This is a genomic window from Methylobacterium sp. A52T, assembly GCF_053346095.1.
Window position 1 is genome coordinate 112,765 of the sequence record NZ_JBKFBI010000001.1, and the last position, 47,962, is coordinate 160,726.

Genomic DNA, 47,962 nt, shown 5'->3' on the forward strand with positions numbered 1-47,962 from the left:
CGCTGTCGGCCGCGCTGAAGGCGCTCCAGAGCCCGTCCCCGGAGGTGCGCCGCGAGGGTCTCGGCGTCATCGGCTACCTAAAGGCCGAGGAGGCGCTGCCGGCGCTGATCGCCACCGCGGGCGATCCCGACCCGACGGTCCGGCGCGCCACGATGGCGGCGCTGGTCTTCCTGCGCTCCGGCGGCCCGGGCATCGGCACGCTGATCGCCGGCCTGTCCGACGAGCACTGGCAGGTTCGCGAGGAGGCGGCCGTCTCCTGCGCCAAGATCCGGCTGCCCGAGGCGACCGCGCCCCTGATCGCCGTGATGGACGATCCCGTCTGGCAGGTCCGCACCAAGGCGGCCAACGCCCTGGGCCGGATCCGGGCGCCGGCGGCCGTCGAGATCCTGGGGCGGGCGCTGACCTCGGAGGTCAGCAACCTGCGCAAGGAGGCGGCCGCAGCCCTCGGCGAGATCGCCGACCCGCGGGGCCTGTCGGCCCTCGAGGCGGCCGCCAACGATCCCGATCCCGACGTGCGCAAGCTCATCCAGTGGGCGATCGGACGCTGTCAGGGACGCCCCTGATCGATCCGGCCGTCTCGGCCTCGTCGCGGCGCCGCATCCTCCGGGTGCGGCGCCGCTTCACGTCCGCTCGGCTCCGGGATATCCAGACGCTGCCGGTGCCGGCGGCCAGTTTAGAGCTGGTACAGGGTTTGCTGCGCCGCGGCCGGTAGGATGCTGGAGGCGGCAATGCAGACCACGGCGCCGATACGCCCGTCTCAGGCCCCGGCGGGGCTCCAGACCCAGGCGAGCGCCCTCCTGCTGTCCGAGGCCGCGCCCAAGGCCGGAACCGGGCAGCGCCCTCTCCTCGACGGGCTGACCGAGCGCGAGGTCGCCCTCGTGCTGGAGAAGGGCCGGCGCCGCGTGCTCTACCGCGGCGCGACCCTGTTCACCCAGGAGACGCCCAACGACGGGATCTGGATCGTCGAGAGCGGCCGTATCCGGGTCTTCTACGCCGCGCCGTCCGGACGCGAGATCACGCTGGCCTACTGGTACCCCGGCAACTTCGTCGGCGGTCCCGACGTGTTCGGCGCCGGCCTCCACAAATGGTCGGGCATGGCGGCGAGCAATTCCAGCGTGCTGCACCTGCCGGCCAAGGCGCTCCGGCAGCTCGTGACGCAGATCCCGGCCCTCGCGATCGGGGTGATCGACGGCCTGACCTTCAAGGGCCGCTGCTACTCGACCCTGGCCCAGATGCTCGGGACCCGCTCGATCACCGAGCGCCTCGCCCACCTGCTCCTGCACCTGTGCGACCTCTACGGCGTGGCGGAGGAGGACGGGACGGTGATCGCGGCGACCTTCACGCACGCCGACCTCGCCCACATGGTCGGCGCTACCCGGCAATGGGTGACGATCAGCCTGAAGCGGCTCTCGGAGCAGGGCGTGCTCGTGACGCGGCGCACGCAGATCGTCGTGCTGCGTCCCGACATCCTCGCGGCGATGCGCGGCGGCGAGGAATGCGCCTAAAACGCGAGCGTCCCGCACAAAACCGCAGCACATCCGGAGCCGCTCGACGTTTTTGCGCAACTAATCGACCCGCAGGCGTCCTCGGCATTTGATCGGACGCGCCGCAGCGCCCGATCATGCCGTCGATGTCTTCGCGACATCGGGCCGAAATGTTGGAGCGGGCGATGACTGGACGATTTCCCGGGCTCAGATCGGTCTCCGCTCTCGCGCTCCTCGCGCTGGCGGGCGCCGGGATCGGGGCACCGGCCCGCGCCGAGACCCTCACCGTCGGCATCGGCACGCAGGACACGACGACCAACACCGCGACGGTCGGCGTGGTGATCCGCCAGCTCAAGCTGCTGGAGAAATACCTGCCCAAGACCGGCAAGTACGCCGGCACGACGATCCAGCTCGACTGGCAGAACTTCACGTCCGGGCCGCCGGTCACGAACGGCATGATGGCCGGGAAGCTGCAGTTCGGCGCGATGGGCGATTACCCACTGGTCGTCAACGGCGCGACGTTCCAGAACAATCCCGAGAGCCAATCGCGGCTGATCGCGGTCGCCGCCTACAATCTCCACGGATCCGGCAACGGGATCGTGGTCAACAAGGCTTCCGAATACTTCTCCTTCGAGGATCTGAAAGGCAAGGTCGTCAGCGTGCCCTTCGGGTCGGCGGCCCACGGGATGGTCCTCAAGGCGCTGCAGGACAAGGGCTACCCGGCCACCTATTTCCGCCTGGTCAGCCAGAGCCCGGAGGTCGGCTCGACCAATCTCCAGGAGCGGAAGATCGACGCGCACGCGGATTTCGTCCCCTTCGCCGAGCTTCTGCCGTTCCGCGGCTTCGCGCGCAAAGTGTTCGATGGCGTCGAGACCAACCTCCCGACTTGGCACGGCGTGGTCGTGCGCTCCGACTTCGCCGACCGCTACCCCGAGATCGTCGAGGCCTACCTGAAGGCCGTCCTCGACGCCGACGCCTGGGTCAAGGCCGATCCGAAGCGCGCGGCCGAGCAGATCGCGGCCTGGACCGGTACCGACAAGGAGGTGGTCTACATCTTCCTCGGGCCCGGCGGGATCATGACCGTCGATCCCACGATCAAGCCGCAGCTGGTCGATGCCGCCCGCGAGGACGTCAAGGTCCTGCAGCGGCTCGACCGGATCAAGGCGTTCGACGTCGGTCCGTGGGTCGACGACGCGCCGCTGCGCAAGGTCTTCGCCGAGCGCGGCCTGGACTACGCGCAGCAGCGCGCGAGCACCGCCAATTACGAGGTGCGCGGCGAGGACACGTACTGCAAGAGGCCCGTCACCGAGCCGCGCAAGGCCGGCGAGATCTGGGTGAAGGGCGGGGCGATCCAGCCCTACGCGAGCGCTGCCTGCACGCTCGGCGCGCTGAACGAGATGAAGTCCAGGGGGCAGGCCGTCGACGTCGCCTACGTCTTCGACACGGCCCGCGGCATCAAGCTGTTCGCCCGGGAGGCCTTCTACGTCGTCGACGGCAAGGGCGGCATCGCGCCGTTCCTGCTGAAGCAGGACGCGGAGGCCGCGGCGCGGGGCGGCGGCACGGTGATGCCCTACGACGAGGCCCTGAAGGCCGCTGTGACGGGAGGCTAGAACCGCATGGAAGCCGTCGCTCTCCGGCCCGCCACCGAGTCGCGCCCGCCGCGGGCGGCGCCCCTCCCGCCGCCGGCCGCGTCCACCCGCCCCGCGCCCGGCCGCGTCCGCCGCTGGCTGCGGCTGCATCACGGCGCGTTCCGGGCCGCGCTGATCGGGCTCGCCTCGCTGATCCTGTTCGTCGCGCTCTGGCAGTATCTGACCGCGAACCGCGTGACCCTCTACGTGCGGTTCCTGAACATCCCGACGCCGATGGACGTCGTGGGCCGCGCGGCGATCGCCCTGCGCAGCCCGAACTTCGGCGACCACGTGCTCATCTCCTGCCGCCGGATCCTCCTCGGATTCCTCCTGGCCGGCGGCGTCGCCGTGCCGCTCGGGCTCCTCATGGGGCGCTACCGCCTCCTGCGGGAGATCGCCTTCCCGATCTGCGAGGTGCTGCGGCCGATCCCGGCGATCGCCTGGGTGCCGATGGCGATCATGCTGTGGCCGACCAACGAGGGCTCGATCGTCTTCATCACCTTCCTGGGCTCGTTCTTCCCGATCCTGATCAACACCCTCCAGGGCATGGTCCAGGTCGACCCGGTCCTGGTGCGGGCCGCACGCTGCCTCGGGGCCCGGGAGGCGGCGGTGTTCCGCGAAGTCTACCTGCCGGCCTCGCTGCCGCAGATCTTCACCGGGCTGACGGTCGGCATGGGCGTGGCGTGGGTCTCGCTGATCGCCGCCGAGATGATCTCCGGCCAGTTCGGCATCGGCTACTTCACCTGGGAAGCCTACTCGCTGGTCCAGTACCCGGACATCGCCCTCGGCATGATCACGATCGGGCTGCTCGGCCTCGGCTCCAGCTTCGCGATCCGTCTCGTGGGCCGCCTCGTCATGCCCTGGGCCGCGGCCCGCTAGGCCTCGCCCGGCCGCCCGGCGCGGCCCTCGCCGGACCGGTCCTCCACGCGCGTCACCAATCGGGAGCTTGCCATGGCCGAACCGAGCCGGGGCCTGATCGAGGTCAGCGACTTCTGCCTGCGCTACGAGACGATGGAGGGGCCCGTCGAGGCCGTCTCGAACGCCTCGCTCACCGTCCATCCCGGCGAGTTCGTGTCGATCATCGGGCCCTCGGGCTGCGGGAAGTCGACGCTGCTCAACGCGCTGGCCGGCTTCCTCAAGCCGTCATCCGGGCGGGTCACCGTCGACGGCGAGGCGATCGCGGGACCGAGCGCGGATCGCGGCATGATCTTCCAGCAATACTCGCTCTTTCCCTGGAAGACGGTCCGCGAGAACGTCGAGTTCGGCCTGAAGATGAATGGCGTCCGGCGCAGCGAGCGCGAGCGGCAGGCGCGGACGCTCCTCGGCCTCGCCGGGCTCACGGCGTTCGAGAACCACTATCCGGACCGATTGTCCGGCGGGATGAAGCAGCGTGTCGGCATCGTGCGCGCGCTCGCCACCGGCCCGCGCATCCTGCTGCTCGACGAGCCGTTCGGCGCCCTGGACGCGCAGACGCGGCTGATCATGCAGCAGATCCTCACCAACATGTGGCAGCGCCTGAAGATCTCGGTGCTGTTCGTGACCCACGACATCGACGAGGCGATCTTCCTCTCCGACCGCGTCTACGTGATGACCGCGCGTCCCGGGAGCATCAAGGCCGAGGTCGTGGTACCCCTCCCCCGCCCGCGCCAGCCGGCCCTGACCCTGTCGTCCGAGTTCCTGGGCCTGCGCCGGGGGCTGATGTCGCTGATCCGCGAGGAGAGCCTCCGCGCGATGGGCGGCGAGGTCAGCGCCGAGGCGATGAAGGGGCTGGCGATCGATCTCGAGGGCCAGGATCTCCCCGCGCTGCTCTGACCCCTCCGCCGAGGTGCGAAGTCATGACCTATGTCGTCACCGAGAACTGCATCCGCTGCAAGTACACCGACTGCGTCGAGGTCTGCCCGGTCGACTGCTTCTACGTCGGCGAGACCATGCTGGTGATCAACCCGGACGAGTGCATCGACTGCGGCGTCTGCGAGCCCGAATGCCCGGCCGATGCCATCAGGGCCGACACCGCACCGGAGATGGCGGGCTGGAAGACCTTCAACGCCAAGTACGCCGGTCTCTGGCCCAACATCACCGAGAGGACCGAGCCGGCCGACGACGCCGCGGCGTGGGACGGCCGCGACGGCAAGCTGCGCGACCTGTTCGGGACTGCCGACCCGGCGTCCGCCTGAGCGAGGACTGATCCGTCGATGAGCAAGTTCTACGAGGAGCGCGTTCTGTCGGTCCACCACTGGACCGACAACCTGTTCTCGTTCCGCACGACGCGGGATCCGGCGTTCCGGTTCCGCAACGGCGAGTTCACCATGATCGGCCTGGAGGTCGAGGGCCGGCCGCTGCTGCGCGCCTACTCGGTGGTCTCGGCCAACTACGAGGAGGAGCTGGAGTTCTTCTCGATCAAGGTCCAGGACGGCCCGCTGACCTCGAAGCTGCAGCACCTGAAGGTCGGCGACCCGATCATCGTCGGCAAGAAGCCCACCGGCACGCTGGTGCTCGACAACCTGCTGCCGGGCCGCAACCTCTACCTGCTGGGCACCGGCACCGGCCTGGCGCCGTTCCTGTCGATCATCAAGGATCCCGAGGCCTACGACCGGTTCGAGAAGGTCGTGCTGGTCCACGGCTGCCGGCAGGTGCAGGAACTCGCCTACGGCGAGACCATCACCGAGACGCTGCCGCGCCACGAGTTCCTGGGCGAGATGATCTCGAGCCAGCTGGTCTACTACCCGACCGTGACCCGCGAGCCGTTCCGCAACCGCGGCCGGATCACCGACCTGATGGTCTCGGGCAAGCTGTTCGAGGATATCGGCCTGCCGCCGATGGCGATCGAGAACGACCGCTTCATGCTCTGCGGCAGCCCCGACATGATCCGCGACACCCGCGAGCTCCTGTCCTCGCGCGGCTACGAGGAGGGCAACCACGGCGAGGCCGCCCACTACGTCATCGAGAAGGCCTTCGTCGAGAAATAGCGCACCCGCGCGGGCCTGCATGCCCGTCAGGTGGTCCGCGCGGACGGCGAGCCCGACCGGCCGCGCGCCGGCGGACCCGGACGTCAGGCCGCGCGGACCCAGACCGCGGTGTCGTGGAAGGCGGCGCCGTCGTTGGGCGCGGCCGGGGCGGACCCGATCAGCGCGTTGATCCCGCTGCCCCCGCCGATGAAGGCCGCGCTCGGCCACAGGCTCTCGACCACGACGACGCCCGGCTGCTGCCCCTCGGCGAGCCGCGCGTGCAGCCGGACCCGGCCGCGGGCATTGCCGACCTCGACGGCGTCGCCCGTGCCGATCCCGAGCCGGTCGCCGTCCGCGGGGTGGATCAGGCAGGTCGGCCGCCCCTCGCGGCGGAGCGACTCGGGCACGTTGGTGAAGGTCGCGTTGAGGAACTGGCGGGCCGGCGGGGCGATCATGCGGAACGGGTGCTCCGCGTCGGCGGGCTCGGCCTCCGGCCAGTGATCCGGCAGGGACGGCATCCCGGCCGCTCGCGGGCCCAGTGACGCCCAGTCGGGCGCGAAGCGGAAGCGCCCGTCGGGATGCCCGAACCCGTTCAGGAAGTGGCTCTCGGCAAAGTCCGGCTGCGCGTCGATCCAGCCCTCCGCCTCCAGCCTGTCGAGGCCGCCCCAGCCGGAGCGCGCCAGGGTCGCGTCCGCGAGGTCCCGGGCGCTCAGGCGGAAGCCCGCGTGGTCCGCGCCGAGCCGGGCGGCGAGCTCTGAGAGAAGCGCGTGGTTCGAGCGGCACGCGCCCGGCGGCTCCAGGATCGCGGGGCCGGCCTGGATGTGGCTGTGGCCGCCGGCCCCGTAGATGTCGTCGTGCTCCAGGAAGGTGGTGGCCGGCAGCACGAGGTCGGCGAGCGCGGCCGTCTCGGTCAGGAACTGCTCGTGCACGGCCACGAACACGTCCGGCCGCGCGAGCCCGGCGCGGACCCGGGCGCTGTCGGGCGCGGAGACCGCGGGATTGGCCGACTGGATCAGCATGGCGCGGACCGGCGGCCCGCCCTGCAGGGCTTCGGGATCGTCGGCGAGCACGGCGCCGATCCGGCTCATGTCGAGCTCGCGCACGCCCGGCGCCCTGGCGTCGAGGCCCTCCGTCAGGGTCTTGTCCCAGTTGAAGATCGCGGCGTGCTGCCAGAGGGCGCCGCCGCCCTCGTGCTGCCACGCGCCGGTGACGGTCGGCAGGCAGGTCACCGCGTGCAGGTTGACCGCGCCGTTGCGGCTCCGGGTGAAGCCGAAACCGCAGCGGATGTAGCTGCGCGGCGTGCCGCCGTAGAGGGCCGCGAAGGCCTCGATCGCGGCGGCCTCCAGGCCGGTGATCGCCGCCGCCCATTCGGGCGTGCGCGACGCCAGATGCGCCTCCAGCGCGGCCGTGTCCTGCGCGTGCCCGGCGAGATAGGCCCGGTCCGCGTGGCCGTCGCGGAACAGCACGTGGAGCACCGCGCAGGCCAGCGCCCCGTCGGTGCCGGGCCGGGGCGCGAGGTGGAGGTCGGCCGCCGCCGCGGTCCCGGTGCGGTACGGATCGATCACCACCAGCTTGGCGCCGCGCGTCTTGCGGGCGCGGCTGATGTGGGTCATCGCGTTGACCTGCGTGCTGACCGGGTTGCCGCCCCAGACCACGATCAGGTCGGACAGCGCCATCTCGCGGGGATCCGGCCCGGCGATCCGGCCGACCCCGGCGCTCCAGCCCGCGATCGCCACCGCCGTGCAGATGGTGCGCTTGCGCCGCGAGTAGCCCATCACGTGGGTCAGCCGGTGGATGCCGTCGCGCTGGACGAGGCCCATGGTCCCGCCCGAGTTGTACGGCCAGACCGCCTCCGGCCCCCAACGGTCCGCCGTCTCGGAGAAGGCCGCGGCCAGCCGGTCGAGCGCCGCGTCCCAGGAGACCCGGCGCCACGCCCCGCCGCCCTTCGGCCCGACGCGCTCCATGGGGTGGAGGATCCGGTCCGGGTGGTGGAGGCGCTCGCCGTAGCGGCTGACCTTCGCGCAGATCACCCCGGCCGTGTAGGGGTTGTCGCCGCCCCGGACCGAGACGACGCGCCCGTCCGCGACGTCCACGTCGAGGCTGCAGGCGGAGGGACAATCGTGCGGGCAGACGGTCCGGACCAAGCGACGAACTCCCGTGGCGCCAGCATGGGGAAGCAAGGACCGTGCGGTTCTGGGCCTTCCGCCGGGGGACCGCAAGGCGTGTCGCCACCGGTCCCTGGGCGCAGGGCGCCCGACATCGCCGACAGGGCGCCGATCCCCTGGACCGCCCCGGCCAAGGGCGTCGCCGCGGAGGCGACCTCGCCGCCCTCCCCCGCCCAGGTTCCGCGCGCGCCCGCGGACCGCGCGCTCAGCTCACCGCGTCGAGGGACGTCTGCGCGATGCGGAACGCGAGCTGCTTCAGGGCGACCGCGCACGCGTTGGTGACGTGGAGCCGCGCCAGTTGCTCCGCCTGCGCGGCATCCCGTTTCTGGAAGGCGGCCACGAGGGCGTCGATCTCGGCGAGGCTGTGCGGCAGCCGCTCGGGATGCATCAGGGACGTCGCGCGCAGCAGGTTGATCCGGGAGTAGAAGCCGCGAAGGGTCTCGCGGACCAGATCGTTCCCGCAATGGCTGAGCATCACGTCGTACAGGACGCCCTTGGCGCGCAGGACGCGGTCCGTGTCGCCGCTGCCGGCAGCCTCACGCAGATCGCCGGCAGCGCGCCCGAACTCGGCGATCGCCGCGTCCGTAGCCTGCGTGGCGAATTCGTGCGCCGCGTAGCCCTCCAGCACGGCCCGCAGCGCGTAGAGCTGACGCGCCTCCTCCACCGAGATCGAGGCCACGACCGGGCCGCGATGCGGCACCGTGTGGACGAGCTTCTCGGCCTCGAGCCGGCGCAGGGCCTCGCGCACGGAGGCGCGGCTGACGCCGAGCCCCTCGCACAATTCGCGCTCGATCAGCCGCTCGCCGGGGGCGTAGACGCCGGACGTGATCGCCTCGCGGACGGCGTCCTCGACCTTTTGCCGGAGCGTGTCCGGCTGGATGGCCCTGATCTTGTTCATCGCTGGGGATTCGGGGATCGCTGGCGAGCCGAAGCGGTGGCATGGCGCAGCCTCGGGTGGCAAGGCGTGCCCCGGCGCGCTTCGGTCAGCCCCGGCCCCGCGCGGCCAGTTCGTCGCGCAGGATCGGCGCGGCCAGCTCCGCGCCGTGCATGCCGATCAGGCTGACGATCTCGAGGACTTCCATCAGCTCCTCCTTGGTCGCCCCGTAACCGAGGGCGTTCTTCATGTGCATCTTCAGGCCCGGCACGTAGAGGTGCGTCGCCGCCGCGTCGAAGGCGCAGTAGACGAACTCCTTCATCTTCGGCGTCAGCACGCCGTGGCGCCAGGGCCAGGCCGAGAAATCGAGGTAGCCCTCGAACAGGTCCGGATCGAGCTCGAGGAGACCGTCCCAGAACGTGTGCCAGTAGCCCCGGTCGCGGGTGAAGTCGGATTTCAGCTGCTCCTGCCGCGGCGTCAGCGGCGCGGGGCCGCTCCGCTGACCGGCCTCCTCCAGCACCTCCAGCAGCAGCGGCACGCCGATGTTGCAGGCGTGGATGCCGAGGGTCGCCGTGAGCGCGAGCACCTCCGTGATCTCGTCGGCCGTCGCGCCCGCGTCGAGGGCGTTGCGGATCTGGCGGCGGGTCCCGGGCGCGTAGAGGTGGGTCGCGGCCGTCGCGGCCGAGAGCGCGATCAGGGCGCGGTCCTTGGCGCCGAGATGGTTCTTGCGCACGGGGACCATCGCCAGCCGCGCCCAGGCGTCGAGGAAGCCCGGGGCCAGTTCGGCGAGGGCCGCCTGCTCCGCGTCCCAGTAGCCGAGTTCGCCCTGGACGGTGCGCCGGAGGCTCTCCGGGCTCGGCGCGGGCCCGGTCATGCCGTGGCTCCGGCGTAGTCGGCCTCGACCACCTCGTCCTGCCAGTCGGTCTTGCCGAGCGAGATCGCCGTGTGGAGCAGGTAGCTGTCGGCGGCCGCGCCGTGCCAGTGCCGCTCATCCGCGGGGATCCAGACAGTGTCGCCCGCGCGGATCGGCTGCGCCCGCTGGCCCGCGACGCAGATCCAGCCCTTGCCGGCGGTGACTTGCAGGATCTGGCCCTGCGCGTGCGCGTGCCAGAAGGTCCGCGCGCCGGGCGTGAAGAAGACGTTGTTGATCATCACGCCGCCCGTCGACGGCATGACCGGGTCGGCCCAGACCTGCCCGGTGAAGGTCGGCCCGCGGCTCTCGGACTTCGCGCTGTTCTCGCGACCGTGGAAGATCTGCATCGTATCCTCTCAGTTCTCGTGTCGGTTGCCGTGGAGCCGGACACCGCCGGAGACGTCGCCGATGGCGTCGACGACGCGGTTGGAGATGACGTCGCCGTAGCCGAGCGCCGTGGCGAGGCCGAAGCTCGCCATCGGGCCGGACGCGTTGAGGGAGGCGACGCCGAGCTCGTGCAGGAGATCGGTGTAGAGCACGACGTCCTTGGTCATCAGCTTGCCGGTCAGGCCGCCTTCCAGGTAGTCGCCGTCGACGATCTTCGGGAAACGGTTCAGCGTCGCGAAGTTGACGCCGCTGGAGGCGTTCAGCACCTCCAGGAGCCGGTGCAGGTCGAGCCCGGCCTTCCGGCCCGCGACCATGACCTCCGCGGTGGCGGCGAGGCTGACCGCGTTCAGGAAGTTGTTGAGCAGCTTGGTCGTGTGGCCGGCCCCCGAGCCGCCCATCACGACGACCTTCTGGGCGATCGGCGCGAACACTGAGCCCAGCCGGTCGATGACCGCGGGATCGCCGCCGACCATCAGTGTCAGCGTGCCTTTCTCGGCCGCGGCGGCGCCCCCGGAGATGCCCGCGTCCACGTAGGCGACGCCGCGCTCGGCCAGGGCCGCCGCGATGCGGCGCGTCGAGCTGGCCGAGGCCGTGCTGAGGTCGACGACGATCTGCCCGTCCCGGCAGCTCGCGAGGACGCCGCCCTCGCCGAGCACGACGCGCTCGACAACCTCGCTGTCGGGCAGGGACATCAGGACCACGTCCGCCTCACCGACGACCGCGGCGATCGAGGCCGCGTCCGTCGCGCCCCAGCGCGAAGCGGCCTCCCGGTCGGTGTCGTAGCCGACCACATCGATCCCCGCCCCGGTCAGGCGGCGGGTCATGCGGCCGCCCATGTTGCCGAGCCCGATGAAGCCGATCCGGTTCCCGTTCATGCTGCGTCCTCCGCGCGGCGTCCGGCTCAGTGGCCGGTGCCGAAATCGACGTCCTTGGTCTCCGGCCCGATGAGCGCGCCCACGGTGCCGATCAGGCCGCCGACGATCAGCAGGGCCACGGGCGTCAGCGCGAGCGGCATCAGCGCGCTCAGCCAGTCCATGTAGAAGGCGTAGAAGGACGGGATCACCACCGAGAGGCTGAAGCCGATGCCGAAGCCGGTGGCGCGGACATCCGTGGCGAAGCGCTCGTTGATGTAGGTGACGATGACGCCCCAGGGCGAGGTCACGATCACCGCCAGGAGGCTGACCAGCAGCACGCGGGTGCCGAACGCCATCTCGGGCGTGACGGTCAGCGTGTAGAGGATGTACGCGCCGACCGTCGCGATCAGCGGGCCGACGATCACGAAGAACCGCCGGCGGCCGATGACCTGCCCCAGCAGGCCGGAGCCGATGTAGCTGAAGAACAGGATCGTGTAGCAGATCATCAGCGTCGCGGTCAGCGCGAAGCCGTTGAGGTGCAGGGTCTTCACCAGCAGACCGGTCGGCATGTAGATCGTGATGATGTTCTGCGTCGTCCAGAAGCCGGTCATCAGCAGCAGGACCTGCATGAGGTCGCGCCCGCCCTTCCCGGTGAACAGGCCCGCCATCGGCGATGCCTCGGCCTGTTCGGCCACGGCGGCGGCCTCCTTCTTCCAGACCTCCGATTCCGAGACCTTGTGGACGTAGTAGAGGGCGAGCAGGCCGGCGAGCGCCGCGCCGACGATGAAGGGGATGCGCCAGCCCCAGACCGTGTAGGGCGACCCGGGCCCGTCGAGCGGGAACAGGTAGAACATCAGCATCGTGATGAGGTTGATGCTCACATAGGCGGCCGGGAAGCCCGCGATGATCAGGCCGCCGACGAAGCCGCGCTTGTCCTTCTTGGAATACTCGATGGCGAGCGGCATCGCCCCGGTGTAGCCGCCCCCGAGGAAGATGCCGTCGAGGAAGCGCAGCAGCACCAGCAGGATGTACGAGGCGAGGCCGAGCGTCTCGTAGCCGGGCAGCAGGCCGATCAGCAGCGTGATCACGCCGAAGCCCGCCACCGAGTAGATCGAGGCGGCGCGGCGCCCGACCTTGTCGGCGATCAGGCCGAAGATGAGCGCGCCGATCGGGCGGCCGAGCAGGGTGGTGATGAACACCAGCGAGGCCAGCACCGTCTCCATCTGGGGAGACAGGTTCTTCGGCTGGAACATGAACATCACCGGCGCCAGCGCGACCACCGGCAGGTAGATATCGAACATGTCGATGTATTCGGAGAAGAACGCGCCGCGGATGGCGCTCTTCCGCTTCTCCTCGATCGACTGGGACGCGGCCGGGCGCGCGCCCGTCGTGTCCGTTGCCAAGGCTGCCGACGTGACCGACATGGCGTCTCCCTCCCTGTTCGTCTGCCGCGCGAGTTTTTGACTGCGTCGGACCTGGGCGCGGGTGCGGGCTCAGCGCCCGCCGGCGTGCTCTCTGTCCCAATCGGCGATCGCCGCGGAGGCGGTCCGGAAGGCGGCCAGGGCCGCCGGGGCGCCGCAATAGACGAGCGCCTGCATCAGCACCGCCTGGATCTCGTCTTTCGTGACGCCGTTGTTGAGCGCGCCTTTGACGTGGACGCCGAGCTCGTGGTGCTGGTTCATCGCGGTCAGCATCGCGATGTTGAGCATGCTGCGGGTCTTGAACGGCAGCGTCTCGTCGCCCCAGACCGCGCCCCAGCAATACTCGGTCACGAGCCGCTGGACCGGACGGTTGAACGCGTCGGCGTTGGCCCAGGACTTCTCGACATGGGCGGCGCCGAGGACGGTCTTGCGGTTCTCGAAACCCTGGCCGAACAGCTCGCTCTCGTCGGACATCTGGTTCTCCTGGTCGGGGCCGGCGCGCGCGGGCGCCGGCCGCATCGCGCGGGACGGTTCAGTCGAGTCCGAAGCCGATCATCGCCTTGGTCTCGAGGTATTCCTGGAGACCGGCCTCGCCCCATTCCCGGCCGTTGCCGGACTGGCGGTAGCCGCCGAACGGCGCGTGGACGTCCGGGGGCGGGTAGTTGATGTGGACCTGCCCGCCGATGAGCCGCCGCGCCACGGCGCGCGCCCGGTCGCGGTCCCGCCCCTGCACGTAGGCGGCGAGCCCGTAGCGCGAGCCGTTGGCGATCGCGATCGCCTCGTCCTCGCTGTCGTAGGCGAGGATCGACAGGACCGGGCCGAAGATCTCCTCGCGCGCGATGGTCATGTCGGGGGTCACGTCGGCGAAGATTGTCGGGCGGACGTAGAAGCCGCGGTCGAGGTGGTCCGGCCGCTCCGGACCGCCGGCGACGAGCCGCGCGCCCTCCGCGATGCCGGTGCGGATCAGCCCGACGACGCGCTCGTACTGGGTGCGGTTGACCACCGGGCCGAGATCCGTCTCGGGATCGGCGGTCGGGCCGAGCCGGAAGCCCGCCGCCGCCTCGGCCGCGATGGCGGCCGCCTCGTCCATCCGGGCCCGGGGCACGAGCATCCGCGTCGGGATCGAGCAGGACTGGCCCGAATTCGTGCAGCAGGCCGCGACGCCGCGCCGGACCGCCTGATCGAAGTCGACGTCCTCCAGCAGGATGTTGGCGGACTTGCCGCCGAGCTCCTGCGCGACGCGCTTGATCGTCGGGGCCGCCGCCCGGGCGATCTCGATCCCGGCGCGGGTCGACCCGGTGAACGAGACCATGTCGATCCCCGGATGGGCGGCGATCGCCGCGCCGACGCCGGGGCCGTCCCCGTTCACGAGGTTGAACACGCCCGGCGGCACGCCCGCGTCGTGCAGGACCTGCGCGAACAGCATCGCGCTGACGGCCGAGTACTCGCTGGGCTTCAGCACCATCGTGCAGCCGGCCGCGAGCGCGGGGGCGATCTTCACGACGATCTGATTGATCGGCCAGTTCCAGGGGGTGATCAGGCCGCAGACGCCGATCGGCTCGCGCCGGATCCGGGTGGTGCCGCGATCCTCCTCGAAGGCGAAGCGCTCCATCACCGCGATGAGCGCGTTGAGATGCGCCGGTCCCCGCGCCGCCTGCCCCTTGCGCGCGAAGCCGATGGGCGAGCCCATCTCCTGCCGGATCGTCTCCGCGAAGATCTCGAACCGTTCCTCGAAGAGCGCGAGGATCCGGCGCAGGAGCGCGACGCGTTCGGCTGGCGCCGTCTCCGAGAAGGCCGGGAAGGCGGCGCGGGCCGCGCGCACGGCCCGGTCGACATCCGCGGCATCGCCGAGCGCGAGGGTGCCGAACGCCGTCTCGGTGGCGGGGTCGATCAGCGGGAACGGCCGGGCCGCAACCGGCTCGACCCAGGCGCCGTCGATGTAGAAGCGGCTCAGGTCCGGGAGCGCCATCGTCTCAGGCTCCCTCGGCCAGCAGGCGGTACATCTCGGTGTGGTCGGCCGCGGGCCCGACCTCCCCGGCGATCGCGTGCCAGGTCTCGATGCAGTGCCGGCCGAAGCCGAGCGGGTAATCGACCGACTCGGCGAGGGCCCCGGCGATGCCGAGATCCTTGTCCATCAGCTTCAGCGAGAAGCCCGAGGCGAAGCTGCCGCTGAGCATGAACTGCTTGACCTTGTTCTCGGAGGTGTTGCTGCGCCCGGACGAGGCGTTGAGCACGTCCGTCATGGCCTCCGGCGCGATGCCGAAGCGCTGCGCCACGTGGAGGGCCTCGACGGTGGCGAGGAGGCCCGCGGCGGAGACGAAGTTGTTCAGCGCCTTGGCGGCGTGGCCCGACCCGGCCGGGCCGATATGCAGGACGGATGAGCCCATCGCCTCGATGACCGGCCGCCAGCGGGCGAGGAGATCCGCCTCGCCGCCGACGAGGATCGCGAGCGTGCCGTCCACCGCCCGCCGCACGCCGCCCGAGACCGGCGCGTCGAGATAGCCGAGCCCCTTCTCGGCGAGCGTCTCGCCGAGGGCGCGGGAGCGCACCGGCTCCGACGAGCTCATGTCGATCACGGTGGCGCCGGCCGGGAGCGCGTCGGCCCAGCCCTCGTCGAGCAGCACCGCCTCGACGATGGCCGAGTTCGGCAGCATCGTGATCAGCAGGTCTAGTCCGGACGCGTTCTCCCGCGTGAGCGCCGCCGCGCCGAGGTCCCGGACGAGCGCGTCGGTCCGGCCTGCATCCGCGTCCAGCAGGCGGAGCGCGTGTCCCGCTCGGGCGAGGCACCGGCTCATGGGATCGCCCATCATGCCGACGCCGATGACGCCGATGGTTCTCTGTTCCATGCCGTGAATATCCCTCTGGGCGACGGCCGGACCGGCCCGGCGCCGCGTGTCCCCGTCAGCGCAGGGCGGAGAAGTCCGTGGGGGCGAGGAAGGTGTTCTCGATCCGGGCGACGATCGGCCGGTCCTTCTCGGTCTCGGCGCGGGCGGCGATCCAGTCCGGATCCGCCTGGAAGGCGTTCCAGCGCGCCTCGCGCTGGGCCATGTCGTCCCACTTGAGCAGGTAGGTGAGCGCGTGGTTGTCGGGCCCGACGAGCGTGGTCCAGAATCCGATCTGCTCGATGCCGTATTTCTGGAAGAAGCCGAGCGTCGTGGAGCGGAACCGCTCCAGCAGGGCCGGTAGTCGGGTCGGGGCGCAGTAGTAGACGCGCATCTCGACGATCATGGAATCCTCCGGTCAGTAGGTCGGTGAAGCCGTCGGGGGCAGGTCGACGCGCGCGATCCAGCCGGCGACATCCTCGGACGCCGGCGGGTAGATCGCGAGAACCTGGGGATCGTGGCCCGGGACGATGTGATCCTCGGACTCGGCCAGATGCCGGACCGTCCGGTAGCCCTCGAACATGTCGCCGACATTGTAGACGATGGGATAGGCGAGCCGGCGACCGATGTTGGCGTAGAAGTGCGCGGCGTCGGAGGCCAGTACGACCCAGCCCCGCGCGGTCCGGACCCGGACGATCTGCAGGCCGTCCGAATGGCCGCCGACCCGGTGGAAGGTGATCCCCGGACACAGCGTGTCGTTGGTCTCGCGGAAGCGGACGCGGTCCTCGAACAGGCGGTCCACCATCGCCTTGACGTCCTCGGCGGCGAAGGGGTGGCGGACCTCCGGGTGGCACATGCACCGGCCGGTGCAGAACGCCATCTCGCGTTCCTGGACGTGGAAGCGGGCGTTCGGGAACAGGTCGTGGTTGCCGGCGTGGTCGTAGTGCAGGTGGGTCAGGACGACGTCCTCGACCCGCAGCGGGTCGACCCCGATCCGCGCCAGGCCCTCCTCGACCGGCCGAACGATGCTGCGGCCCCGCTTCGTCGCCATTGCGCGGTCGAAGCCGGTATCGACCACGATCGTTCGGCCACCGCCGACGACGACCCAGACGAAGTAATCGATCGGCATCGGACCGTCGTGGATGTCCCCGCCGATGAAGTTCTCGCGGGCCATACGGTGATGATGCGCGTACTTGATCGCGTAGATCTCGTAGATCTCTGCGTCCATGCGGGCGTTTCCTTCGGGCGGCCGGTTGACCCGGCTCATCCTCGCGGATGCCTCTCATCCGCGGGCCGAATGGAGCACATCGTCGGACAATCTGTCAATCTGGCAAAAACGGGGCGGACGACGCCGATCCTCGACCCTGCAGAGGGGATCGGTGATCGGCTCCCGGTCCGATCAGGCCTGCGCGCTGGCGCGGCGCATCGCGAAGCCGAACACCCAGAGGGACAGGCCGAGATTGATCGCCGCCACGGCCAGCATCACCTCCAAGAGCGGCAGGAGGCCGAACCATTCCGCGACGTAGCCGCAGGCCAGGGGGGTGATCGCCTGCCCGAGGAGCGGGAGGCGGGCGAGCCGGCCCATCGCGGCCGCGTATTCGCGCTGTCCGTAGAGCGCCAGGGGCAGCGTGCCCCGCACGACGGTGCGCATGCCGTTGCCGGCGCCGTAGAGCAGCATCGCGAGCCACGCCAGCGACGGCATCGTCGCCAGGAGCAGGAGACCCAGCCCGACGCTGGCGCTCGACAGCAGCAGGGACCAGGCCGGATGGGCGCGGCGGCCGAGGGCGAGCTCGACGACGCGCACGCCGACCTGAGCGGGACCGATCAGGCCGGTCAGGGCCACCGCGGCGGTCGCGCCGACACCCTGCGCCTGCAGAAGGTTGAGCAGTTGCACCGAGGCGGCGGTCATGATCATCGCCGCCATCGTGAAGGTCACGGCGAGCAGGCGCTCGGCCGGCAGGCGCGCCGCCTCGGTCGAGCCGGCCGGCTCGTAGGGCCGGGGTGCCACAGCGGGCTCGACCGCGGCCCGGCTCCGCGCCGGGAGGGCCCAGGCGAAGAGCGGGACCACGAGGGCGACGGACAGGATCGCGTAGGTGAGGCAGGCCCCGCGCCAGCCGACATGGTCGACAAGGAACCGCGTGTCCGGCCAGCAGAGCGAGACCGCGAAGCCCGACGAGATCGCGATCTGGGTCATCGCCCCCCGCGCGTTGGCGCCGTAGGCCTGGCCGATCGCCGCGAAGAGCGGGTCGTAGAGCGCGGCCGACATGCCGAGACCGGCGACCACCCACGCGAGCAGGAAGACCGGCAGGGTCTGCGCGAGGGCCATCAGCACGAGACCGGCCGCGATGATCGTGGCGCCGGCGATCAGGACCGGCCGGCCGCCGTGACGCCGGATCATGCGGCCGACGAAGGGCGCCGGCAGGCCCGACACGAAGATCGCGAGCGAGAGCGCGCCCACCACCATCGCCTGCGGCCAGCCGGTCTCGGCCACGATCGGGTCCGAGACGACCGCGGTGAGGAAGAACGTGCCGCCCCACAGGACGATCTGCGTCACGCCGAGGGCGACGTTACCGGCGATGGTCGGACTCGGCAGCGTATCGGGCGGCTCGGAGCCGCGCGCGGTTGGGGCGCCGGGCACGATGATGCTGTCTCCGTTCGGTCGCGGTCAGGGCTGCTGGGCCTCGACCTTCACTAGCGCGCTGCCGCGCCCCGCAGCCCCGCAATCCTCGATCTGCAGCCGTGCACGGGGTTCGGAGGTGACGGCGGGGTCGACGGCGACCGGCCTCAGGGCCGCGACGGATCCTCCGGCAGGAACCGCGCCACCGCGTCGTGGATCGTCGCGGCGATCTCCGCTTCCCGACGCTCGAATTCGTCGAGCAGGCCGGACACGGCGACCGCCAGCGGGCGGCCCTTGCTGTCGATGCGCCGGGGCAGCGGGACCGCGATCGAGCCGGCGCCCGGCGTGACGAGCCCGCGGGAGAGGAAGTGCCCGTCCCGCCGCAGCCGCGCCAGGTTGGTCAGGACGGCCGCGACCGCGATCGGCGGCTGCTCGGCCGGCGCCTCCGCGTTCGTGCGGCGGACCAGCGGACCGATCTCGGCCTCCGGGCTGTCGGCGAGGAGCGCGGTGCCGGTCGCCGACCAGACGACGAGGCGGCGCGTCCCGGGCGGGACGTGGAAGCGCATGGCGGTGCGGGCCTGCAGGACGTGGACGTACTGCGAGAAGATCGCGTTGCGCGCGGCGAGGATCACGGTCCCGCCCGTGCGCTCCGACAGGTGCTCGAGCATGCGCACGAGGCTGCCGTCTCGCACCGGTCCCTTGTCGAGCCACGCGCCGAGGAGCGCCACCCGGGGCGACGGCAGGAAGCTGCGACTTGCCGGGTCGTAGTCGAGATAGCCGAGCCGGACGAGGCTCTTCAGGAGCACCGACGTCGAGGATTGCGGGACGTTCAGCCGCTCGGCGATCTCGGAGACCCGGGCCTCCCGCTGGATCTGGTCGAACAGCTCCAGGATCTGGAGCACCCGCCCGGCGGACTTCACCAAGGTCACATCCGAGCCGGCAGGGTCGGCCCCCACCGTCAGGTCGGTGGACGCGGTGCCCCGCGGAGCGATGCGCTCAACCATGACGCGACGCGCGAAACGACGGTCCCGGAGACCGCACGGCTCGAAGCGGCCCTGGTCGCCCACGCGCGGATCCGTGGTGATCGCGGCGCATCGCCGGCACGTTCCCTCCTCCGTCGCGCCGCCAGCCCGCGCCGCTCGCCGGCAGTATAGATCCGGCATGGCCGGCGCCTTCCATCACACATGTGATATTCTTCAGCATATGGGCGATGGCTGTTGAAGCCGGGTGCGCGCTCTGCCCTACTCGTGCGCGGTGTCGGACTCGGCTGACCGACCGGCACCGGGAGACCGCGCGGCAAGTGCGGCCCTGTTCGGGAGGAATGCCGATGTCGCTCCGTCACGCGGCCGTCGCCGCGCGCCTCCTCGTCGCCGCGCTGCTGCTCCCGGCCTTCGGCGGCGCGGCGTGGGCCGAGACGACCTCCGTCCGCATCGGCCTCCAGTACGGCCTCGTCTACCTGCCGGTGATGATCGCGCAGAGCGAGAGGCTGTTCGACAAGCGCGCGAAGGAAGCCGGGCTCGACGGCCTGACCGTGACGCTGACCCGCTTCAGCGGCTCGACGGCGATGAACGACGCGCTGCTCTCCGACAGCGTCGAACTCGGCACCCTCGGCTCGGCCGGCGCCCTGATCGCCTGGGACAAGACCCGCGGGAGCCAGCAGATCAAGAGCCTCACGGCCCTGAGCTCGGTCGTCTACACGCTGTTCACCGGCAAGCCCGGCGTGACCGCACTGAAGGACTTCACCTTCGGCGACAAGATCGCGGTCCCGGCCTTCAACTCGCCCCAGGCGATCCTTCTGCGGGTCGCGGCGGCGCAGCAGCTCGGGGACGCCGCCAAGGCCGACGCGCTCATGGTGAGCCTGCCCCATCCGGACGCCACCGCGGCGATGCGCGCCGGACAGGGGATCGCCGGCTACTTCGCGACGCCACCCTTCACCCAGGTGCTGCAGGCGGATCCCAAGATCCGGACCGTCATGACCTCGACCGGCCTGATCGGCAGCGGCGACATCACCGCCGCGACCCTGAACGCCAAGCAGGGCTTCGTCGACGCGAACCCGAAGGTCGCGCAGGCGATCCGCGCCGGGATGGAGGACGCGGTGGCGCTGATCCGCAGCGACCCCAAGCGCGCGGCGTCGATCTATCTCGCGTCCGAGCAGGTTCAGATCGACCGCGCGCAAGTGGAGGCGATCCTGACCGACGGGTCCATCGTCTACGACGTGGCCCCGAAGGGCATGGTCGCCCTCGCCAAGGCGATGGCGACGCAGGGCTTCCTGCGGAAGGTGCCGCGGGACTGGCAGGAGATCTTCTTCCCCGGCCTCGAGGGCCGCGACGGGAGCTGAGCGGCGGGGATCACGCGCCGCCCGCACGTTCCGCCGCTCACGGAGCAACGATGCACAGTTTCCGCTTCAGCGCCGAGCCGCTCCCGCCCGAGGCCGAGGCCGCGCGCGCCTCCGTCCGCGCCTTCCTCGACGCGGAAAGGTCGGCCGGGCATTTCGTGCCGCACCGGACCTCGTGGACGACCTTCGACGCCGCCTTCAGCCGGCGCGCGGGGGCCGCGGGCCTCATCGGCCTGACGATGCCGGAGGCCTATGGCGGCCACGGCCGCTCCGGCCTCGTCCGCTTCGTCGTCACCGAGGAGATGCTGGCGGCCGGCGCCCCCTGCGGCGCGCACTGGATCGCCGACCGCCAGTCGGGGCCGCAGATCCTGCGGCACGGCACCGAGGCGGCCAAGCGGGCGATCCTGCCGCGCATCTGCCGGGGCGACTGCGCCTTCGGCATCGGCATGAGCGAGCCGAATTCCGGCTCGGACCTCGCCGCCGTGCGGACCCGCGCGGTCCGCGACGGCGACGATTGGGTGATCAACGGCTCCAAGATCTGGACGACGAACGCCCATCAGGTCGACTACCTGCTGGCCCTGGTCCGGACCGGTGAGCCGGGGCCGGACCGCCACGGCGGGCTGACCCAGTTCATCATCGACATGGCGGCCGCCGGGGTGACGGTGCGGCCGATCCTCGACCTGTCGGGCCATCACGAGTTCAACGAGGTGTTCTTCACCGATTACCGCGTCCCCGACGCGATGCGGGTCGGCGACGAGGGCGCGGGCTGGGGTCTCGTCACCGAGGAACTCGCCTTCGAGCGCTCGGGGCCCGACCGGTTCCTGTCGGATTACCGGCTGCTCGTCGAACTCGTCGACCGGATCGGGCCGGAGCCGGACCGGTTCCAGGCGGTCGAGACGGGGCGGATGGTGGCGCAGCTCACCGCGCTGCTGGGCATGTCGGCCTCGGTGGCCCGCCTCCTCGACCAGGGCGTCGTGCCGGGCGTCGAGGCGGCGCTCGTCAAGGATGTCGGCAACGGCTTCGAGCGCGCGGTGCCGGAGATCGCCCGGCGCCTCGTGCCGGTCGAGCCGAGCCTCGCGGCCCAGGGCGACGCCTTCCGCGAGGCGCTGGGCGGCGTGACCCTGCGGGCGCCGTCCTTCACCCTGCGCGGCGGGACCCGCGAGGTCCTGCGCGGCGTCATCGCCCGGGGACTGGGGCTGCGATGAGCCGGACGGACCACGCCGAGGCCGGCGATGATGTCGCCGGGATCGTCCTCGATCAGGTCGAGCGGCTGCTCGCCCAGCACCTCACGCCGGCGCTGCTGGCGGCCTGCGACGGGGCCGCGGGCGCGGCCGCCTGGCCGGCCGATCTCTGGGCGGCGCTCGCCGAGAGCGGCCTGCCGCTGGCCCTGGTGCCCGAAGCGGAGGGCGGGATCGGCCTCGCCGCCACGACCGCGGCCCGGCTGATCCGGCGCTGCGGCCGGGCCGCCCTCCCGATGCCCCTGCCGGAGACCGTCGCGGGCGCGGCGCTCTGGGCTGCCGCGGGGGGACCGGTGGGCGACGACGCCCTGTCGCTGGTCCCGGGCGGTGGCCCGATGCGGATCGCGCCGCACGCGGAGGGCTTCGTCCTGGACGGACGGGTCGCGCAGGTGCCCTGGGGCGGTTCGGTCGCGTCCCTGCTCCTCGACGCCGTCGACGCGGCGGGCGAGCCGCACCTCGTGCGGGTCGCCGCGCCCGGTACGCTCCGCGACACGCACCACAACCTCGCGGGCGAGCCGCGCGACACGCTCGACCTGACCGGCTGCACCGTCCCGGCCGAGGATGTCCGCGCCGCGCCGGGCTGGGCGACCGGCACGGGCGTGCCGTCCGTCGAGGCGGCCGGCGCCTGGGTCCGGGCGCAGCAGATGGTGGGCGCCCTGGAAACCTGCCTCGCCTCCGCCCTCGACCACGCCCAGGAGCGGCAGCAATTCGGCCGGCCGCTCGCCAAGTTCCAGACGATCCAGCACATGCTGGCCGAGGCCGCGGGCCACGTCGCGGCGGCGACCGCGGCCGCCGATCTCGCGGCCGCCTGCTGGGGCGATCCGCGCTTCGTCCTCGCGACCGCGATCGCCAAGGCACGCTGCGGCGAGGCGGCGGGGCACGTCGCGGCGATCGGCCACCAGATCCACGGGGCCATGGGCTTCACCCAGGAGCACCCGCTCCACCGCGCGACGCGGCGGCTCTGGTCCTGGCGCGACGAGTTCGGATCCGACGCCCTCTGGCAGGAGCGGATCGGGCGCGCGGTCTGCGCGGGCGGCGGCGCGGCCCTCTGGCCGATGCTGGTCCGGCTGCGGGGCGGTGCCGGCTGAGATGGGAGAGCTGTGCGTGCCGGATCACTCCGCCGAGACTCACTCCGCCGAGACGAACACGGCCGGGCCGCTCGCGGGCGTGCGGGTGGTCGACCTGACCAGCGTGATCATGGGCCCGTCGGCGACCCATATCCTAGCCGATCTCGGCGCCGACGTGATCAAGATCGAGACGCCGGAGGGCGATTCCTTCCGGCATTACCGGCCCGCCCGGGGTGCCGGGATGGGCGGCAACTTCCTGCACCTCAACCGCAACAAGCGCAGCGTCCGCCTCGACCTGAAACGGCCCACGGCGCGCGCGGCTCTGGACCGGCTGATCGCCACGGCCGACGTGTTCGTCCACTCGATGCGGCCCGACGCGATCCTGCGCCTGGGCTACGGCTACGAGCGCGTGCGCGCGCTCAAGGCCGACATCGTGTTCTGCGGCGCCTACGGGTTCGGGGCCGACGGCCCCTACGCCCACAAGGCGGCCTACGACGATCTGATCCAGGCGGGCTCCGGTCTCGCGGCGCTCCAGACCGCCGCATACGGCCAGCCCGGCTACCTGCCCACGGTGCTGTGCGACAAGATCGCCGGGCAGGCCATCGCCTGCGCGATCCTTGCGGCCCTCTACGAGCGCCGGGCCGGCGGCGGCGGGCAGGCGGTCGAGGTGCCGATGTTCGAGACGATGGTGGAGTTCAACTTCGTCGAGCACATGGTCGGCTACGCCTTCGAGCCGCCACTCGGTCCGCCGGGCTTCAACCGGGTCCTGAGCCCGCGGCGCAAGCCCTACCGGACCCGGGACGGCCACGCCTGCATCCTGCCCTACTCGGACCGGAACTGGCGCGACTTCTTCATCCACACCGGCCGACTCGAATTCGTGGACGACCCGCGCTTCGCGCCGCTCGCCGTGCGGGTCGAGAACATCGAGATCCTCTACGCGCTGGTGGAAGAGGAGGCGCCGCGCAGGACCACCGCCGAGTGGGTGGCGTTCTGCGATTCGGTGAGCATCCCGTGCATGCCGGTCCTCGGCCTGGAGGACCTGCCGGAGGACGCGCACCTGAAGGCGGTGGGCTTCTTCGGCACAGCCGAGCACCCGAGCGAGGGCCGCTACCGCACCATGCGCCGGCCGGTCTCGTTCAGCGGCAGCCGCTTCGCGATCCGCCGCCACGCGCCCCGGCACGGCGAGCACACCGCCGAGGTCCTGGCCGAGGCCGGGCTCGCACCGGCCGAGATCGCCGCCCTGATCGACGCGCCGGACAGTTCCGATGCCGCGCCCCTGGAGGCCGCCCGATGAGTGCTGAAGCCGAGATCCGAGACGCCGCCGAGGACCTGCTGTTCTCCGTCGCCGACGGTGTGGCGACCATCACGCTGAACCGGCCCGAGCGGAAGAACGCCTTCACCTTCCCGATGATCGAGGCCTGGACGGCGGCCCTGCAGCGCTGCCGCGCCGACGCGGCGATCCGCGTCGTGGTGGTGACCGGCGCGGGCTCGGCCTTCTGCAGCGGCGGCGACATCGTCGAGATGGGCGAGCGCCTCGACCAGACGCCGGCCCGGCGCAAGGAGGAGCTGTACGGGCGGATCCAGCGCATCCCGCTGACGCTGGAGGATCTCGACAAGCCGGTGATCGCCGCCCTGAACGGCGTGGCGACCGGCGCCGGCCTCGACCTCGCCCTGATGTGCGACCTGCGCTTCGCCGCCAGGAGCGCCCGCTTCGCCGAGACCTACGTGCGGGTCGGCCTCGTACCCGGCGCGGGCGGTGCCCATTTCCTGCCCCGCCTCGTCGGGACCGCGAAGGCGCTGGAGCTGTTCTTCACCGGCGATTTCGTCGACGCCGACGAGGCCCTGCGGATCGGCCTCGTCAACGGCGTCCACGCCGATGCGGACCTGATGCCGGCGGTGGCGGCGCTCGCGCGCAGGATCGCCCAGGCGCCGCCGCTGACGCTGAGCCTGATCAAGCGCGCCGTCTACCAGGGTATGCGCAACGACCTGCGCACCAACCTCGACCTGATCTCCTCGCACTACGCCGTCGTCACCGCGACGCCCGAGCATCGGGAGGCCGTGCAGGCCTTCATCGGGGCGCGCGACAGGACCTGACGAGTCGGGGCCCAGTCCCGTTGCCGCCCGCATCAAGACAGAAACGTTTGTGCGGGCGACATCTTCCCCCCGGCGTCGCACTTTCGCGCTTGTCGCCACCGCGCTCACCTGCAAGTCTATCCAAAATTCAATCCGCGCAACGACGCGGGCTCAGGTCTGGGAGGACGCGATGACGGCTCGGATTCTCGGTGCGCTCGTGTGTGCGCTCGCCTTCGTCACGCCGGCCGCGGCGCAGAGCCCGATCGTCATCAAGTTCAGCCACGTCACCACCACCGACACGCCCAAGGGCCAGGGCGCCGAGCGGTTCAAGCAACTCGCCGAGGAGCGCACCAAGGGTGCGGTGAAGGTCGAGATCTACCCCAACAGCACGCTCTACAAGGACAAGGAGGAGGTGGAGATGCTCCAGCTCGGCGCCGTGCAGATGCTGGCGCCGTCCACGAGCAAGTTCGGGCCCCTCGGCGTGAAGGAGTTCGAGGCCTTCGACCTGCCCTACATCTTCCCCAACGAGCAGGTGCTGCGGCGCGTCCAGGACGGGCCGATCGGCCAGGGCCTGTTCAAGAAACTCGAGACCAAGGGGATCAAGGGCCTCGGCTACTGGGACAACGGCTTCAAGATCCTCACCGCCAACAAGCCGATGCACGCCCCCGAGGACGTGAAGGGCCTGAAGTTCCGGATCCAGTCCTCGAAGGTTCTGGAGGCGCAGTTCAAGCAGCTCGGGGCGCTGCCGCAGGTGCTCGCCTTCTCCGAACTCTACCAGGCGCTGCAGACCGGCGTGGTCGACGGCCAGGAGAACCCGCCGTCGAACGTGACGACCCAGAAGCTCAACGAGGTGCAGAAGCACGCCACGCTGACCTATCACGGCTACATCGGCTACGCGGTCATCGTGAACAAGGGCTTCTGGGACGGCCTGCCCACCGACATCCGCACGACGCTCGAGGGCGCCATCAAGGACGCGACCGCCTACGAGCACGAGATCGCCGACAAGCAGAACGAGAAGGCGCTGGCCGATATCCGCGCCACCGGCAAGACCGAGGTCTACACCCCGACCGAGGCCGAGAACGCCGCGTGGCGCAAGGCCCTGGCGCCGGTCCAGCGCGAGATGGCCTCCCGCGTCGGCAAGGATCTGGTCGCGGCGCTGAACAAGGAAGCCGAGGCGGCGCCGAACAACTGATCCCGCCGCCGTACCCGGACCGACCATGTTGCTGAAACTGCTCGATCGGCTCGAAGAGGTGCTGATCGGAACCCTGATGGCGGCCGCGACCGTCATCACCTTCGCCACGGTGGTGCACCGGTTCCTCTCCGGCATCCCGGCGCTGCAGGACTACACCGACCGGATCGACTTCGGCTGGTCGCAGGAACTTTGCATCTACATGTTCATCTGGGTCGCCAAGTTCGGCGCGGCCTACGGCGTGCGCACCGGCATCCACGTCGGCGTCGACGTGCTGGTCAACCGCCTGCCGCCGGGCGCGCGCCGGGTGATGGTCCTGGTCAGCCTCGCGGCGGGCGCCCTGTTCACCGGGATCGTCGGCACGCTCGGCACGAACTTCGTCTGGCGCATCGGCCACACCGATCAGACGACGCCCGACATGGAGATCCCGGTCTGGATCGTCTACCTCGCGATCCCGCTCGGCTCCTACCTGATGTGCTTCCGCTTCCTGCAGGTCGCGTGGAGCTACTGGAAGACCGGGCACCTGCCCGCCCGCGACCACGCCCATGTCGACGGCGTCCCGACCGTCGAGGGCGTCGACCCGATCCAGCTCGGCCGCGAGGGAGGCCCGGCATGAGCGGCCTGATCATCTTCGGGCTGCTCATCGCCCTCATGCTCACCGGCATGCCGATCTCGATCGCGCTCGGCCTGACGGTGCTGACCTTCCTGTTCACCCTCACGCAAGTGCCGATCGAGAGCGTCGCGCTCAAGCTGTTCACGGGGATCGAGAACTTCTCGATCATGGCGATCCCGTTCTTCATCCTCGCCGGCAACTTCCTGGCCCATGGCGGCGTGGCGCGGCGGATGATCGCCTTCACGACCTCGCTCGTCGGGCACTGGCCGGGCGGACTCGGCCTCGCCGGGGTGGTCGCCTGCGCGCTGTTCGCGGCCGTGTCGGGGTCGAGCGTGGCGACCGTGGTGGCGATCGGCTCGATCATCCTGCCCGCCATGGTGGCCGAGGGCTACCCGCGGCGCTTCGGCGCCGGGGTGATCACCACCTCGGGGGCGCTCGGCATCCTCGTGCCGCCCTCGATCATCCTCGTGCTCTACGGGGTGTCGACGAATTCCTCGATCGGCAACCTGTTCCTGGCCGGCGTGATGCCCGGCATCGTCCTGTCGGCGATGCTGGCGAGCGTCACCTTCGTCATCGCCAAGCGCCGCGGCTATCCACGGATGCCGAAGGCGTCCTGGGCCGAGCGCCTGCGCGCCTTCCGCGAGAGCGCCTGGGGCCTGTTCCTCGTGGTGATGGTGATCGGCGGCATCTACGCGGGCATCTTCACCCCGACAGAGGCGGCCGCGACGGCGGCCGTCTACGCCTTCGTCATCGCGGTGTTCGTCTACCGCGACCTGAAGCTGTCGGACGTGCCCCGCGTGCTCCTCGCCTCCGCCAACATGAGCGCGATGCTGCTCTACATCATCACCAACGCGGTGCTGTTCTCGTTCCTGATGACGTCGGAGAACATCCCGCAGACGATGGCGGCGTGGCTGATCGCCATGAACTTCAGCCCGCTGGTCTTCCTGCTCGTCGTCAACATCATCCTGCTGATCGCCGGCAACGTGATGGAGCCGTCCTCGATCCTCCTGATCATGGCGCCGATCCTGTTCCCGATCGCGGTCAAGCTCGGGATCGACCCGATCCATTTCGGGATCATCATGGCGGTCAACATGGAGGTCGGCCTGTGCCACCCGCCGGTCGGGCTCAACCTCTACGTGGCGAGCGGGATCGCCCATATGGGCATCTCCGAGCTGACCGTCGCGGTGCTGCCCTGGCTCCTGACGATGCTGGCCTTCCTGGTCCTGGTGACCTACTGGCCCGCCCTGTCCCTGTGGCTCCCGCGGGCGCTCGGGACGATGTGACGGCCTGATGACCGGCGGAAGGATCTGATCGTCACGCTCGGCGCCGGGACGGCCGCTCCGGGCGCCCGTCCCGATCGCACCGGCAGGAAGCCTGAGCATCCCTGCCGTGCCCGGAAACCGCAGGTCAGGCAGGCTGCGCGACCGCGGTGCTGCTGTGCCGCAGGGTCAGCGACAGGCAGACGATCGCGAGGACGCAGGCCGCCAGCAGGAGAATAAAGCAGCCGTTCCAGCCGTAATGGTCGGTCGTGTAGCCGACCAGCGCGCTCGCCGCGACGGAGCCGCCGAGATACCCGAACAGGCCCGTGAAGCCCGCCGCCGTCCCGGCCGCCTTCTTGGGCACGAGCTCGAGGGCCTGGAGGCCGATCAGCATCACCGGCCCGTAGATCAGGAAGCCGATGCAGATCAGGGCCGCGAGGTCGACGCCCGGATTGCCCTCGGGATTGAGCCAGTAGACCAGCGTCGCCGCCATGACGCCGAACATGAACACCACGCCCGTCGCGCCCCGGTTGCCGCGGAACAGCTTGTCGGACAGCCAGCCGCAGAGAAGGGTACCGGGAATGCCGGCCCACTCGTAGAGGAAGTAGGCCCAGGAGGTCTTGTCGACCGAGAAGTGCTTGGCCTCCTTCAGGTAGGTCGGCGCCCAGTCCAGCACGCCGTAGCGGAGCAGGTAGACGAAGACGTTGGCGAAGGCGATGTACCAGAGCATCCGGTTCTTCAGCACGTGCTCGACGAAGATCTCGCGCGTGGAGAACTCGCGCTCGTGGTTCGCGTCGTAGCCGTCCGGATAATCGTCCTTCCAGGCTTCCACGGAGGGCAGCCCGCAGGATTGCGGCGTGTCGCGCATGGTGATGAAGGCGAAGACAGCGACGCCGAGCGCCACGGCGGCGGGCACGTAGAACGCCGCGTGCCAGTCGTTGAACCAGGCCAGGCCGAGCAGGAAGAGCGGGCCGATCAGGCCGCCGCCGACGTTGTGCGCCACGTTCCAGACCGAGACGACGCCGCCGCGCTCCTTCTGGGACCACCAGTGCACCATCGTGCGGCCGCTCGGCGGCCAGCCCATGCCCTGGAACCAGCCGTTGAGGAACAGCAGCACGAACATGATGCCGACGCTGGAGGTCGCCCAGGGCACGAAGCCGAACAGGAACATCACCAGCGCCGAGAGCACGAGGCCGATCGGGAGGAAGTAGCGCGGGTTCGAGCGGTCCGAGACCATGCCCATCAGGAACTTGGACAGGCCGTACGCGATGGCGACGGCGGAGAGCGCGGTGCCGAGCTCACCGCGGCTGTAGCCCTGCTCGACGAGGTAGGGCATCGCCAGCGAGAAATTCTTGCGCAGCAGGTAATAGCCCGCATAGCCGAGGAAGATGCCCGCGAAGATCTGCCAGCGCAGCTTGCGGTAGGTCGGATCGACACGATCCGTCTGAATGGGTGGCCTGTGGGCCGCGGGAGCGAGAAAGCCGATCATGGCGCGCCTTGGTGCTTGAGACCGCGGACGGACCCGGGCTCATCCCGGGCGCATCTCGGATTGGACGGGGTGCTGAGGTGCCGCGCTCAGCGTCGTGACGAAGCGGCGCGCCGACGCGCGATCCGCGGGTCCGGTCTCGACCTGTGGCGATGGTGGGCGGCACGGTCCCGTCGCGGCATCGTTTCCTCCTGTGATGCGGCGCCTCTCCGGCTCGGCCGGGTCGCCGTCTGGCGATTCTGCTGCACCCGCGCCGGACTCAGCCGGCGGCGGCCATCGCGCCGTCGGGGCGGCCGGTCATGGCCGCGATCCTCGCCCGGAGCGCCGCGACCTCGTCGGGCGAGAAGGCGAGACCGAGCTTGGACCGGCGCCAGAGGACGTCCTCGGCGGTGCGGGCCCATTCCCGGTCCATCATCCAGCGCAGCTCGCCCTCGTGGAGGCCGTGTCCCAGATCGGGCCCGAGATTCGAGGCGATGCGCAGCGCGTCCGTCCCGTAGGCGGCCACCATGCGCTGGACCGTGGCGGCACCGAGCCGGGGCGCGGCGCGGGCGAGGCGCGCCTCGAGCTCGGCCACCCCGTCCACCGGGAAATCGCCGCCCGGCAGTGCGGCGCCCCCGGTCCAGGAGCGGCCGCGCGCGCCGAGGCGCTGGCCGATCTCCTTCAGGGCATCCTCGGCCAGCTTGCGGTAGGTGGTGATCTTGCCGCCGAAGATGTTCAGCACCGCCGCCTCGCCGGCCGCGCCGTCCGTCTTCAGCACGTAGTCGCGCGTCGCCTCCTGCGCCGCGGAGGCGTGATCGTCGTAGAGGGGGCGCACCCCCGAGAAGGTCCAGACGATGTCGTCCCGGCGAAGCGGCGTCGCGAAGTACTCGCTGGCGGCGCTCAGGAGATAGGCGATCTCCTCCTCGGTGATCGCCGCGTCGGCGGGATCGCCGGAGAAGTCACGGTCCGTCGTGCCGACGAGCGTCGTGTCGTTCGCGTAGGGGATCGCGAAGATGATGCGCCCGTCCGCGTTCTGGAAGATGAAGGCCCGGTCGTGGTCGTAGAGCTTGCGCATCACGATGTGCGAGCCCTGCACGAGCCGCACGTGCTTGGCCTCGCTCCGACCGAGCGGGCCCTGGATCACCCGGTCGACCCAGGGGCCGGCCGCGTTGACGAGGAAGCGCGCGGCGATCTCCTCCTCGCGGCCGGTCCGAAGCTCGCGCCGGACGATGCGCCAGAGATCGCCCTCGCGCCGGACCGAGACGACGCGGGTCCCCACCGCGATCTCGGCGCCCCGCGCCTCGGCGTCGCGCGCGTTGAGCACCACCAGGCGCGTGTCGTCGACGCGCGCGTCCGAGTACTCGAACCCGCGCCGGAACTCGGATTTCAGCGGGGCGCCGATCGGGCCGGAGAGGTCCACGGGGCGCGTGCCGGGCAGACGCTTGCGGCCGCCGAGATGGTCGTAGAGGAACAGGCCGATCCGCAGCAGCCAGGCCGGACGCAGGCCCGCGTGGAGCGGCAGGACGAAGCGCAGCGGGCGCACGATGTGGGGCGCGATCCCCCAGAGCACCTCGCGCTCGGCCAGCGCCTCCCGCACGAGGCGGAACTCGTAGTGCTCCAGGTAGCGTAGACCGCCGTGGATCAGCTTGGTCGACCATGACGAGGTGCCGCTGCCCAGGTCATTCTGCTCGGTCAGCGACACCGAGTATCCCCGGCCGCCCGCGTCCCGCGCGATGCCGCAGCCGTTGATCCCCCCGCCGATGACGGCAACGTCGAACGTCCGCATGATCCTCCCCCTCTCGTGCCGCGGCGTCGGACGCGCGGCTGCGAAAGCGGAGGAATTGAATACGAAACCAAAGGAAAGTCAATCGAAACCAATACGCTCAGCGACCGGTTTCGACGAGCCGCACTCCGGACGCGCGGCACAGGTCGCGCAGCGTGTCGCTGGGGCAGCGATCGGTCACGAAGGTGCCGACCTGGCTGAGCTGGGCGAGCCGGACCGGCGCGCTGCGCTCGAACTTGGTGGAATCGGCGACCAGCACGACGTGGCGGGCGTTGGCGATGATCGCCTGCGCGACCCGGACCTCGCGATAGTCGAAGTCGAGGAGGGCCCCGTCCTCGTCGATCGCCGAGGCGCCGATCACCGCGAAATCGACCTTGAACTGGCGGATGAAATCCACCGCCGCCTCCCCGACGATCCCCCCATCCGAGCGGCGGATCAGGCCACCCGCCACGATGCACTCGATCTCCGGGCTGGGCCGCAGGGCGAGCGCGACGTTGAGGTTGTTGGTGATCACCATGAGGCCGGAATGGCTCAGCAGCGCCCGGGCGACGGCCTCGGTGGTGGTGCCGATATTGATGAACAGCGAGGAGCGGTCCGGGATCAGGTCGGCGGCCGCGCGCGCGATCGCCGCTTTCTCGGGCGCCGCGATCGCGTTGCGTGCCTCGTAGTCGAGGTTCTCGGCGCCCGCGCCGAGCACCGCCCCGCCGTGGATGCGCGAGAGGAGGCGCGCGTCGCACAGGTCATTCAGGTCCTTCCGGATGGTCTGCACGCTGACCGCGAACCGACCGGACAGGGCATCGACCGAGACGCGCCCCTCGATCCGGGCGACGTCCATGATCGCGTTCTGACGCTCCGAGAGCATGCCTTCAGACCTCCGCGCGGCGAAAACGAAACCGGTTTCAGTGCGAACGCGCGAACGATATCGGAAAGCGAAGGCGCGCTCTGAACCGGTCTTCACGCCTAGCGGATTCACCTCCGAGAGGAAACGTCGGGACCCCGAGGCCCGGCCCGGCGGATGTTGACGATGCGCGCCCGCGCGTCGACAAGCGCCGCGATGGAACGGTTTCGATATTCGCATCGATGACGCGCGCGGCCGTCCCGCAGAACTGGTTTCCGGTCGGAGGCGGGGATCTCGGCGACCTGATCCGCGGCCATGACTGGGCGGCGACGCCGCTCGGGGCCATCGCCTCCTGGCCCGCGCCCGTCCGGACCATCGTCCAGACCCTGCTGCTCTCGCCGGTCCCGACGGTGGCGATCTGGGGAAGCGACGGGATCCTTGTCTACAACCGGGGCTACGCGGAGGTCTGCGGCCCGCGCCATCCGGAGGCCCTCGGCGGGCGTCTCCTGGAACTCTGGCCGGAAGCCCGCGCCTTCAACGCGCACGTGATCGCGAGCGGCCTGTCCGGTCGCCCGCTCAGCTTCCGCGCCCAGGAACTGGAGCTCTGGCGACACGGTCGTCCGGAGACGGTCTGGATGGACCTCGACTACACACCCATCCTGGACGACGAGGGGACGCCGATCGGCACGCTCGCCACGGTGCTCGACATCACCGAGCGCGTCCTCAGCGAGCGTCGGATCGCCGAGAACGAGAGCCGCCTCGGCTTCCTCGACCAGCTGGGCCAGGCAACCGCGAACGCCCGCGACGCCGGCACGATCCTGGAGATCACCACGCGCTGCGTCGGCGCGCACCTGAACCTGTCGAACTGCGCCTACGCCGACATGGATCCGGACGGCGACGGCTTCACCATCCGCGGCAACTGGCACGTGCCGACGTCGCCCTCGATCCTCGGGCATTACAGCCTCGCCGATTTCGGCGCCCTGGCCGTCCAGGAACTCAATGCCGGCCGGCCGCTCATCATCAACGACAACGCCGCCGAGCTCGCCCCGCACGAGGCCGACGCCTTCCGGGCGATCGGGATCGCGGCCACCATCTGCATGCCGCTGGTGAAGGACGGACGGCTCGCCGCCCTGATGGCCGTCCACCATGCGCGGCCCCACCGCTGGTCGCGCGCCGAACTCGCGCTCATCCGCGAAGTGACCGAGCGCTGCTGGGCGCATATCGAGCGTGTGGGCGCCGAGGCGAGCCTGCGGCTCAGCGAGGCGCGGCTGCGCGCCCTGGTCCACGCGACCTCCGACGTGGTCTACCGCATGAGCCCGGACTGGCAGGAGATGCGCCAGCTCGACGGTCGCGGCTTCCTGTCCGACATGGCGGAGCCGAGCGTGCGCTGGCTCGACCGCTACGTCGATCCGGCCGACAGGCCCGAGGTCATGGCCGCCGCCGACGACGCGGTCCGCCGCAAGGGCCTGTTTGAACTCGAGCACCGGGTCCGACGCGCCGACGGCGGCGTGGGCTGGACGCTGTCGCGCGCCGTGCCGCTGATCGATCGGCACGGGACCGTCACCGAGTGGTTCGGGATGGCCAGCGACGTCACCTTCCGCCACGAGGCCGACGCGCGGCTCAGGGAGAGCGAGGCCCGATTCCGCGCCATGGCGGACGACGCGCCGGTGATGACCTGGATCACCGACGAGACCGGGGCGTGCATCTACCTCAACCGGCGCTGGTACGAGTTCACCGGGCAGGCCGAGGCCGAGGCGCTCGGCCTCGGCTGGCTGGACGCGATCCATCCCGACGATCGCGCCCACTCCGAGCAGGTGTTCCTGGCGGCGAACACCGACCGGGCGTCGTTCCGCCTCGAATACCGCCTCCGGGACAGGGACGGCCGGTACCGCTGGGCGCTCGACGCCGCGTCACCGCGGTTCGCCTCCGACGGCGCGTTCCTCGGCTATTTCGGCTCGGTCATCGACATCGACGAGCGCCGCGAGGCCGAGGCGCGGCTGCGCACGCTCACCGACGTCGTGCCGGCCTTCGTCTGGTTCGCCTCGCCGGACGGCCGGCTGCATTACCTGAACGACCGCTGGTGCGCGTATACCGGCCTCGACACGCAGGCGTCGCTGCCCGATGGCTGGATCGAGGCGGTGCATCCGGACGATCGCGCGCGGACGGCAGCGGTCTGGGCGGACGCGCGCGAGCGGGGCGTCACCTACGAGATCGAGGTGCGCTATCGGCGGCGCGACGGCGCGTATCGCTGGTACATGGCCCGGGCCGAACCGCTGCGCGATCCCGGAGGGACGATCACCGCCTGGTTCGGGACATCGACCGACATCCACGACCGCAAGCTCGCCGAAGACGGTCTGCGCGAGCTGAACGAGACCCTGGAGAGCCGTGTCGCCGAGCGCACCGGAGAGCTGCTCAAGACCGAGGAGGCGCTGCGCCAGTCGCAGAAGATGGAGGCCGTGGGCCAGCTCACCGGCGGCGTGGCGCACGACTTCAACAACCTGCTCACCATCATCCGCTCGTCCGTCGACTTCCTGCGCCGGCCCGAGCTGCCCGAGGCGCGCAAGGCCCGCTACCTCGACGCGGTGTCCGACACGGTCGATCGCGCCGCCAAGCTGACCGGCCAGCTTCTCGCCTTCGCCCGCCGCCAGACCCTGGACCCGCAGGTCTTCGACCTCGGCGACCGGTTGCGGGCCGTGGCCGAGCTGCTCGACACGGTGACGGGCGCGCGGATCCGGATCGTCACCGCGATCCCGGCGGTCTCCTGCGCCGTGCGCGCCGACCTGAGCCAGTTCGAGACGGCGCTGGTGAACATCGCCGTCAACGCGCGCGACGCGATGGACGGCGAGGGCACCCTCACGCTGCGATTGACCTGCTCCTGCCCTCTGCCGGCGATCCGCGGGCACGCGGCGAGCGCGCGGCCGTTCGCGGCGATCGCGCTCACCGATACTGGCTCCGGCATCGCCCCGAACGTGCTGGACCGGATCTTCGAGCCGTTCTTCACCACCAAGGAGGTCGGCAAGGGGACGGGCCTGGGCCTGAGCCAGGTGTTCGGCTTCGCGAAGCAGTCCGGCGGCGATGTCGCGGTCGAGAGCGTGCTCGGCGCGGGCACGACCTTCACGCTCTACCTGCCCGAAGTCGCGGCCGAGACCGCGCCGTACGCCGCCGTCGCCCCCGCGGAGCCGGCCTCCCCCATCGGTTCCGGCCAGCGCGTGCTGGTGGTGGAGGACAACGTCGAGGTCGGCACCTTCGCCACGCAGATTCTGGAGGATCTCGGTTACGAGACCACCTGGGCGGCGAATGCCGAGGAAGCCTTGGACCGGCTCGGACCTGAGGGGGCGGAGTTCGACGTCGTGTTCTCGGACGTGGTGATGCCGGGGATGGGCGGGCTGGCCCTCGCGCAGGAACTCAGGCGCCGGATGCCGCGGCTTCCGGTGCTCCTGGCCTCGGGCTACAGCCACGTCCTCGCGCAGGACGGCGCGCACGGGTTCTCGGTCCTGCACAAGCCCTACTCGGCCGAGCAGCTTGGACGCCTGCTCCGGCAAGTCACCGCGCCGAAGCGGGGCGCGACGGCGCCGCCGTGAGCCGCTGCGGCGTGCACGAGCGCGCGCCCGGCTGTTTGCCGATGCAACCGGCGGTGTAAGACGGGCGCCGACGACCCGGACGGATGACGGTGCCGTCCCCCGCGCGCGACCGAGATGACGACGCCTGAACACCCATACGCGCCCGCGACCGGCGACGGCGGCCCGTTCGACGCCGACGGCCTGCGGCTGACGCTCGACGAGGCCGGCATCTGCGGCTGGGCCCTCGACATCCCGACCGGGCGCGTCACGATCCTCCCGTCCTGCATCCGCCTGTTCGGCGTGCCGCCGGACCGCCTCACCACCCTGAACGAGATCCAAGCGCGCGTGCACCCGGACGACCGCGCCGCCCGGGCGGCGGCGATCGGGCGCGCGCTGACGGACGGCGGAAGCTACGAGATCGACTTCCGCGCCGTGCATCCAGACGGACGCGTTCACTGGTTGCGCTCGCGCGGGCGCGTGCAGGTCGATGCCGGCGGCCGGCCGTGCCGGCACCGGGGCGTGGTCTTCAGCATCCACGCGCAGAAGCAGGCCGACGAGGAATTGCGGGCGCGCGAGGCGCACCTGCGCTCGATCCTCGACACGGTGCCCGATGCGATGATCGTCATCGACGAGCAGGCGCAGATCAAGTCGTTCAGCGCGGCCGCCGTGCGCCAGTTCGGCTACGGCTCGGACGAGATGGTCGGGCGGAACGTCAGCGTGCTGATGCCGGAGCCGTACCGCAGCCAGCACGACGCCTACATGGCCCGCTACCTCCGGACGGGCGAGCGCCGGATCATCGGCATCGGCCGCGTCGTGGTCGGCCAGCGCAAGGACGGCTCGACCTTCCCCATGGAGCTGTCGGTCGGCGAGATGCGCTCGGGCGGCGAGCGCTACTTCACCGGCTTCATCCGGGACCTCACCGAGCGGAACGAGACCGAGACGCGCCTGCAGGAGCTGCAGTCCGAGCTGGTGCACATGTCGCGCTTCACCGCCCTCGGCGAGATGGCCTCGACCCTGGCCCACGAGATCAACCAGCCCCTGACGGCGATCGCGAGCTACCTGAAGGGCTGCCGTCGCCTCCTCGGGCGCATGGAGGGTCCCGAGGTGCCCCTCCTCGCCGACGCTGTGAACCAGGCGGCGGACCAGGCCCTGAGAGCCGGGCAGGTGATCCGGCACCTGCGGGATTTCGTGTCGCGCGGCGAGAGCGAGCGCCACATCGAGGGATTGCCGAAGCTGATCGAGGAAGCGAGCGCCCTCGCCCTCGTCGGCGCCAAGGAGAAGGGCGTGCGCGTCCGCTTCGATCTCGACCCGGACGCGCCCCTCGTGATGGCGGTCCGGATCCAGGTGCAGCAGGTCCTGCTCAACCTCATCCGCAACGCGATCGAGGCCATGCAGGACGTCGCCCGGCGCGACCTGACCGTCGCCACGCGGGCGCTGCCCGCCGAGGGCCTGATCGAGGTGCGCGTGTCGGATACCGGGACCGGCATCGCGCCCGAGATCGCCGAGCAGCTCTTCCAGCCCTTCGTGACGACGAAGGCGAACGGCATGGGCGTCGGCCTGTCGATCTGCCGGACCATCGTCGAGGCCCACGGCGGCAAGATCCAGGCCGGACCCGGTCCGGACGGCGGGACGACCTTCCGCTTCACCCTGCGCACCTTCGACCGCGAGGAGATGGCTGATGTCGAGTGACGCGCCGGTGCATATCGTGGACGACGATCTCGCGGTGCGTCAGGCGCTGGCCTTCCTGCTGGCGACCGACGGGCTGACCGTCCGCGTCCACGAGTCCGCGACCGCCTTCCTGGCGGCGGAGTCCGAGCGCGTCGGGTGCGTCGTCACCGACGTGCGCATGCCCGGCATCGACGGTGTCGAGCTCCTGCACCGCCTCCGCCAGCGGGGCAGCCCGCCGCCGGTGATCGTCATGACGGGCCACGCGGACGTCGCCCTCGCGGTCTCGGCCATGAAGGCCGGCGCGGTCGACTTCATCGAGAAGCCGTTCGACGACGAGGTGCTCCTCGCCAGCATCCGCTCGGCCCTGGCGCGGGCTGACCGGACCAGGACGCGCGCGTCCGAGCGCGACGCGGTGCGGGCGCGCCTGGCCGAACTGACCGAGCGCGAGCGGCAGGTGCTGGAGGGTCTGGTCGCCGGCAAGGCCAACAAGGTGATCGGCCTCGATCTCGGCATCAGCCCGCGGACGGTGGAGATCTACCGGGCGAACGTCATGTCCAAGCTCCGGGCCGGCAGCCTCTCCGAACTCGTCCGCATGGCCCTGATCGCGGGGCAGACGGACGGCGACTGAGCGCGGACGCGATCCCGCGGGCGGCCGGTATCCCGGAGACGGATGTCCGAGCCGGGATCCGCGCCGGCGCCGTCTCAGGTCGCGGCCAGCATCCCTTCCCCGAGGAAGGAACCGGGCCCGGGCACGCCGGGCAGGGCGAAGAAATAGCCGCCGCCGATCGGGCGGATGTACTCTTCGAGACCCTCGCCGGAGAGACGGTTCTGCACGGTGATGAATCCGGCGGCGAGGTCGGCCTGGTAGCAGACGAACAGCAGGCCCATGTCCAGCTGGCCGGCGGCGGTCAGCCCGCGGGAATAGTTGTAGCTGCGGCGCAGGATCAGGCTGCCCTCGGTGCCCGGCAGGCGCGGATTGGCGAGGCGGATATGGGCCGCGAGCGAGATCGCCTCGCCGTCCGGGTCGGCGGCGTAGTCGGGGACGTCGCGCTCGTGTCCCTGCCGGAGCGGCGCGCCGCTGCCCTTGTGCCGCCCGATGATGGATTCCTGCTCGCCGAGCGGCGTGCGGTCCCAGCGCTCGACGAGGGTGCGGATGATCCGCACCACCTGGTAGCTCCCACCCGTCGTCCAGGCCGGCTCGTCCTGCCTCACTCCGACCCAGACGTAACGGTCCATCATCCGGAGGTCCCGCACGTCGAGGTTGGCGGTGCCGTCCTTGAAGCCGAGCATGTTGCGCACGGTGTCGGCCCCCATGGTCTTCACCACGTGGGGCGGGAGGAAGCCCTCCATCTTCCAGCGCGGCGTGAGGAGGCCGGGCGTCGCCTTGATGACGTCGCGCAGGGCGTGGATGTTGGTCTCGGCGGTGTTCGAGCAGAACTGGATCAGCAGGTCGCCGTGGCACTGCGCCGGGTCGAGCGCGTCGTTGGGGAAGCGCTCCATCGGCCCGAGATGGCGCGGGCGGGCGCGACCCAGGCCGAACCGGTAGTCGAACAGGCTCGCGCCGACCGAGACGGTGGCGGTGAGATTGTCCGGGAGGATGGTCGGCCCGAGGATGCCGGAATTGCGCGGCGGGAGCTGCGGGTGGAGATCGGGCACGGCACCGCCGCGCGTCAGGAAGGCGAGGCGCTCGGTGAGCGTCCGGAACAGGTGGGGCAGCTCGCCGCGCCGCTCGGCCAGCACGTCGAAGGCGACGTACAGGGCCGCGGCCGGCTGCGGGGTGACGATCCCGGCCTGATGGGGGCCGTAGAAGGGCTGGGCGACGAGCGTCCCTTCCGTGGCGATGGTCGGCGTCGCGTCCTCGGCCCGGGCCGGGCCGACGAGCGCGGCGGCGCCGAGTCCGCCGAGAAGCTGGCGGCGGGTGGTGACCGGTGACGGGAAACGCATCATCGCTCGGCAAGATCTGTGTGTGTTGCCCCCTGTAGCCTCGAACAAAGGCCACAGGGCGGCACCTCGGCAATGATATCAGTCTAGACCCAACCGGCCACGCAGCGTCGACAGATCTTCAGCCAGAAGGGTGATGGGCCCCTTCAGGGCGTTGCGGTCCCGGGCGGTGAGGTTGTCGTAGCTCTGGAAGCCGCCATCCGGACTGCGGTAGCGCGCGAGCAGGTCCTCGACCCGCTTGTAGCTGCGCTCGACCCGGGCCACGAAGTCCCGGTCCGTCAGCAGCGGCCGCAGGAGCGTGAACACCACCTTCGAGCCCTCGATATTGGCCTGGAAGTCCCACAGGTCGGTGCGGCTGTAGCGCTCCTCCTCGCCGCTGATCTTGGTGGCGGCGATCCCCTCGATCAGCGCCGAGGCCGCCCCGACCGCCCGGGCGGGCGGGATGGCGAGCGCCGCGAGTCGGTCGCGCAGGGTCACGGTCTCGGCGGCGAGCCGCTCCGCGATCTCGCCGAGCCCCTCCGTGGTGCCGAGAGTGAACAGCGCCATCTCCAGCCGATGGAAGCCGACGAAGGCGGGATCGCGCTCGCGCAGCTCGAACTCGTCGCTGCGCACGTCGAGACGCTTGATCAGCTCGGGAAACAGGGCCGCCACCGGCTCGATGCGCTCGTAGGGCGCGCGCGCCGGGGCGTAGAGCCGGCGCGCCTCCGCGACCTGCCCGGCCTGGATCGCCGCGACGAAGCGCGCGGTCTCGCGCACGAAGGCGTCGGCCTGGGCCACGACGTAGGTCCTGTAGGCCGCGAGGGCCGCGGCCAGCTCCGGCGGCACCGGCCGGGACGGCCGGGCGGGACGCGGGCTGTCCGGCATGTCGAGGGACCAGGCCGGCCGGGGATCGCCGACACCGATCAGCGTCGCCAGCGCGAGGGCCGCGATGCGGGATCGGTCCCGGGCGAGGCTTGGAGACGCGGGCATGGGCGGCGGCGCATCGTGACACGGGGCGCGGCCCGAGCCGGCCGCATCGACCGGCTAATCGAGGCCTCACCCGCGGGCAACTGCCGACCGCGGCGGCGGTTCGCGGCGGGCCCTGGCCGACCGGCCTTCCGGCGGCCTCGCGGAGCATGTTCGCGGCGCGCTCAGACGAGGAGCGGGATCACGATCGCGAGCAGGACATTCCCGCCGACGAGCAGGATCAGAGGAAGCGTCTCCACGCCGGTCAGCCCAGGCAGGCCCGGGCGCGGATCCCGGCCATCGCGGGCTTCGCCGGGCAGGCGGGCGCGTCGGCGGCGTAGCTCCGGGTGCCGGCCGGCTGCCCGGTGACGGCCTGCGAGAGCGCCGGCAGGTAGGTCGTGCCGACCATGATGCCGGCCGAGAGCAGGAGGCGGGCGATGACGTCGAGCATGGTGTTTCCCCTCATTCGGCCTTCGAGGACCGTTGTGCGAGGCGGTATCTACGCAAGCGGTGCTGCGGGAATATTGCGTCCCGTGTTGCTTCAGCGCTCTCGGGAAGTCATCGCGCCGATGGCACAATAACGGACTGTGTCGTCGTGGAATCGGCGACGGATCGGGGAGCGGGACGGGTGACGAGGCGCGGGACACGGTGCGCGGCGCGATGATCCGCGGGTTGGGGAGGTCCGGGATCGCGCGCCGCGTCCTCGTGGTCGGCGCGATCCCGATACTCGTCGCGGCCGCCATCGCGCTGGGCGCCTGGATCCTGCTCTACGAGGCCGAGCGGGCCCGGACCGGCGCCGTGGTGGCAACGGAGACCGCACAGACGCTGACGTCGATGAACCGGGCGCGGGCGGACGCCGTCAGCGGCGGCACCGCGCGGCGGGACGAGGCCGAGCGTCGCTTCGACGAGCGGGCCGCCACGGCGGCCGGGCAGCTCGAACGTCTGGAGGGTCTCGCGCGCACGCGCGGCCAGTCGGCTCTCGTGGCGACCGTCACGGGCGATCTGAACTCGCAGGTGACGCGCATGCGCTCGCTCCTGCTCTCCGAGCGGACGGCGAACGCGACGATCGCCGATATGGCCCGGCGGGCCGACGCCCTGGTGGCGCTGACCGACGTCGCGCGCCGGCGCCAGCAGCAGGACAACGCCCAGTTGATCGCCGTCCTGGCCGTCAAGGATGCCGAGCTGGAGCGGAACCAGGGCGTCGTCACGGCCCTCCGGGAGCTCCGGGAGGCGATCAGCACCGCGGAGCTGAACCGGGCGCGCATCGGCCGCCCGGTCTTCCCGATCGAGTTCGACGAACTCGCCGCCGACCTGCGGCAGCTCGATGCGGTGGGCGACCGGCTGCGCCGCGTCCTGCGGGTCGACGGCGAGGCGGGGGCGGCGGACCGGGCGACGGAGCTCCTGAAGGCGTACCGCGACCGGAGCCGGACCGAGGACGGCCTGAACCGGGTGCTCTCCGAGGGCTTCGAGCTGACCCGCGCGACCCAGGCCGGCCGCGTCCTGGTCGAGTGGTGCGACCAGCTCGTCCAGGTGAACGTCACCCGGCAGAACCGGCTGTACGAGGAGGTCGCGCTCCTGATCCGTCACTCGGTCCTCTCGAACGAGGCCGAGCTCTCCGCCCAGGACATCGCCCTCACGGCCCTGCGCCTCGCCCGGCGGACGGACGCGGCCCTGGCGCGCCGGGATACCGCGGAAGCGTCGCGGGTGCTGGAGGCCGGCGCGGAGCTGTCGGGCACGTCCCGGACGCTGCTCATCCCGGTGAGCATCCGGGACGAGATGGCGGAGGCGATCGACGGCTGGCGCACGCAGCTCGCCGCGACGATCGAGAAGATCGGCGAGCAGAACGAGACCATCGCCGACATGGACAGCCGCGCCGCCACGATGAGCGCCAACGCGCAGACCCTGAGCCGGGCCTTCATCGACGATGCCGACCAGTTCGGCAGCGTGATCCGGCAGCTGTTGGTCGTGGGGGCGGTCGGCGCCCTGTGCCTGGGGATCGGCGCCGCCGCCGCGGTGGCGCGCTCGATCACCCGGCCGCTGCACGCGCTCCAGCACAGCATCGTCACCGCCGCCGCCGCGCCCGCCCCCGAGGATATCGGCCGCGACAGCCACCTGCTCACCCGACGCGACGAACTCGGCGACATCGCCAGGGCGACCAACGCGTTCCTGGAGCAGATCCGCCGCCGCGAGGCGGACCGGCGCAACGCGTCCCAGCGGGCCGACGACGCGCTCACGACCCTGCGGCAGGCCCAGGAGGACCTGATCCGCGCGGAGCGGCTCGCCTCGCTCGGGCAGCTCGTGGCGGGCGTCTCGCACGAGATCAGCACCCCGCTCGGCATCGCCCTGACCACGGCGACGCAGGTCCAGTCCGACTCGGCCGCGTTCGCGCGCATGGTCGGGGACAACCAGCTCTCCCGGTCGCGGCTGACCCAGTATGCCGGGCGGATGCGGGAGGGCGCGCAGCTCCTGACCAGCAACCTGATGCGCGCGGCCGATCTCCTCTACAGCTTCAAGCAGGTGGCGGCCGATCAGGCCATCGAGGACCGCCGCCCACTGAACCTCGCGGACTGGATCGACGAGTTGCTGAAGAGCCTGCGCGCCCTGGCGCGGCCGGGCCGGCACGTCTTCCAGGTCGAGTGCCCGCCCGATCTCGTCGTCGATACCCTGCCGGGGATCCTGGCGCAGGTCGTCTCGAACGCCGTCAAGAACGCGATCGAGCACGGCTTCCAGGATCGGGAGGGCGGCCGCATCACCATCACGGGGATCCGGTCCGGGGACGGCATCGGCCTCTCCATCGCCGATGACGGGCGCGGCATCGACGGGGCCGACCTCGGCCGCGTGTTCGACCCGTTCTTCACGACGGCCCGCGCCCGCGGCGGCACGGGCCTGGGCCTGCACATCGTCCACAACCTCGTGGTGAACCGCCTCCAGGGGCGGGTCGAACTACAGAGCAGCGCGGGTGCCGGCACGGTGCTGCGGCTGTGGCTCCCGGAGCGGCTGGCATGATCGGCGCGACGCAACCCACCCGGCGCGGCGTCGGCCGCCCGAGGCTGCCGAGCGCCGGCGCCCGGCTGCTCATGCCGCTGCTCTTTGGGCTACTCGTCGGGCTCCTCGCCGCGCTGCGCCCGCTGCCCGCCGCGGCCCTCACCGAGATTCAGTTCTGGCACGCCCTGGACGGGCCGAACGGCGAGCTGGTGACCCGCCTCGCCGAGACCTTCAACGCCTCCCAGCCGGACTACCGGGTCGTGCCGGTCTACAAGGGCTCCTACGCCGAGACGATCAGCAGCGGCATCACGGCCTACCGCACCGGCGCGGCGCCGCACCTGCTGCAGGTCTTCGAGGTCGGCAACGGCACCATGGCGGCCGCCGTCGGCGCCGTCAGGTCCGTCGCCACCGTGATGCGGGAGGCCGGGCTCTCGGTGACGCCGGAGGACTTCCTACCGGTCGTCGCCACCAATTATCGGGATGCCGAGGGCGGGATGCTGTCCCTCCCCTTCAACGTCTCGTCGACGGTGATGTGGATCAACCGCGACCGGTTCCGTCTGGCGGGACTCGACGCCAAGCAGCCCCCGGCGACCTGGCCCGAGGTCTTCGAGGCCGCGCGGCGGCTCAAGGCGGCGGACGGCAAGCGGTGCGCCCTGTCCTCCGCCTGGCCGACCTGGGTGCATATCGAGCAGCTGTCCGTCTGGCACGACCGGCCGCTCGCGACCCGCTCCAACGGCCTGGACGGCTACGATGCCGAACTCGTCTTCAACGGACCGCTCCAGGTCCGCCACCTGCAGAACCTCGTCGACCTGAAGCGCGCGGGCGTGTTCGAGTACAACGACCGCGTCAATCGCGGCGAGAGCCGGTTCGTCTCGGGCGACTGCGCGATCTTCCTCACCTCGTCCAGCCTGTACGGCAAGGTCGCCACCGCCGCCCGGTTCGACTGGATGGTCGTGCCCATGCCCTTCTATCCCGACGTCGTGCCGGAGCCGCAGAACGCGATCCTGGGCGGCGGCTCGCTCTACGTGATGCAGGGCAAGACGCCGGACGAGTACCGCGGCGTCGCCCGGTTCCTGGCCTTCCTGATGGACGGGCGGCAGCAGGCCGCGATGTACCGGAACACCGGCTACATCCCCACCACGCGCGGCGCCTACGCCGACGCGGTGGCGGAGGGCTTCTTCGAGCGGCACCCGCAGCTCCACGTCGCCGTACAGGAACTCACCCGGCGGCCGCCGACGCGCAACACCGCCGGACTGCGCCTGGGCAACATGCTGCAGATCCGGGACATCTGGGCCGAAGAGCTGGAGGCGGCGCTCGACGGCGCGAAGGCGCCGCAGCAGGCCCTCGACGACGCCGTGGCGCGGGGCAATCAGGTGCTGCGGGTCTTCCAGCAGCGGACCAAGAAGTGAGCGTGGCCGGTCGGTCGGCCCACACCGTCATCGCGAGCGCCGCGAAGCGACCCAGGAATGCGCGCCGCTAGTGGACGTGGCGCTGCTGGATTGCTTCGCTCCGCTCGCAAGGACGGCGCCGTCATTGCCGTCAGCGGGGGTCGCGGAACCGCACCGTCTCGAACAGGTGGCGGCCGAGGGGGTCCATCGTCAGGCCGAGCACGTCGTCACGGAGCGCCAGATGCACCTTGGTGTGGGCCAGGGGCACCCAGGGCATCGCGCGCCGGGCGATGGCCTGAGCCTGCCGGTACAGAGCCTGGCGCGCCTCCCGGTCGCCGGTTCGGCGGGCGGCCTCGACCAGCCGGTCGTAGGTTGGGTCGCACCAGCGGGCGAGGTTGGCACCGCCGGTCTGGGCGGCCTTGCAGCCGAGCAGGATGTTCAAGAAGTTGTCCGGGTCGCCGTTATCGCTCGTCCAGCCGTAGAGCATCAGCGAGGGCTCTCCGCCGTACAGGGCGGCGCGGTACGCGTTCCAGGGACGTGTCACCGGGCGCGCGCGGATGCCCACCTGCGCGAGGTCGGCCTGGATCATGTCGGCGACGCGCCGGCCGTTCGGGTTGTAGGGTCGGCTGACTGGCGGATACCACAGGTCGACGTCGAAGCCGTCGGCGAGCCCGGCCTCGGCCAGCAGGCGCAGCGCCTCGCCGCGGTCGAAGGGGGTGTCCGGCAGGTCCGCGTCGTGGGCCCAGATCCCGGGCGGCAGCAGCCCCTGCGCCAGGATCCCGGCGTCGCCGTAGACGCCCGCCACGATCGCCCGCCGGTCGATGGCGAGGTTGACTGCGCGCCGCACCCGGGCGTCGCCGAAGGGCGCGCGGGTCGTGTTGAGGGCGAGATAGGCGACGTTCAGCTCGGCCAGCGCGAGCAGCGTCAGGCCCGGCTCCGCCCGGATCGCGTCGAGGTCGCCGGTCGCCGGGAAGGCCATGGCGTGGCACTCTCCGGCCCGCAGCTTGTTCAAGCGGACCGCCGCGTTCGGCGTGATCGCGAAGACGAGACTGTCGGGCCGCTCACCCGGTTCGTTCCCGTCCGCGGCGCGGCGCCAGTAATCCGGGAAGGCGCGGTAGCGCAGGACCTGATCCGGCCGGTATCCCTCGAACACGAACGGGCCCGTCCCGATCGGCGCCCGGGCGAGGTCGTCCGACGCGTTGCCGGCCGCGAGGACCGCGGCGTACTCGGCGGACAGGATGGCGCCGAAGGCCTGCGCGATGTTGGCGAGGAAGGTGGTGTCGGCCTCGCGCAGCCGGAAGCGGACGCGGCGCGGATCCGGGGCGTCGACGGCCTCGATCAGGTCGGCGAGGCCTAGATCGTGGAAGTAGGTGAAGCCCTGCGCGGCGCCGTCGGGGCCGGAGCGCCGCTGCCGGGTGAACGAGAACACCACGTCGTCGGCGTTCAGGGCGCGCGTGGGGGTGAAGCGCGCGTTGGCGTGGAAGCGCACGCCGTCCCGCAGGACGAAGACGTAGGTCCGGCCGTCCTCCGAGACCGTCCAGGATTCGGCGAGGGCCGGGCGGATCGTCGTGGTGCCGGGCGCGAACTCGACCAGCGTATTGTAGACCTGCCACGCGGCGTTCATCGTGGTGGTGGTCGTGGCGCGGGCGGGATCGAAGGATTCCGGGCTGCCTTCCGAGCAGAACACGAAGGTGCGCGCCGACGCCGGGCCGTGGCCGAGGAGCAGCGCCGAGATGAAGCCGGCCGCCAGGGCGCGCTGCCCGGCTCGGTATGCCGCGGCCGGCCTCACGGCGTCCGGATCGCGCCGGTCCGCGGCCGCGCGGCCGCTCCGGCACCCTGGGCGGGAAAGTCGACCTGCACGACGGTCCCCTGGCCGGGCTCGCTGCTGACCGCGATGCGGCCGCCGAGCTTGGCGGTCACGAGATTGTGGACGATGTGCATGCCGAGCCCCGTGCTGCCGGCGCTGCGGGCCGTCGTGAAGAACGGGTCGAAAATCCGGTCGAGGTGCTCCGGCGGGATGCCCTGACCGGTGTCGCGGACCTCCATCCGCACGAGGCCGCCCTCGCGTTCCGACACGTCCACAGTGATCCGTCCCGGCTCGCCCGCCCGGAACCCGTGCACGACCGCATTCGCGATGAGGTTGGTCACGATCTGCGCCAGCACGCCGGGATTGGTGTCGATGACGAGGTCCGCGGGGCAGGCGCGCTCCACCACGTGGCCGCCCTTGCGCAGCATCGGCCTGAGGCTCGCCAGCAGGTCGTCGAGCCAGGTCGCCAGCACGACGCTGCGGCTCTCGTCGCTGACGCGGTCCACCGCGACCTGCTTGAAGCCCTGGACGAGGTCGGCGGCCCGGGTGAGATTCGTGCAGAGCAGGGTGGCGCCCTCCTCGACCCGGTCGACGAAGTGGTTCAGCCGGGACCGCGACAGCGTGCCGGCGGACAGGCCGGTGCGGAAGGCCCGCGCCTCGTCGCTCATGAGCGTCCCGGTGGTGAGCGCGATGCCCAGCGGCGTGTTGATCTCATGGGCGACCCCGGCCACGAGCTGCCCGAGGGAGGCGAGCTTCTCGGCCCGGACGAGGTTGTCCTGGGTCCGGCGCAGCTCGACCAGGGCGACGTCCGCCTGATCCTTGGCCCGGCGCAGCGCGCCTTCCCGGCGGGTGATCTCGGAGACGAAGACCGCGGTGGCGCGGGCGATGTCGCCGAGCTCGTCCCGGCGTGCCGTGCCCCGCACGGCCGCCCCCGCCGGGTTACCGGTCAGCATGACCATGTCGCCCTGGAGGGCGCGCAGCGGCACCAGGATCGAGCGGGCGACGAGGATCACGACCAGCGCGCCGAACAGCAGGAGCCCGGCCGCGCCGGCGAGCAGGATCCGCTGGATGACGATGCCGGACCGGTCGGCGTCCTCCACGAAAGCGTCGTTGAGCGCCTTGGCGCTGTCGATCATCGTCGCGGCGAGCCCGTCCATCGCGACGATCATGGCGTTCTGCTGCCGCAGGCCCCCGATTGTGGTGGTGAGGCGCCCGCGCCACCCGTCGAGGGCCTGGACCATCTCGGCCTGGATCAGCGGCGAGATCGGCAGCGAGGCGGCGCTCCGGGCGAGGCGCTCGCCCTCGTCGCGCATCCGCTCGGCGAGGGCCGCGTCCCGGTGCAGGAGGGCGCCCGCGGTGCGCGGCCCCAGCTTGAGGGTGCCGATCGCGACGTTCTGGGTGGCACGCTCGATCTCGTTGGCCTCCACGGAATAGGCCAGCAGCTGGGCCACCTCGTCGTGCAGGCTCTCCTGGCCGGACGTCTCGATCTTCAAGGTGCGCTCGATCCAGGCGTCGAGCTTCGCGCGGAGGTCCGGCCTCGACCCCGCCGCCTCGGCGGTGAGCGCGTCGAGGGCCTCCGCGTCGGCGTCGCGGCCGTCGGCCCGCAGCGCCGCCGCGAGGTCGCGGCTGGCGGCGCGGAACAGGCCCTGCGCGCGCGGGCCGTCGCCCTCCGAGACCGCCGCTCCGGCGGGGCCGGCC

At 71.3% G+C, this 47,962-nt stretch carries 41 protein-coding genes (1 of these 41 cut by a window edge); 20 read left to right on the plus strand and 21 right to left on the minus strand.

Going from position 1 to position 47,962, the window contains the following annotated elements; genetic code table 11:
• The 7 genes from ACLBYE_RS00530 to ACLBYE_RS00560 form a co-directional block, all read left to right on the plus strand.
• Positions 1–563, plus strand: partial view of a HEAT repeat domain-containing protein gene (locus ACLBYE_RS00530; protein ID WP_447692601.1) — the 3' portion only. Its footprint begins 403 nt before the window's first position; the window shows 563 of its 966 coding nt (coding positions 404–966); its start codon lies off the left edge, out of view; it ends in the stop codon at positions 561–563.
• Between the two features lie 165 nt (positions 564–728).
• Positions 729–1,505, plus strand: a complete 777-nt coding sequence (locus ACLBYE_RS00535; protein ID WP_091682861.1) for a Crp/Fnr family transcriptional regulator — start codon at positions 729–731, stop codon at positions 1,503–1,505.
• A 164-nt stretch (positions 1,506–1,669) separates the two neighbouring features.
• Positions 1,670–3,094, plus strand: coding sequence for an ABC transporter substrate-binding protein (locus tag ACLBYE_RS00540; protein ID WP_447692602.1), 1,425 nt, complete (start codon positions 1,670–1,672; stop codon positions 3,092–3,094).
• A gap of 6 nt (positions 3,095–3,100) precedes the next feature.
• Positions 3,101–3,991, plus strand: a complete 891-nt coding sequence (locus tag ACLBYE_RS00545) for an ABC transporter permease (protein WP_447692603.1) — start codon at positions 3,101–3,103, stop codon at positions 3,989–3,991.
• Positions 3,992–4,063: 72 nt separating this feature from the next.
• Positions 4,064–4,924 (plus strand): ABC transporter ATP-binding protein, encoded by an 861-nt coding sequence (locus tag ACLBYE_RS00550; protein ID WP_447692604.1) that lies wholly within the window; start codon positions 4,064–4,066, stop codon positions 4,922–4,924.
• A 23-nt stretch (positions 4,925–4,947) separates the two neighbouring features.
• Entirely contained in the window at positions 4,948–5,286 is a 339-nt protein-coding gene (gene fdxA, locus ACLBYE_RS00555; protein WP_447692605.1) for a ferredoxin FdxA, read from the plus strand.
• An 18-nt stretch (positions 5,287–5,304) separates the two neighbouring features.
• Positions 5,305–6,078, plus strand: a complete 774-nt coding sequence (locus ACLBYE_RS00560) for a ferredoxin--NADP reductase (protein ID WP_447692606.1) — start codon at positions 5,305–5,307, stop codon at positions 6,076–6,078.
• An 83-nt stretch (positions 6,079–6,161) separates the two neighbouring features.
• On the opposite strand, the gene ACLBYE_RS00565 is transcribed toward ACLBYE_RS00560, so the two are convergent.
• From ACLBYE_RS00565 to ACLBYE_RS00625, 13 genes are all read right to left on the minus strand, one after another.
• The gene (locus ACLBYE_RS00565) at positions 6,162–8,201 is read right to left on the minus strand and encodes a molybdopterin-containing oxidoreductase family protein (protein ID WP_447692607.1); all 2,040 of its coding nucleotides are present in this window, start codon (positions 8,199–8,201) and stop codon (positions 6,162–6,164) included.
• A gap of 226 nt (positions 8,202–8,427) precedes the next feature.
• Positions 8,428–9,120 carry a GntR family transcriptional regulator gene (locus ACLBYE_RS00570; RefSeq protein ID WP_447692608.1) on the minus strand — a complete coding sequence of 231 codons (693 nt, stop codon included), beginning with the start codon at positions 9,118–9,120 and terminating at the stop codon, positions 8,428–8,430.
• A gap of 85 nt (positions 9,121–9,205) precedes the next feature.
• Positions 9,206–9,970 (minus strand): carboxymuconolactone decarboxylase family protein, encoded by a 765-nt coding sequence (locus ACLBYE_RS00575; RefSeq protein WP_447692609.1) that lies wholly within the window; start codon positions 9,968–9,970, stop codon positions 9,206–9,208.
• Entirely contained in the window at positions 9,967–10,356 is a 390-nt protein-coding gene (locus ACLBYE_RS00580; RefSeq protein ID WP_447692610.1) for a cupin domain-containing protein, read from the minus strand. Before ACLBYE_RS00580 ends, ACLBYE_RS00575 begins: the two co-directional genes overlap by 4 nt.
• Positions 10,357–10,365: 9 nt before the next feature.
• The gene (locus tag ACLBYE_RS00585) at positions 10,366–11,271 is read right to left on the minus strand and encodes an NAD(P)-dependent oxidoreductase (RefSeq protein ID WP_447692611.1); all 906 of its coding nucleotides are present in this window, start codon (positions 11,269–11,271) and stop codon (positions 10,366–10,368) included.
• A 26-nt stretch (positions 11,272–11,297) separates the two neighbouring features.
• The gene (locus ACLBYE_RS00590) at positions 11,298–12,674 is read right to left on the minus strand and encodes an MFS transporter (RefSeq protein ID WP_447692612.1); all 1,377 of its coding nucleotides are present in this window, start codon (positions 12,672–12,674) and stop codon (positions 11,298–11,300) included.
• 69 nt (positions 12,675–12,743) lie between these two features.
• Positions 12,744–13,145 carry a carboxymuconolactone decarboxylase family protein gene (locus tag ACLBYE_RS00595; protein ID WP_447692613.1) on the minus strand — a complete coding sequence of 134 codons (402 nt, stop codon included), beginning with the start codon at positions 13,143–13,145 and terminating at the stop codon, positions 12,744–12,746.
• A gap of 58 nt (positions 13,146–13,203) precedes the next feature.
• Entirely contained in the window at positions 13,204–14,640 is a 1,437-nt protein-coding gene (locus tag ACLBYE_RS00600; protein ID WP_447692614.1) for an aldehyde dehydrogenase family protein, read from the minus strand.
• 4 nt (positions 14,641–14,644) lie between these two features.
• On the minus strand, positions 14,645–15,517 hold the full coding sequence (locus ACLBYE_RS00605; RefSeq protein WP_447692615.1) for an NAD(P)-dependent oxidoreductase: 873 nt from the start codon (positions 15,515–15,517) through the stop codon (positions 14,645–14,647).
• Positions 15,518–15,572: 55 nt separating this feature from the next.
• Positions 15,573–15,899 carry an NIPSNAP family protein gene (locus ACLBYE_RS00610; RefSeq protein ID WP_273559169.1) on the minus strand — a complete coding sequence of 109 codons (327 nt, stop codon included), beginning with the start codon at positions 15,897–15,899 and terminating at the stop codon, positions 15,573–15,575.
• 12 nt (positions 15,900–15,911) lie between these two features.
• Positions 15,912–16,721 (minus strand): N-acyl homoserine lactonase family protein, encoded by an 810-nt coding sequence (locus tag ACLBYE_RS00615; RefSeq protein WP_447692616.1) that lies wholly within the window; start codon positions 16,719–16,721, stop codon positions 15,912–15,914.
• A 171-nt stretch (positions 16,722–16,892) separates the two neighbouring features.
• Positions 16,893–18,131: an MFS transporter gene (locus ACLBYE_RS00620; RefSeq protein ID WP_447692617.1), complete on the minus strand. Its 1,239-nt coding sequence runs from the start codon at positions 18,129–18,131 to the stop codon at positions 16,893–16,895.
• Between the two features lie 146 nt (positions 18,132–18,277).
• Complete coding sequence (locus ACLBYE_RS00625; RefSeq protein ID WP_447692636.1) at positions 18,278–19,030, minus strand: IclR family transcriptional regulator; 753 nt, start codon at positions 19,028–19,030, stop codon at positions 18,278–18,280.
• Positions 19,031–19,437: 407 nt separating this feature from the next.
• Between ACLBYE_RS00625 and ACLBYE_RS00630 the strand changes: the two genes are divergently transcribed.
• The 8 genes from ACLBYE_RS00630 to ACLBYE_RS00665 all read left to right on the plus strand — a co-directional run bounded on the left by ACLBYE_RS00630 (position 19,438) and on the right by ACLBYE_RS00665 (position 27,908).
• Entirely contained in the window at positions 19,438–20,448 is a 1,011-nt protein-coding gene (locus tag ACLBYE_RS00630; protein WP_447692618.1) for an ABC transporter substrate-binding protein, read from the plus strand.
• A 50-nt stretch (positions 20,449–20,498) separates the two neighbouring features.
• Complete coding sequence (locus ACLBYE_RS00635; RefSeq protein ID WP_447692619.1) at positions 20,499–21,650, plus strand: acyl-CoA dehydrogenase family protein; 1,152 nt, start codon at positions 20,499–20,501, stop codon at positions 21,648–21,650.
• Complete coding sequence (locus ACLBYE_RS00640) at positions 21,647–22,771, plus strand: acyl-CoA dehydrogenase family protein (protein WP_447692620.1); 1,125 nt, start codon at positions 21,647–21,649, stop codon at positions 22,769–22,771. The genes ACLBYE_RS00635 and ACLBYE_RS00640 overlap by 4 nt, the downstream gene beginning before the upstream one ends.
• A gap of 16 nt (positions 22,772–22,787) precedes the next feature.
• Positions 22,788–24,044, plus strand: coding sequence for a CaiB/BaiF CoA transferase family protein (locus ACLBYE_RS00645; RefSeq protein WP_447692621.1), 1,257 nt, complete (start codon positions 22,788–22,790; stop codon positions 24,042–24,044).
• A complete protein-coding gene (locus ACLBYE_RS00650; protein WP_447692622.1) occupies positions 24,041–24,844 on the plus strand; it encodes an enoyl-CoA hydratase/isomerase family protein in 804 nt (267 codons plus the stop codon). The genes ACLBYE_RS00645 and ACLBYE_RS00650 overlap by 4 nt, the downstream gene beginning before the upstream one ends.
• 169 nt (positions 24,845–25,013) lie before the next feature.
• Entirely contained in the window at positions 25,014–26,015 is a 1,002-nt protein-coding gene (locus ACLBYE_RS00655) for a TRAP transporter substrate-binding protein (RefSeq protein ID WP_447692623.1), read from the plus strand.
• Between the two features lie 25 nt (positions 26,016–26,040).
• Positions 26,041–26,628, plus strand: coding sequence for a TRAP transporter small permease (locus ACLBYE_RS00660; RefSeq protein WP_020093150.1), 588 nt, complete (start codon positions 26,041–26,043; stop codon positions 26,626–26,628).
• On the plus strand, positions 26,625–27,908 hold the full coding sequence (locus ACLBYE_RS00665; RefSeq protein ID WP_447692624.1) for a TRAP transporter large permease: 1,284 nt from the start codon (positions 26,625–26,627) through the stop codon (positions 27,906–27,908). Before ACLBYE_RS00660 ends, ACLBYE_RS00665 begins: the two co-directional genes overlap by 4 nt.
• A 124-nt stretch (positions 27,909–28,032) precedes the next feature.
• Here ACLBYE_RS00665 and glpT read toward each other — a convergent pair whose 3' ends face one another.
• The 3 genes from glpT to ACLBYE_RS00680 form a co-directional block, all read right to left on the minus strand.
• Positions 28,033–29,373 (minus strand): glycerol-3-phosphate transporter, encoded by a 1,341-nt coding sequence (gene glpT / locus ACLBYE_RS00670; protein WP_020093148.1) that lies wholly within the window; start codon positions 29,371–29,373, stop codon positions 28,033–28,035.
• Between the two features lie 256 nt (positions 29,374–29,629).
• Complete coding sequence (gene glpD / locus ACLBYE_RS00675; protein WP_447692625.1) at positions 29,630–31,135, minus strand: glycerol-3-phosphate dehydrogenase; 1,506 nt, start codon at positions 31,133–31,135, stop codon at positions 29,630–29,632.
• A 97-nt stretch (positions 31,136–31,232) separates the two neighbouring features.
• A complete protein-coding gene (locus tag ACLBYE_RS00680) occupies positions 31,233–31,994 on the minus strand; it encodes a DeoR/GlpR family DNA-binding transcription regulator (protein ID WP_427509550.1) in 762 nt (253 codons plus the stop codon).
• A 218-nt stretch (positions 31,995–32,212) separates the two neighbouring features.
• Between ACLBYE_RS00680 and ACLBYE_RS00685 the strand changes: the two genes are divergently transcribed.
• The 3 genes from ACLBYE_RS00685 (at position 32,213) to fixJ (ending at position 37,826) form a co-directional block, all read left to right on the plus strand.
• A complete protein-coding gene (locus ACLBYE_RS00685; protein ID WP_447692626.1) occupies positions 32,213–35,551 on the plus strand; it encodes a PAS domain S-box protein in 3,339 nt (1,112 codons plus the stop codon).
• A gap of 114 nt (positions 35,552–35,665) precedes the next feature.
• Positions 35,666–37,219, plus strand: coding sequence for a PAS domain S-box protein (locus ACLBYE_RS00690; RefSeq protein ID WP_447692627.1), 1,554 nt, complete (start codon positions 35,666–35,668; stop codon positions 37,217–37,219).
• Positions 37,209–37,826, plus strand: coding sequence for a response regulator FixJ (gene fixJ / locus ACLBYE_RS00695; RefSeq protein ID WP_447692628.1), 618 nt, complete (start codon positions 37,209–37,211; stop codon positions 37,824–37,826). The genes ACLBYE_RS00690 and fixJ overlap by 11 nt, the downstream gene beginning before the upstream one ends.
• Before the next feature lie 74 nt (positions 37,827–37,900).
• Here fixJ and efeB read toward each other — a convergent pair whose 3' ends face one another.
• From efeB to ACLBYE_RS00710, 3 genes are all read right to left on the minus strand, one after another.
• A complete protein-coding gene (gene efeB, locus ACLBYE_RS00700; RefSeq protein WP_447692637.1) occupies positions 37,901–39,142 on the minus strand; it encodes an iron uptake transporter deferrochelatase/peroxidase subunit in 1,242 nt (413 codons plus the stop codon).
• Positions 39,143–39,220: 78 nt separating this feature from the next.
• Complete coding sequence (gene efeO, locus ACLBYE_RS00705; protein ID WP_447692629.1) at positions 39,221–40,108, minus strand: iron uptake system protein EfeO; 888 nt, start codon at positions 40,106–40,108, stop codon at positions 39,221–39,223.
• Positions 40,109–40,349: 241 nt separating this feature from the next.
• Positions 40,350–40,535 carry a hypothetical protein gene (locus ACLBYE_RS00710; protein ID WP_447692630.1) on the minus strand — a complete coding sequence of 62 codons (186 nt, stop codon included), beginning with the start codon at positions 40,533–40,535 and terminating at the stop codon, positions 40,350–40,352.
• Between the two features lie 221 nt (positions 40,536–40,756).
• On the opposite strand from ACLBYE_RS00710, the gene ACLBYE_RS00715 reads away from it, so the two are divergent.
• On the plus strand, positions 40,757–43,090 hold the full coding sequence (locus tag ACLBYE_RS00715; RefSeq protein ID WP_447692631.1) for an ATP-binding protein: 2,334 nt from the start codon (positions 40,757–40,759) through the stop codon (positions 43,088–43,090).
• Positions 43,087–44,478, plus strand: coding sequence for a sn-glycerol-3-phosphate ABC transporter substrate-binding protein UgpB (ugpB, locus tag ACLBYE_RS00720; protein WP_447692632.1), 1,392 nt, complete (start codon positions 43,087–43,089; stop codon positions 44,476–44,478). The genes ACLBYE_RS00715 and ugpB overlap by 4 nt, the downstream gene beginning before the upstream one ends.
• Positions 44,479–44,608: 130 nt before the next feature.
• On the opposite strand, the gene ACLBYE_RS00725 is transcribed toward ugpB, so the two are convergent.
• On the minus strand, positions 44,609–46,246 hold the full coding sequence (locus tag ACLBYE_RS00725) for an ABC transporter substrate-binding protein (RefSeq protein WP_447692633.1): 1,638 nt from the start codon (positions 46,244–46,246) through the stop codon (positions 44,609–44,611).
• Positions 46,243–47,962: sensor histidine kinase (locus tag ACLBYE_RS00730; protein ID WP_447692634.1), on the minus strand; the 1,720-nt coding region annotated here is incomplete at its 5' end. The genes ACLBYE_RS00730 and ACLBYE_RS00725, both read right to left, overlap by 4 nt.

What these genes read in the sequence shown, in the direction of transcription:
- ACLBYE_RS00535 (WP_091682861.1), top strand. Translation starts at nt 729, where the DNA reads ATGCAGACCACGGCGCCGATACGCCCGTCTCAGGCCCCGGCGGGGCTC.
- ACLBYE_RS00540 (WP_447692602.1), top strand. Translation starts at nt 1,670, where the DNA reads ATGACTGGACGATTTCCCGGGCTCAGATCGGTCTCCGCTCTCGCGCTC.
- ACLBYE_RS00545 (WP_447692603.1), top strand. Translation starts at nt 3,101, where the DNA reads ATGGAAGCCGTCGCTCTCCGGCCCGCCACCGAGTCGCGCCCGCCGCGG.
- ACLBYE_RS00550 (WP_447692604.1), top strand. Translation starts at nt 4,064, where the DNA reads ATGGCCGAACCGAGCCGGGGCCTGATCGAGGTCAGCGACTTCTGCCTG.
- fdxA (WP_447692605.1), top strand. Translation starts at nt 4,948, where the DNA reads ATGACCTATGTCGTCACCGAGAACTGCATCCGCTGCAAGTACACCGAC.
- ACLBYE_RS00560 (WP_447692606.1), top strand. Translation starts at nt 5,305, where the DNA reads ATGAGCAAGTTCTACGAGGAGCGCGTTCTGTCGGTCCACCACTGGACC.
- ACLBYE_RS00570 (WP_447692608.1), bottom strand. Translation starts at nt 9,120, where the DNA reads ATGAACAAGATCAGGGCCATCCAGCCGGACACGCTCCGGCAAAAGGTC.
- ACLBYE_RS00575 (WP_447692609.1), bottom strand. Translation starts at nt 9,970, where the DNA reads ATGACCGGGCCCGCGCCGAGCCCGGAGAGCCTCCGGCGCACCGTCCAG.
- ACLBYE_RS00580 (WP_447692610.1), bottom strand. Translation starts at nt 10,356, where the DNA reads ATGCAGATCTTCCACGGTCGCGAGAACAGCGCGAAGTCCGAGAGCCGC.
- ACLBYE_RS00585 (WP_447692611.1), bottom strand. Translation starts at nt 11,271, where the DNA reads ATGAACGGGAACCGGATCGGCTTCATCGGGCTCGGCAACATGGGCGGC.
- ACLBYE_RS00590 (WP_447692612.1), bottom strand. Translation starts at nt 12,674, where the DNA reads ATGTCGGTCACGTCGGCAGCCTTGGCAACGGACACGACGGGCGCGCGC.
- ACLBYE_RS00595 (WP_447692613.1), bottom strand. Translation starts at nt 13,145, where the DNA reads ATGTCCGACGAGAGCGAGCTGTTCGGCCAGGGTTTCGAGAACCGCAAG.
- ACLBYE_RS00600 (WP_447692614.1), bottom strand. Translation starts at nt 14,640, where the DNA reads ATGGCGCTCCCGGACCTGAGCCGCTTCTACATCGACGGCGCCTGGGTC.
- ACLBYE_RS00605 (WP_447692615.1), bottom strand. Translation starts at nt 15,517, where the DNA reads ATGGAACAGAGAACCATCGGCGTCATCGGCGTCGGCATGATGGGCGAT.
- ACLBYE_RS00610 (WP_273559169.1), bottom strand. Translation starts at nt 15,899, where the DNA reads ATGATCGTCGAGATGCGCGTCTACTACTGCGCCCCGACCCGACTACCG.
- ACLBYE_RS00615 (WP_447692616.1), bottom strand. Translation starts at nt 16,721, where the DNA reads ATGGACGCAGAGATCTACGAGATCTACGCGATCAAGTACGCGCATCAT.
- ACLBYE_RS00630 (WP_447692618.1), top strand. Translation starts at nt 19,438, where the DNA reads ATGTCGCTCCGTCACGCGGCCGTCGCCGCGCGCCTCCTCGTCGCCGCG.
- ACLBYE_RS00635 (WP_447692619.1), top strand. Translation starts at nt 20,499, where the DNA reads ATGCACAGTTTCCGCTTCAGCGCCGAGCCGCTCCCGCCCGAGGCCGAG.
- ACLBYE_RS00640 (WP_447692620.1), top strand. Translation starts at nt 21,647, where the DNA reads ATGAGCCGGACGGACCACGCCGAGGCCGGCGATGATGTCGCCGGGATC.
- ACLBYE_RS00650 (WP_447692622.1), top strand. Translation starts at nt 24,041, where the DNA reads ATGAGTGCTGAAGCCGAGATCCGAGACGCCGCCGAGGACCTGCTGTTC.
- ACLBYE_RS00655 (WP_447692623.1), top strand. Translation starts at nt 25,014, where the DNA reads ATGACGGCTCGGATTCTCGGTGCGCTCGTGTGTGCGCTCGCCTTCGTC.
- ACLBYE_RS00660 (WP_020093150.1), top strand. Translation starts at nt 26,041, where the DNA reads ATGTTGCTGAAACTGCTCGATCGGCTCGAAGAGGTGCTGATCGGAACC.
- ACLBYE_RS00665 (WP_447692624.1), top strand. Translation starts at nt 26,625, where the DNA reads ATGAGCGGCCTGATCATCTTCGGGCTGCTCATCGCCCTCATGCTCACC.
- glpT (WP_020093148.1), bottom strand. Translation starts at nt 29,373, where the DNA reads ATGATCGGCTTTCTCGCTCCCGCGGCCCACAGGCCACCCATTCAGACG.
- glpD (WP_447692625.1), bottom strand. Translation starts at nt 31,135, where the DNA reads ATGCGGACGTTCGACGTTGCCGTCATCGGCGGGGGGATCAACGGCTGC.
- ACLBYE_RS00680 (WP_427509550.1), bottom strand. Translation starts at nt 31,994, where the DNA reads ATGCTCTCGGAGCGTCAGAACGCGATCATGGACGTCGCCCGGATCGAG.
- ACLBYE_RS00685 (WP_447692626.1), top strand. Translation starts at nt 32,213, where the DNA reads ATGACGCGCGCGGCCGTCCCGCAGAACTGGTTTCCGGTCGGAGGCGGG.
- ACLBYE_RS00690 (WP_447692627.1), top strand. Translation starts at nt 35,666, where the DNA reads ATGACGACGCCTGAACACCCATACGCGCCCGCGACCGGCGACGGCGGC.
- fixJ (WP_447692628.1), top strand. Translation starts at nt 37,209, where the DNA reads ATGTCGAGTGACGCGCCGGTGCATATCGTGGACGACGATCTCGCGGTG.
- efeB (WP_447692637.1), bottom strand. Translation starts at nt 39,142, where the DNA reads ATGCGTTTCCCGTCACCGGTCACCACCCGCCGCCAGCTTCTCGGCGGA.
- efeO (WP_447692629.1), bottom strand. Translation starts at nt 40,108, where the DNA reads ATGCCCGCGTCTCCAAGCCTCGCCCGGGACCGATCCCGCATCGCGGCC.
- ACLBYE_RS00710 (WP_447692630.1), bottom strand. Translation starts at nt 40,535, where the DNA reads ATGCTCGACGTCATCGCCCGCCTCCTGCTCTCGGCCGGCATCATGGTC.
- ugpB (WP_447692632.1), top strand. Translation starts at nt 43,087, where the DNA reads ATGATCGGCGCGACGCAACCCACCCGGCGCGGCGTCGGCCGCCCGAGG.